The 56,528-nt window shown below is 64.9% G+C and carries 45 protein-coding genes and 3 pseudogenes (1 of these 48 only partly in view); 36 read left to right on the forward strand and 12 right to left on the reverse strand.

Features of this window, described 5'->3' with window-relative positions:
- The 11 genes and pseudogenes from KAK07_RS22795 to KAK07_RS22845 all read left to right on the forward strand — a co-directional run.
- Positions 1-978, forward strand: the 3' portion of a protein-coding gene (locus KAK07_RS22795) for an SIS domain-containing protein (RefSeq protein WP_210803157.1). 33 nt of this gene lie to the left of the window's left edge; only the last 978 of its 1,011 coding nucleotides appear in the window; its start codon lies off the left edge, out of view; its stop codon occupies positions 976-978.
- Positions 975-2,483, forward strand: a complete 1,509-nt coding sequence (gene nagZ, locus KAK07_RS22800; RefSeq protein ID WP_210803064.1) for a beta-N-acetylhexosaminidase — start codon at positions 975-977, stop codon at positions 2,481-2,483. Before KAK07_RS22795 ends, nagZ begins: the two co-directional genes overlap by 4 nt.
- On the forward strand, positions 2,480-3,742 hold the full coding sequence (locus KAK07_RS22805; protein ID WP_210803063.1) for an MFS transporter: 1,263 nt from the start codon (positions 2,480-2,482) through the stop codon (positions 3,740-3,742). The genes nagZ and KAK07_RS22805 overlap by 4 nt, the downstream gene beginning before the upstream one ends.
- Positions 3,739-4,602 (forward strand): glycoside hydrolase family 16 protein, encoded by an 864-nt coding sequence (locus KAK07_RS22810; RefSeq protein ID WP_210803062.1) that lies wholly within the window; start codon positions 3,739-3,741, stop codon positions 4,600-4,602. The genes KAK07_RS22805 and KAK07_RS22810 overlap by 4 nt, the downstream gene beginning before the upstream one ends.
- Positions 4,603-4,611: 9 nt before the next feature.
- Positions 4,612-6,051 carry a glycoside hydrolase family 18 protein gene (locus KAK07_RS22815; RefSeq protein ID WP_210803061.1) on the forward strand — a complete coding sequence of 480 codons (1,440 nt, stop codon included), beginning with the start codon at positions 4,612-4,614 and terminating at the stop codon, positions 6,049-6,051.
- 78 nt (positions 6,052-6,129) lie between these two features.
- Positions 6,130-6,483: pseudogene (locus KAK07_RS22820) on the forward strand (cytochrome-c peroxidase); the annotation flags it as partial.
- Between the two features lie 147 nt (positions 6,484-6,630).
- On the forward strand, positions 6,631-7,932 hold the full coding sequence (locus tag KAK07_RS22825) for an IS4 family transposase (RefSeq protein WP_310740765.1): 1,302 nt from the start codon (positions 6,631-6,633) through the stop codon (positions 7,930-7,932).
- A gap of 442 nt (positions 7,933-8,374) precedes the next feature.
- Positions 8,375-8,596 (forward strand): annotated as a pseudogene (locus KAK07_RS22830) (IS5/IS1182 family transposase); the annotation flags it as partial.
- A 52-nt stretch (positions 8,597-8,648) separates the two neighbouring features.
- The gene (gene istA / locus KAK07_RS22835) at positions 8,649-10,088 is read left to right on the forward strand and encodes an IS21 family transposase (protein ID WP_210803058.1); all 1,440 of its coding nucleotides are present in this window, start codon (positions 8,649-8,651) and stop codon (positions 10,086-10,088) included.
- 53 nt (positions 10,089-10,141) lie between these two features.
- Positions 10,142-10,942: an IS21-like element helper ATPase IstB gene (gene istB, locus KAK07_RS22840; protein WP_210803156.1), complete on the forward strand. Its 801-nt coding sequence runs from the start codon at positions 10,142-10,144 to the stop codon at positions 10,940-10,942.
- Positions 10,943-10,979: 37 nt separating this feature from the next.
- Positions 10,980-11,204 (forward strand): annotated as a pseudogene (locus KAK07_RS22845) (IS5/IS1182 family transposase); the annotation flags it as partial.
- Between the two features lie 383 nt (positions 11,205-11,587).
- Here the strand turns inward: KAK07_RS22845 and KAK07_RS22850 are convergent.
- The gene (locus KAK07_RS22850; RefSeq protein ID WP_210803057.1) at positions 11,588-12,298 is read right to left on the reverse strand and encodes a hypothetical protein; all 711 of its coding nucleotides are present in this window, start codon (positions 12,296-12,298) and stop codon (positions 11,588-11,590) included.
- 271 nt (positions 12,299-12,569) lie between these two features.
- Between KAK07_RS22850 and KAK07_RS22855 the strand changes: the two genes are divergently transcribed.
- The 3 genes from KAK07_RS22855 to KAK07_RS22865 all read left to right on the forward strand — a co-directional run bounded on the left by KAK07_RS22855 (position 12,570) and on the right by KAK07_RS22865 (position 14,667).
- Positions 12,570-13,532 carry an IS5 family transposase gene (locus tag KAK07_RS22855; protein ID WP_210803056.1) on the forward strand — a complete coding sequence of 321 codons (963 nt, stop codon included), beginning with the start codon at positions 12,570-12,572 and terminating at the stop codon, positions 13,530-13,532.
- Positions 13,533-13,595: 63 nt separating this feature from the next.
- On the forward strand, positions 13,596-13,928 hold the full coding sequence (locus tag KAK07_RS22860; protein ID WP_210803055.1) for a hypothetical protein: 333 nt from the start codon (positions 13,596-13,598) through the stop codon (positions 13,926-13,928).
- 508 nt (positions 13,929-14,436) lie between these two features.
- On the forward strand, positions 14,437-14,667 hold the full coding sequence (locus KAK07_RS22865; protein ID WP_210857233.1) for a helix-turn-helix transcriptional regulator: 231 nt from the start codon (positions 14,437-14,439) through the stop codon (positions 14,665-14,667).
- Positions 14,668-15,030: 363 nt separating this feature from the next.
- Here the strand turns inward: KAK07_RS22865 and KAK07_RS22870 are convergent, their stop codons facing one another.
- Positions 15,031-17,013: a ParB/RepB/Spo0J family partition protein gene (locus tag KAK07_RS22870; protein WP_210857234.1), complete on the reverse strand. Its 1,983-nt coding sequence runs from the start codon at positions 17,011-17,013 to the stop codon at positions 15,031-15,033.
- A gap of 793 nt (positions 17,014-17,806) precedes the next feature.
- Between KAK07_RS22870 and KAK07_RS22875 the strand changes: the two genes are divergently transcribed.
- Entirely contained in the window at positions 17,807-18,796 is a 990-nt protein-coding gene (locus KAK07_RS22875) for an HTH-type transcriptional regulator ArgP (protein WP_210857235.1), read from the forward strand.
- Here KAK07_RS22875 and KAK07_RS22880 read toward each other — a convergent pair.
- Together KAK07_RS22880 and KAK07_RS22885 are read right to left on the reverse strand one after the other, a co-directional pair.
- The gene (locus KAK07_RS22880; protein ID WP_210857236.1) at positions 18,725-20,014 is read right to left on the reverse strand and encodes an SLC5/6 family protein; all 1,290 of its coding nucleotides are present in this window, start codon (positions 20,012-20,014) and stop codon (positions 18,725-18,727) included. The two genes, KAK07_RS22875 and KAK07_RS22880, sit on opposite strands and share 72 nt — an antisense overlap.
- A complete protein-coding gene (locus KAK07_RS22885) occupies positions 20,011-20,952 on the reverse strand; it encodes a fatty acid desaturase (RefSeq protein WP_210857237.1) in 942 nt (313 codons plus the stop codon). The genes KAK07_RS22880 and KAK07_RS22885 overlap by 4 nt, the downstream gene beginning before the upstream one ends.
- Before the next feature lie 255 nt (positions 20,953-21,207).
- Here KAK07_RS22885 and KAK07_RS22890 point away from each other — a divergent pair, with 255 nt between their 5' ends.
- A complete protein-coding gene (locus tag KAK07_RS22890) occupies positions 21,208-21,615 on the forward strand; it encodes an ACT domain-containing protein (RefSeq protein ID WP_210857238.1) in 408 nt (135 codons plus the stop codon).
- Between the two features lie 245 nt (positions 21,616-21,860).
- Here the strand turns inward: KAK07_RS22890 and KAK07_RS22895 are convergent, their stop codons facing one another.
- From KAK07_RS22895 to KAK07_RS22915, 5 genes are all read right to left on the reverse strand, one after another.
- The gene (locus KAK07_RS22895; RefSeq protein ID WP_247661401.1) at positions 21,861-23,573 is read right to left on the reverse strand and encodes a UvrD-helicase domain-containing protein; all 1,713 of its coding nucleotides are present in this window, start codon (positions 23,571-23,573) and stop codon (positions 21,861-21,863) included.
- Positions 23,570-25,462, reverse strand: a complete 1,893-nt coding sequence (locus tag KAK07_RS22900) for an ATP-dependent nuclease (RefSeq protein WP_210857239.1) — start codon at positions 25,460-25,462, stop codon at positions 23,570-23,572. The genes KAK07_RS22895 and KAK07_RS22900 overlap by 4 nt, the downstream gene beginning before the upstream one ends.
- Before the next feature lie 517 nt (positions 25,463-25,979).
- A complete protein-coding gene (locus tag KAK07_RS22905; RefSeq protein ID WP_210857240.1) occupies positions 25,980-26,927 on the reverse strand; it encodes a patatin-like phospholipase family protein in 948 nt (315 codons plus the stop codon).
- Between the two features lie 10 nt (positions 26,928-26,937).
- Complete coding sequence (locus tag KAK07_RS22910; RefSeq protein ID WP_210857241.1) at positions 26,938-27,933, reverse strand: hypothetical protein; 996 nt, start codon at positions 27,931-27,933, stop codon at positions 26,938-26,940.
- The gene (locus KAK07_RS22915; RefSeq protein WP_210857242.1) at positions 27,930-30,308 is read right to left on the reverse strand and encodes a dynamin family protein; all 2,379 of its coding nucleotides are present in this window, start codon (positions 30,306-30,308) and stop codon (positions 27,930-27,932) included. Before KAK07_RS22915 ends, KAK07_RS22910 begins: the two co-directional genes overlap by 4 nt.
- 540 nt (positions 30,309-30,848) lie before the next feature.
- Between KAK07_RS22915 and KAK07_RS22920 the strand changes: the two genes are divergently transcribed.
- Positions 30,849-31,106 carry a hypothetical protein gene (locus KAK07_RS22920; protein WP_210857243.1) on the forward strand — a complete coding sequence of 86 codons (258 nt, stop codon included), beginning with the start codon at positions 30,849-30,851 and terminating at the stop codon, positions 31,104-31,106.
- A 136-nt stretch (positions 31,107-31,242) separates the two neighbouring features.
- Here KAK07_RS22920 and KAK07_RS22925 read toward each other — a convergent pair whose 3' ends face one another.
- The 3 genes from KAK07_RS22925 to KAK07_RS22935 all read right to left on the reverse strand — a co-directional run bounded on the left by KAK07_RS22925 (position 31,243) and on the right by KAK07_RS22935 (position 37,596).
- A complete protein-coding gene (locus tag KAK07_RS22925; RefSeq protein ID WP_210857244.1) occupies positions 31,243-32,343 on the reverse strand; it encodes a hypothetical protein in 1,101 nt (366 codons plus the stop codon).
- A 12-nt stretch (positions 32,344-32,355) separates the two neighbouring features.
- Positions 32,356-36,870 carry a hypothetical protein gene (locus KAK07_RS22930; protein ID WP_210863369.1) on the reverse strand — a complete coding sequence of 1,505 codons (4,515 nt, stop codon included), beginning with the start codon at positions 36,868-36,870 and terminating at the stop codon, positions 32,356-32,358.
- 600 nt (positions 36,871-37,470) lie between these two features.
- The gene (locus tag KAK07_RS22935) at positions 37,471-37,596 is read right to left on the reverse strand and encodes a transposase (RefSeq protein ID WP_210863371.1); all 126 of its coding nucleotides are present in this window, start codon (positions 37,594-37,596) and stop codon (positions 37,471-37,473) included.
- Between the two features lie 1,132 nt (positions 37,597-38,728).
- On the opposite strand from KAK07_RS22935, the gene KAK07_RS22940 reads away from it, so the two are divergent.
- From KAK07_RS22940 to KAK07_RS23030, 19 genes are all read left to right on the forward strand, one after another.
- A complete protein-coding gene (locus tag KAK07_RS22940) occupies positions 38,729-39,154 on the forward strand; it encodes a hypothetical protein (protein ID WP_210857292.1) in 426 nt (141 codons plus the stop codon).
- A complete protein-coding gene (locus KAK07_RS22945; protein WP_210857293.1) occupies positions 39,135-39,902 on the forward strand; it encodes a helix-turn-helix transcriptional regulator in 768 nt (255 codons plus the stop codon). Before KAK07_RS22940 ends, KAK07_RS22945 begins: the two co-directional genes overlap by 20 nt.
- Before the next feature lie 266 nt (positions 39,903-40,168).
- The gene (locus KAK07_RS22950; RefSeq protein ID WP_247661411.1) at positions 40,169-40,609 is read left to right on the forward strand and encodes a hypothetical protein; all 441 of its coding nucleotides are present in this window, start codon (positions 40,169-40,171) and stop codon (positions 40,607-40,609) included.
- 11 nt (positions 40,610-40,620) lie between these two features.
- Positions 40,621-41,109 (forward strand): lytic transglycosylase domain-containing protein, encoded by a 489-nt coding sequence (locus KAK07_RS22955; protein ID WP_210857294.1) that lies wholly within the window; start codon positions 40,621-40,623, stop codon positions 41,107-41,109.
- 17 nt (positions 41,110-41,126) lie between these two features.
- The gene (locus KAK07_RS22960) at positions 41,127-41,402 is read left to right on the forward strand and encodes a TrbC/VirB2 family protein (protein WP_247664563.1); all 276 of its coding nucleotides are present in this window, start codon (positions 41,127-41,129) and stop codon (positions 41,400-41,402) included.
- A 19-nt stretch (positions 41,403-41,421) separates the two neighbouring features.
- Complete coding sequence (locus KAK07_RS22965; protein WP_210857296.1) at positions 41,422-41,754, forward strand: VirB3 family type IV secretion system protein; 333 nt, start codon at positions 41,422-41,424, stop codon at positions 41,752-41,754.
- On the forward strand, positions 41,738-44,254 hold the full coding sequence (locus tag KAK07_RS22970; RefSeq protein WP_210857297.1) for a VirB4 family type IV secretion/conjugal transfer ATPase: 2,517 nt from the start codon (positions 41,738-41,740) through the stop codon (positions 44,252-44,254). The genes KAK07_RS22965 and KAK07_RS22970 overlap by 17 nt, the downstream gene beginning before the upstream one ends.
- Positions 44,251-44,658 (forward strand): hypothetical protein, encoded by a 408-nt coding sequence (locus tag KAK07_RS22975; protein ID WP_210857298.1) that lies wholly within the window; start codon positions 44,251-44,253, stop codon positions 44,656-44,658. Before KAK07_RS22970 ends, KAK07_RS22975 begins: the two co-directional genes overlap by 4 nt.
- A 13-nt stretch (positions 44,659-44,671) precedes the next feature.
- The gene (locus KAK07_RS22980) at positions 44,672-45,718 is read left to right on the forward strand and encodes a TrbL/VirB6 family protein (protein WP_210857299.1); all 1,047 of its coding nucleotides are present in this window, start codon (positions 44,672-44,674) and stop codon (positions 45,716-45,718) included.
- Positions 45,719-45,744: 26 nt separating this feature from the next.
- The gene (locus KAK07_RS22985) at positions 45,745-46,440 is read left to right on the forward strand and encodes a TrbJ/VirB5 family protein (protein ID WP_210857300.1); all 696 of its coding nucleotides are present in this window, start codon (positions 45,745-45,747) and stop codon (positions 46,438-46,440) included.
- A gap of 77 nt (positions 46,441-46,517) precedes the next feature.
- Positions 46,518-47,291 carry a VirB8 family type IV secretion system protein gene (locus tag KAK07_RS22990; RefSeq protein ID WP_210857301.1) on the forward strand — a complete coding sequence of 258 codons (774 nt, stop codon included), beginning with the start codon at positions 46,518-46,520 and terminating at the stop codon, positions 47,289-47,291.
- Positions 47,288-48,196 carry a TrbG/VirB9 family P-type conjugative transfer protein gene (locus KAK07_RS22995; RefSeq protein ID WP_210857302.1) on the forward strand — a complete coding sequence of 303 codons (909 nt, stop codon included), beginning with the start codon at positions 47,288-47,290 and terminating at the stop codon, positions 48,194-48,196. Before KAK07_RS22990 ends, KAK07_RS22995 begins: the two co-directional genes overlap by 4 nt.
- Positions 48,193-49,692: a type IV secretion system protein VirB10 gene (virB10, locus tag KAK07_RS23000; protein ID WP_210857303.1), complete on the forward strand. Its 1,500-nt coding sequence runs from the start codon at positions 48,193-48,195 to the stop codon at positions 49,690-49,692. The genes KAK07_RS22995 and virB10 overlap by 4 nt, the downstream gene beginning before the upstream one ends.
- Positions 49,689-50,831 carry a P-type DNA transfer ATPase VirB11 gene (virB11, locus tag KAK07_RS23005; RefSeq protein ID WP_210857304.1) on the forward strand — a complete coding sequence of 381 codons (1,143 nt, stop codon included), beginning with the start codon at positions 49,689-49,691 and terminating at the stop codon, positions 50,829-50,831. The genes virB10 and virB11 overlap by 4 nt, the downstream gene beginning before the upstream one ends.
- The gene (locus KAK07_RS23010; protein WP_210857305.1) at positions 50,828-52,840 is read left to right on the forward strand and encodes a type IV secretory system conjugative DNA transfer family protein; all 2,013 of its coding nucleotides are present in this window, start codon (positions 50,828-50,830) and stop codon (positions 52,838-52,840) included. Before virB11 ends, KAK07_RS23010 begins: the two co-directional genes overlap by 4 nt.
- A gap of 16 nt (positions 52,841-52,856) precedes the next feature.
- On the forward strand, positions 52,857-53,510 hold the full coding sequence (locus KAK07_RS23015) for an OmpA family protein (RefSeq protein WP_210857306.1): 654 nt from the start codon (positions 52,857-52,859) through the stop codon (positions 53,508-53,510).
- A gap of 31 nt (positions 53,511-53,541) precedes the next feature.
- Positions 53,542-54,690 carry an LPD7 domain-containing protein gene (locus tag KAK07_RS23020; RefSeq protein WP_210857307.1) on the forward strand — a complete coding sequence of 383 codons (1,149 nt, stop codon included), beginning with the start codon at positions 53,542-53,544 and terminating at the stop codon, positions 54,688-54,690.
- A 10-nt stretch (positions 54,691-54,700) separates the two neighbouring features.
- Positions 54,701-55,999 carry a DUF1173 domain-containing protein gene (locus tag KAK07_RS23025; RefSeq protein WP_210857308.1) on the forward strand — a complete coding sequence of 433 codons (1,299 nt, stop codon included), beginning with the start codon at positions 54,701-54,703 and terminating at the stop codon, positions 55,997-55,999.
- A 52-nt stretch (positions 56,000-56,051) separates the two neighbouring features.
- Positions 56,052-56,528 (forward strand): type IV toxin-antitoxin system AbiEi family antitoxin domain-containing protein (locus tag KAK07_RS23030; RefSeq protein ID WP_210863373.1); only part of this gene is annotated, 477 nt, incomplete at its 3' end.

Genomic DNA, 56,528 nt, shown 5'->3' on the forward strand with positions numbered 1-56,528 from the left:
GTGGCCGTGCAGCTGGCACGTGACACCGAGCGCTATAGGCACCTGGCGGCGCTGCTTCGCGAACATCCGCCGATTCAGGCCGTGACCATCGCACGCGGCAGCTCGGACCACGCCGCGCACTACCTCGCGTACCTGCTGATGCATCGTCTGGGCCTGTGGGTGTCGTCGATGCCCATGTCCCTGGTCACGCTGTACGGCAGCCCGATGCAGTGTCAGGGTGTGCTTGCGCTGGCCTTGTCGCAGTCCGGGCAGAGCCCTGACCTGATCGCGCCCGTGGAACACCTGCGGCGCGGGGGCGCTCGCACCGTCGCTTGGGTCAACCAGCCGGACTCTCCACTGGCCGCCGCGGCCGAGTTTGATCTGCCTCTGCATGCGGGGCCGGAACTGTCGGTAGCGGCCACCAAGAGTTACATCGCGCAATTGGTCGCTGCAGCTCGATTGGTCGCGCATTGGCAACAGGACGAAGCGCTTCTGGGCGCACTGCAGGCCTTGCCCGATGGCCTGCAGGCTGCCGCCCGCCTGGATTGGAGTCGTGCGGTCGACGCTCTGCGCGGTACAACACAGTTGTTCGTCATCGGCCGCGGTCCTTGCCTGGCTGTGGCAGAGGAAGCGGCCTTGAAGTTCAAAGAGACCTGTGGCATCGCGGCCGAGGCCTTTTCCAGCGCCGAAGTTCAACACGGCCCGATGGCGTTGGTGCGCGATGGTTTTGCGGCATTGGTGTTGGCGCCCCGTGGGCCAGCGCAGGCCGGCACGGTGGCCCTGGCGCAACGCCTGCGCGACCAAGGTGCCACCGTTGTGCTGGCCGCACCGCCCGGAACGCCCGGCGCTGACCTGCCGCTCGCGATGGCTGCGCACGAGCTGCTCGACCCCATCACCCTGGTGCAAAGCTTCTACCCCATGGTCGAACAACTCGCCCGCGAACGTGGCATGGACCCTGACCGTCCGCCGCACCTGCGCAAGGTCACGCGCACCGCATGAGCTCTATCGCGCACATGGACCGCAGCGATGCACTGCGACTGGCGGCATCGCTGGTCATGATCGACATCGAGGGCACGGCCCTGAACGCCGCCGAGATCGAACTGTTGCGACGTCGCCCGGTGCGTGCCGTGTGCCTGTTCCGCAAGAATCTCGACGGCTTGGCGGGTACAAGGCGGCTGACGGCGCACTTGCATGCACTGCTGGGGACCAAGGCGCTGGTCGCGATGGACCAGGAAGGAGGCGCCGTCTCGCGGGCCACGTTCGTGCCCGTGGGGCCGGCCGGCATGGCCCTGGGGGCTGTGGGCGACGCCGACATCGCGCGCCAGGTCGGCGCGGCCACGGCCCGCTCGATGGCCTGGTTGGGGGTGAACTGGAACTTTGCGCCCGTGCTGGACGTGAACAGCAATCCGGCCAATCCGGTGATCGGCGAGCGCAGCTTTTCCGACGACCCCGACGAGGTTTCACGGCTGGCCGGAGCCTGGATGGCTGGCAGCCTGCTGGAAGGCGTCGCCTGCTGCGTCAAGCACTTCCCCGGTCATGGCGACACTCACGAAGACTCCCACCATGCGCTGCCAGAGGTCGACAAGACCCTGGCTGAACTGGAAGCTCTGGAGTTGCGGCCCTTCCACGCGCTGCACGAGCAGGCACCGGCGCTGATGACCGCCCACATCGTGTACCGCCAACTCGATGCTGACCGGCCGGCCACACTGTCGCGCTTTTTCCTGACCGAACTTCTGCGGCACCGCATCGGCTACCAGGGTGTGGTCATCACAGACGCCTTGATGATGCGCGCCATTGCCGACCGCTGGGGCCATGCGCGCGCTGCCGTGCTCGCACTGGCAGCGGGTGCTGACATGGTGCTGGCGCAAGGCAGCCTGCAAGAGCAGGAAGACACCGTGGACGCGGTGGCTGATGCCCTGGTCGACGGCCGCCTGGACCCTGCTCAGCTTCAGCGCGCGAGCCAGCGCATAGATGCCCTGGCCGAGCGCTTTCCGGCACGGCTGCGCGATGTCGATGCCGCGCGCTGGACCGCCGACATGCAACTGATGCAGCTGACCGCCGAACGTGCCTTGACCACCCTGCGCGCTGCGCAGGCACCGCGCGGTCCGCTGCGCGTCATCACCCAGGCAGAAGTGGCCAGTGACGGTGTCAGCGAAGCCGGTCCTTCTGCGCAGGAGCTGGCCTCGTTGTGGCCCCGTGGTACGGACATCGAGTGGCTGGTCGTTCCGAGACTGGTGGCGATGCGTGGCCAGGACATCCCGCGCGACCACCGCTGCAACGTGCTGGCCTCCAACACGCGCCAGCGCTACCCTTCAGCCGCGCGTGATTGGCCCATCGATCTGCATCTGGCCCTCTGGAACCCGTTTCAGGCCCTTGACCTGAATGCACCCACTGTGCTGACCTGGGGCTACGACGCGCCAGCGCTGCGCGCGCTGAGTGCCTGGCTTGCCGGCCACCTGACCGCCACCGGCCGTCCTCCGATTCGCGCTCTGGAGATGTCATGAACACGTCCGCACTGCGCTGGGTGCCCAGCCTGTACTTCGTCCAGGGTCTGCAGTTCTTTGTCGTCATGCTCATTGCCGGACTGATGTTCAAGAACCTCGGCGTGGGCAATGCCGACATCGCGCGCTGGACAGGTCTGATGGGCTTGGCCTGGGCGTTCAAGCCGCTGTGGAGCCCGCTGATCGAGCTGGTGGCCAGCAAGAAGCGCGTGGTCGTGATGTCACAGTTTCTCAGCGCCATGGGCCTGGCCGCGGTGGCGTTGGCCTTGCAGCTTCCGGCCTGGTTCGTCCTGTGCATTGCCGTGTTTTTTGTGCTCGCCTTCGCCTCGGCCACACACGACATTGCCTGTGACGGCCTGTATATGGCCTCGCTGGATGCCAAGCGGCAGGCGGCTTATGCCGGCTGGCAGGGCGCCTTCTTCAATGCCAGCAAGTTCCTGACCCTGGGAGGCCTGCTCGTACTGGCTGGCTGGCTGGAAAAGCGCCATGGCGTGGCCAACGCCTGGTCGGCCATTTTTCTGCTGCTGGCGCTGGTGCTGGCTGGCTTGGCAGCCTGGAACGCCCGTGTGCTGCCCAGCGCCATCGGCAGTCCGCCAGCACGTGGGCAGCTGTGGGCGAACTTTGCCGAGGTGCTGATGGACTTCCTGAAGAAGCCTGGCATCGGCTGGGCCTTTCTGTTCATCGTCCTGTTCCGCTTTGCAGAAGGTCAGGTGCAGACCATTGGACCGCTGTTCCTGATCGAGCCCCGGGAGCAGGGCGGCCTCGGGCTCAGCACCGAACAGGTTGGCGGCATCTACGGCACGGCCGGTACGGCGGCCTTTCTGGTCGGATCCATCCTGAGCGGCTACTTCACCGCAGCGCTGGGTCTGCGCCGCGCGATGCCTGTCCTGCTGCTTGCCATGATGATTCCCAACGCCACATTCTGGTGGTTGGCCCATGCGCTGCCCACGGATGCCTGGCTCACCACTGCAGCCATCGCCATCGAGATGGCAGGCTACGGCTTTGGCTTTGTGGGCATGATTCTTTTCATCATGCAGGTGGTTGCTCCTGGTCGCTTCAGCACGGCGCACTATGCGCTGGGCAGCGGCGTCATGCAGCTGGGGTTCATTTTCAGCAAGACCATCAGCGGCGACGTCCAGCAGGCGCTGGGCTACGACACCTTCTTTGCCTGGACCATGGTGGCAGGTCTGCCTGCGCTGTTGTTGTGGCTGTGGGTACGGCGGCGTATCGGCGCGCCCGCACCTGAGCCCGCCGCAGGATGATCGCGACACTGGCGCTGGCTGGCGCCTTGTTCTTCGACGACTTCAGCCAAGCCGACCGGCAGGCACTGGTGCAAAGCGGTTGGACACTGCGCGACAAGATCGGTCATCCCGGCATCGTCGGTGCACGCTGGGACGCGGGGCACATCGAACTGGTTGCCGACCCTCAGCAGCCGAACAACCGCCTGTTGCGTCTGCATGCGGCCACCGACGGCACGCCAGAAGGCAGCTACCAGACACAGCTTTGCCGCGCACCGAAGACGCTGTGGGGGACCACCAGCGCGCGCATACGCTTCAGCGACCAACCGCACACGGGCGCCGACGGTGATGCCGTGATCCAGGCCTTTTTCCAGGTCAGCCCCCTGCGCTTTGACTATGACCCGCTGTTCAGCGAGCTGGATTGGGAGTACCTGCCCAACGGCGGTTGGGGCGCAACCGAAACTCGGCTGTACGGCATTGCCTGGCAGACCGTGCGCCTGGAGCCCTGGGATGCCCACAACCTCAGCACGGAAGTCAAGCGCAGCTTTGGAGACCGCTGGACCCAGCTCACCGTGCAAAGCACGCCGCAAGGCAGCCGATGGTTCGTTGACGGCCGACAGGTGGCGTGGCATGCAGGGCGCACGGTGCCCCGGCAAGCCATGTCGCTGGCCTTCAGCCACTGGTTTTCGCCCAGCGGGCTGTTGCCCGTGAGCGCGGGTGCCCCGCGTCACTACAGCTTTGATGTCGACTGGGTGCTGCATCTGCCCGATCAATCGGCGTCACCGCAGGCGATGCGTCAGCGCGTGCAGGCACTGCGCCGCGCGGGCGTGGCCCAGCAGGACAACCTGCCGCCGCCAGAACAGCCTGCACGCTGCGATTTTTGAGAACAGCCCATGCCCAACTTCATGGCCCTCGTCCTGCCTGTCGTGTTCCTGGCGCTGGTGGCGGGACCCGCCAGTGCCGCACCAGGAGGCTGTCTGACTCGGGGCACACAAAGCGAAAATCGGCCCCAGCGAGCGGATTTTTTGCCGGATTCGCCGCCCCATAGCCGAGCTATGGGGCAAGAAGACGGTGAAAAAGCCGCCGCTGCGGTCGATTTGCAGCCGGCGACTCCCAAGTCCGACAGCCTCCTGGACGCACCGTGGTTTGGCGGTGGCGCTCGTGCGGTGCAACGTCAAGGCGACGCCGTGGTCGGCGTTTACGTGATCAACGAGCGGCCTGCCAGCGCTGTCGATCGGCTGCCACTGGGCAGTGTCAGCCATGTGCTGTACGCCTTTCTGCATCTGTGCGGCCCCGGTCAGGTGGCGCGTGATGCGCAGGCCTGCCAGGGCCGGCCGGCCTTCGACGTAGTACCGCACCCCCAGCATCGCATCTTCGACGAGGCCTTCCAGCGCTTGAAGCGCCGCGATCCGCGCGTGCAGGTGTTGGCTTCGGTGGGCGGATGGGGCGGTTCTGACCCGCTGTTCCACGCCGCCAGCACCGCGGAAGGGCGTCAGGCGGTGGTGCTGGCCATGCAGCGCTTTTTGCGTGAACACCCCGGCTTTGACGGCATCGACATCGACTGGGAGCATCCAGGCGGCAACGGCGCAGCCAATGGCGTGCAACTGGGTCATCCCGAGGATGGGCGCCACTATGCGTTACTGATGCAGGACTTGCGTGCGGGGCTGGATGCGCTCGGCCGGGAAACCGGTCGACGCTACGGGTTGACGGTTGCCGTCAACGCCACCGCCGCTGTGCTGGACCGTATCGACTGGAGCCTTGCGGCTCCGCCGCTGGATCTGGTCTTCCTGATGACCTACGACTACCATGGCCCATGGACCGAGAAGGCGGGCCACCATGCGCCGCTGTTCAGCAGCTGGGCCGGTGCCGACGACAGCCTGGCGCAGTCGGTGGCGCACATGCGTCGTCATGGCGTACCGCTGTCCAAGCTGGTGGCCGGGGTGGCCTTTTACGGCCGCGGCTTCTCAGGCGTGAAAGACCCGCGCCCAGGGGCTGACCGCAGCGGCGTGTTTCCGATCCGCGAGGACGGCGCCATCTTTTACCGCGACCTCGCGCGACAGTACCTGGACCGGCAGGGCAGGGGCAGGGGTGGGTTCGAGACCCGATTCAGTCATGCGCAACAGGCGTGGAGCCTGTACGACTCCGCGCACCAACGCTGGATCGGGTACGACGATCCCCGCGCCGTGGCCGAAAAGGCACGCTATGCCCGCGAAGTCGGACTGGCCGGCGTGTTCGCCTGGGAGTTGAGCCAGGACAACGGCGATTTGCTCAATGCCATGAATCGTGGCAGCGGCCACCGCCTGCTGGCCCCGGAAAGCCGACAGGCGCCTTGACGGCTTTGCCGATCCCGACCCTTACCCGCACAGGCAGGGACGGCTTGAGGAGTTTTCATACGTTCCCGTCTCTTGCCAATGGCTCTTGCGGCTTCATTGGCCCTGGCCACGGCCGGTGCAGTGGTAGCCCAAAACCAGGAGCCCATCCAGCCCATCGTGCCTCCCCAGCAGGTGAATTTGGGCCAGGTGGAATTGGGCAAGAAGCTGTATTTCGATCCGCGGCTGTCCAAGTCGGGATTCATTTCTTGCAACTCGTGCCACAACCTCAGCATGGGTGGTACCGACAACATCAAGACCAGCATCGGCGATAAGTGGCAACAGGGCCCGATCAACGCGCCAACGGTGCTTAATTCCAGCCTGAACCTGGCCCAGTTCTGGGATGGCCGTGCATCAGACCTGAAAGCCCAGGCCGGTGGCCCCATCGCCAACCCAATGCTGCGAACTTAACCCAGTTGAGCTAGAATCAGAATCGCAAGTGCTTGATTTTATTAATGTTTTCTCTCTTGACAAGGTCGCTGCCCATGCCGACCTCAATACTGTGATTCCGTACAGCAAATTCTGCTGAACCTGTCCGAGACCATCACGTCGGCGACCTTCGCGCAACGCGCGCGCCATCCGAGCAACCCGAACGCGTTCACCCGACGCCGCAAGTTGCCGCTGCCCACGCTGGTAGCGTGCCTGCTGAGCCAGCGATGCAGTTCCCAGCAGACCTCGCTGGACACCTTCTTCACCTGCTTGGGCGGCAGCGGCGATCTCGTCCGAGGGGCCAGCGATCGTGCGCTGGCGCGGGCTCGCGGTCGGTTGCACCTGCCGGCCCTGCAGGACCTCAACGATCAACTGCTCGTCGACGCCGAGCGGCTCGGCCTGATTCCGCGCTGGCGCGGCCGTCGCCTGGTCGCCGCCGATGCCTCGGTGCTGATGCCGGCCACGCGGCGCTGCCCTCGCACCGTGGGTCTGGCCACGCGTGATCAGCGGCTGTTTGCCCTGTACCTGCCCGGCGCGGACCTCACGCTGCATGCTGCCGTGCACAGCGCGGCCGAGTCCGAGCGGGCCATGCTGATGGAGGCGCTGCATCGCCTGAACCAGGACGACGTGCTGCTGCTCGACCGTGGCTACCCCGCCGCCTGGCTGGTGCAATCGCTGATCGAGCGCGGCATCGGCTTCGTCATGCGCTGCGATATGGCCAGCGGCTGGCCGGCCGTGCGCACGTTCATCCGCAGCGGGCAGACCGAGGCCACGGTCACCCTCAACAGGCCTTCGGCACAGGACGCTGCCGATTGGGGCTGCCAGCGCAGTGCACCCCGCGTGCGTCTGGTGCGCCAGGTCGCGCCCAATGGCGCCGTGCGCGTGCTGGCGACCAACCTGGATGCCCAGCAGGCCCCGGCCGGCGACTTCGGCGCGCTTTACCACCAGCGCTGGCGCATCGAGGAAGCGTTCAAGCGCCTGAAGCACAACCTGCACCTCGAGTCGGTCAGCGGCCTGAGCCAGCACGCCTTGCTCATCGACGTCGCCTCCAAGGTGCTGGCCGACAACATCGCCGCATTGCTGACCAAAGCCAGCGAGTCGGCGCTGCCGCACGACCGCGTCTGCGCGCCACACGCCAACGCCCGCTATGCCGCCCAACTCTTGCAGCGTGCATTGCCGCGCATCCTGCTGGCCGTCGGTGATGTGCTCGGCGCCATCGGCAACGTCTTCAACATGCTCGTGCAGCACGCCCAGCGCTATCGCCCCGGGGCGATCCTGTCCACGTCCCGAGCACCATCGCAAGACTCATCCGCGCTTTGCCTTCAAGGGGTGATCGGGCTTAAGTTCGCAGCATTGTCTCCCAGATGCGCCCCAAGGGCTTATCGGAAGTCTCCAAGCGGTTCGGGCTCAGGCTGAAGCCGAGTCAGTTTCAAAGCTCGAAGGGAATTGACCTGCCTCGAAAAAAACCCGCCGCGCCGTGAGGTCGCGACGGGTGAACAGAGCCGACTGGAACGAATTCCTTTGCCGACTGCGGCGGGATGCCATGAGTGAGTGGTTTCCCTGAGCGTGCCGGAGTCTCCGTCTTGGCACACCAGCAAGGCGTCAATGCGACGAAACGCCTGAAAAAAGGCACCAAGGGACCGTTCCTTGAAACCAAGCAGCACTGCACAAGCGAATGGCGTGGTTTTCTGCGACCGAAGGGTATCCGGGAAGTGGCGGTGTAATTCACACTATCTCGTCGCCGCTGCAAAACGCCCACAACCCGCATGAACACTTACTCTGCGGGGTGAATGCCGATGGCGAGAACTCCCAGGAAGCGATTCAATGGAGCGCAGTTTCCGGGAGTTCTTGACCGCCGATGAGCACCGACGATTTCTTCCGCGCCCGCCTGGATCAGATGATCGACCTGTGCCATCCGCTGGCGGTGCTGGCCACGCGAATGCCCTGGGATGAGATCGAGAAGGCGCTGGCGCCGGCCCTTGCGCACAAGGATCGCGCTGGCCGGCAGGTCGAGGGAGCGGACCTGTTCGGCCCGACCCTTCAGGTGGCGGGCTCTGGGGTCAGCAACCGCGGCCGGCCATCGGGCACCTGAAGGCCGATCACTGTCAGTGGTCTTCCAATAATCCCCACTGATGGTCGTCGAATTTTCCCCACCCATCACCGCCAAGGAGCGAACGATGGAAGTGGAAGAAGTGGAAGATCTGCCGACAGCGATGTCCGAGCAAGGTTGCGATGCACAGGGCCCGAGGGCCCTGTGCATCGCGTCGGCTACGGTGCCCATGTCCTCGGAGGACATGGAGGCGCCTGTGCTTGGTCAACAGCAATGGGAAGCGGTTCATGCGCGCCACGCGCTGGGCGAGAGCATCTCGGCCATCGCGCGTGGTCTGGATGTCGATCGCAAGACGGTGCGCAACTGCCTGCGCCAGACGTCGTGGAAGCCCTATCAGCGCACGGCCGAGAGCAGTCTGCTGGACGAACACCGGGCGTGGATCACCGAGCGGGCCCCGCAGGTGAACTACTCAGCGCGCATCCTGTGGCAGGAGTTGCGCGCGCAGCGCGGCTTTCAGGGCAGCTACGTCATCGTGCGCCGGGCCGTGGCGCCGCTGCGCCTGCAAGCATCGGTGGCCGCGTTGACCCAACGTCGCTTCGAGACCGGCCCGGGCGAACAGGCCCAATGCGACTGGGGCCAGATCACGGTGTCCCTGGGCGAGGTGCCAACCGCCGTCCACATCTTCGTGATGACACTGGGCTACAGCCGGCGCGGCTTCGCGATGGGCTTCCTGGGCGAGCGCATGCCCGACCTGCTGGCCGCGCACGAGGCGGCATTCGCGCACTTCGGCGGGCGCTGCGAGTTTCTGCTGTACGACCGCATGCGCACCGTGGTGCTCGGCACGACCAAGGGCAAGCCCAAGCTGAACGCCACCTTCGCGAGCTTCGCCAGCCACTGGGGCTTCACCCCGAGGCTGTGCCAGCCCTATCGGGCCCAGACCAAGGGCAAGGTCGAGTCGGGCGTGAAGTACGTCAAGCGCAACTTCGTGCCCGGTCGCGTGTTCCATGACCTGGAAGACTTCAACGCGCAGCTCGCGGCCTGGCAGCTCGGCGTCGCCGACCTGCGCACGCACGGCACGACGCACCAGCGGCCCATCGACCGCTTTGCCCACGAGGCGCCCGCGCTGGCACCCACCGCCAGCCACCCGAGCTTCCTGCAGGCGATGGTGCGCGATCGCGTCGTGGCCGACGATTGGCTGGTGGCCATCGAGGGCAACCGCTATTCCGTCCCCTTCGCACTGATCGGTAAGACCGTGCAGGTGGTTCGCCAAGGCGGCCTGTGGGTGATACGCCACCGCGGCACCGTGGTGGCCGAGCACGCGGTGCAGGCCGGACGCGGGCAGCTCAGCGTCAAGCCTGAGCACGGCCCCGGCGCAGCCATGCGCAACACCCGGCAGCGCTTCTCTTCGTCGAGTGCGCCGCCTCCGACGGTCACGGCCGATTCGGCCGGCACCGTCGAGGTCCGCGACCTGGCCATCTACGACCGAGTCGGCTCGCCGACTCCCGAGGAGGCCATCGTATGACCCGAAGCTCCGTCAAGACGGCCTCGTCGGCCGCCAACGCCGCCGCCGCGGCCATGACCACCCCCGCCCAGCTCGAACGCCTGGGCGAGCACCTGCGCAAGCTGCGGCTGCTCAAGAGCAGCGAGCGGCTCGAGGCCCTGTTGCAGGAGGCCGCCGCCCAGGACCTGCCCTACGCGGAGTTCCTCGAACAGGTACTGGGTGAGGAGGTCGCGGCCAAGGCCAGCAAGAACATCGCCATGCGCACAGCCATGGCGCGCTTCCCCTTCGTCAAGCCGCTGGAGACCTTCGACTTCTCATACCAGCCCTCGATCGACGGCAAGCTCGTGCAGCAACTGGCCAGCTGCCACTTCATCGAGCATGGCGACAACGTCATCGTGCTGGGCCCGCCGGGCGTGGGCAAAACGCATCTGGCGGTGAGCCTGGCCCTCAAGGCCATCGAAGCCGGCTACCGCGTGCTGTTCACCACGGCCGCCAGCCTGATCGAGAAGCTGACCAAGGCCCATGGCGAAGGACGCCTGGAGGATAAGATCAAGTTGTACACCGCACCGCGCCTGCTGGTGATCGACGAGATCGGCTACCTGCCCATCGACCGCGTCGGCGCCAATCTGTTCTTCCAGCTCATCAGCCGACGCTATGAGCGCGGCCCAATGATCCTCACCAGCAACCAGAGCTTCGGCGCCTGGGGCGAAGTATTCGGCGACCGCGTCATCGCCACCGCCATCCTCGACCGGCTGCTGCACCACGCCGTGACGATGAACATCCGCGGCAATTCCTACCGGCTGAAGGACAAGCTCAAGGCCGGTCTGGTCCGCCCGCACGACGACAACTCATCCCAACCGGGTGGGGAAATTTGAACGACCACAGGTGGGGAGTTTTCGGCGACCCTTGACAGATCACCGCATGGACCGCTGCTGGCTCAAGGGCAGCGAGGGCGACGCGCTGCACGCCATGCTGTGCGCCGCTGGCTTCAACATCCGCTGGTTGCTGCGGGCAGTCGTCCGCCCGGGCCTTTATGCGGCCTGCATCCTCGCGTCCTGGCTAACTTCGATCCTGTCAGCATCGCTCGTCACAGCCCATTCGATGTCCCCAGCACTTGCCGGTGGGGATGGGAAATGAGTTTTGCAGGTCCGACTCTTTATGCGGACAGCGAATGACGGGGGCAGGCATAACGTCGTTCAACTCTGACGGTGACGGGGATGGGTGCGCCGCTACGAAGCGCCCCGGCCTGGGTGCGAGAGTTGGTCAGACTGGAACGAGGCCTATCCCAGGCGGCATGGAGATGCGTGATCTGGTCAGCGTAGCCCGGTGCGCACCCAATTCTCGAGCCGTAAACCGGCCACGCGCTCGAAGTGGCGGGTGTTGTCAGGCACCAGCACCGCGGCGGCTGGATTCACTTCTACGACCACCGGCGCCCGCACCAGGCGCTGAACATGAAGACCTCCGCTGAGGCCTTCGCATTTGAGGCCTGACCTATGCAGGTTCTACTGGCTCAATACAGATCACCTCACACGGTAGTACGCGAGTGACGAGTTGTTGTAGCCCTTGGGGCAGTATCCGCTGATATTCGACCCAGCCTCGCTCATGCAGTAGTGCGAGGTCGGTGGCATGTTCACGACGTTGCTGTAGAAGAAGTAGGTGCTGTAATCCACGCCACGCGCGCAGAAGTAGGTCTGCGCGCAGTAGCCATAGAAGTAGCCTTCGTTGGCGGTGTACCAAGTGCTGTTGTAGCCCTTGGTGATCCAGTACTTCACCGCCTCGGTCCGAGACGAATAGGACATCTGTCCGCTGTGCAGACCGAAGATGTTGTTCTGGATCGCGGGCGCCAGCGACGGGTCGCCGCATGAGCTCTCCGCACAGGCCACTGCCGTTGTGTAGATCACGCAATGCTGCGGATCACGCGCGTAGACCTTGCAAACATTGATTATCACGTTGGCCAAGGCCGTGTCGACTCCGGTGGAACCCAGCGCCAGCGCCATCTTGCTGCGCAGCGTGTAGGTGTTCGCGGTCCATGAGGCCGGCGGAACCTGCGCCCAAAGTGAGCTCGCTGAGTTAAGCAGGCTTGAGTTCTGGGTCGCCGAGTAGCCGAACTGTTTGATCGACGTGGCCGGATCTGGCAGCGGCGTCTTGCGGATGTCGCCGGCCATTGCCGTGCCGAGCATCGTCGAGACAATCAAAGCTGCGCTCGCGCGCAGAATCGTCGCAGTACGCATGTGAATCCCTGTGGTTTGGCTGATTCGATCCGGATACGTACTGCCTTCCGGGCTACCCCCTGATAATAGGGGCATTTGCCGCACTGTGGCAATCAACGTGCTCGACCTGAGCACTTCGCACCTTCGCCGCCAGCTCCGTGGTTGGCCAGTGAATGATATCCCCCCCCGGCGCACGAACAGCCCAGCCAAGCGGCTGCCATTAGGGAAGGTCTGCACAAATCGCCCCACGCCAGGCTTGGCATCGGCCTGAAGCGCTGAGACGATACGACTCATGAAGCAGCACAGCCTGGGCTTGGGACAGACGGCCAAGCGAACGCGGCGCCGGGAGTTCCTGGACGAGATGGAGAAGGTCGTTCCCTGGGCTGACCTGGTGGCGCTGGTGTCGCCGTTCTTGCCTGAAGGCAAGCGAGGCCGCCCGCCGTTCTCGCCCGAGACCATGCTGCGCATTCACTTCATGCAGCAGTGGTTTGCGCTGAGCGACCCGGCGATGGAAGAGGCGCTTCATGACATGCCGGTGTTTCGTCAATTCGCGGGCCTGGAAGGCTGGGACGAGCGGCTGCCCGACGAGAGCACGATCCTGCGATTCCGTCATGTGCTGGAGAAGCACAAACTGGCCGCTCAAATCCTGCAGACCGTCAACGACTTGCTCAGCGCCAAGGGCGTGATGCTCAAGAGCGGCACGGTGGTGGACGCCACCTTGATCGCTGCACCCAGCTCGACCAAGAACAGCAGCGGTGAGCGCGACCCGGAGATGAAGCAAAGCCGCAAGGGCCAACAGTGGTACTTCGGCATGAAGTGCCACATCGGCGTGGACATCGAGTCGGGTCCGGTCCACACCGTCAAGGGCACCAGCGGCGCGGTCAACGATGTGATCGAGGCCAACAGCCTGGTGCGTGAAAGTGACCGAGAAGTCTTCGCAGATGCGGGCTACCAAGGCGCTGGCAAACGGCCCGATGCCCGCGGCGACGTGACCTGGCACATCGCCATGCGCCCGGGCCTTCGCAGGACACTGGACCTCAGCGATCCGATGGATCGTCTGGTCGATCAGCTGGAGCGGGTCAAGGCTGGCATCCGGGCTCGGGTGGAACACCCGTTCCGGGTGGTCAAACGCCAGTTCGGGCATGCCAAGGTCCGCTACCGAGGCTTGGCCAAGAACACGGCGCAGTTGCACACACTGTTTGCGCTGGCCAACCTGTGGCTGGTGCGGCGCAAACTCATCGGGGCGATGGCATGAGTGCGTCCGCAGCCTGGCAGATGGGCACCGCGACGGCCGATTCCGCAGCCCCGAGGCGGTCGAATGATGCGAATCAGCGGCCGGCGGCATCACATTCCTATCGGTTCAGCGCATTGCCATGCTCGGGCGGGCTTTGTGCAGACCTTCCTTAGCGAGGACTTTGCGGCTGCGCTCGATGCCGTCAACTCATGGCTGGCCGACGAACTTGACCGCAGGGACTTGCAGGTGCGCCTGGTCACGCCGTCGAGCGCCAAGCGCGTCGCCATTGAGTTCGAACAGCTGGCCAAGCGCGGGCGGCGTGTGGATTGGGACTGGCAGGATCTCTTCTTCCGGCGCGTTCGCTATCGCGATGCCTGGATGAATCGCCCCGGTTTCTGCGGCGGCCTGTTAGTTTGAGTCATAGGGTCACTGCTAGACCAGCGCGTTGCCGATGGCAACTGGCTTCGGACTCCGCTGGAGGTATTTGGCCCAGTTGCCGTATCAGGAGGCGGTGCTCGTCTAGCAGTGGACACACCGTCCAGGGTGGAACGCTCCACCGTCTGTTTGGTCATGCTCGGCCTTCGCCTCGCGATGTCCTGCGCCTTTGGGCGGTTCAGCAGGTCGCCCCTGGTGTCCTGAGGCCCATCTCAGCGCTCTATAGCTACAGATAACGCGCAAAATCTGTAGCCTGATTTGCCGATTTCCCACCGCCGCAAGGATCGCCTTGAGCGGAGCGCCCGCGCGTCTCAGAGGTAGGTCCGCTCGGCGTGATCAGCAGCCTGGATTCGCTATGGGGCGCGCCCTGACCTCGGCGGCGCGCCGGTCTGTCCTGCTTTCCCTTCGCGAGATTCACGAGCAAATCAAGCAGCGCGCCACGGCCGATCGCCCCCTAGAGTTCGTCTATCGACCTCCCCAGGGGATCCCGATGCCAGCCACCCCGCCCGCCACCCCCAGCAGCAACACCGACGACTCGCCCACGCTGCTGCTGCGCCTGCCAGCCGTCATGAAGATGACCGGCCTGGGCCGCTCGACCATCTACCGGCTGGTGGCTCAGCAGCGCTTCCCATGCCCGGTGCGCATTGCCAACCGGGCCGTTGCCTGGCGCAGGTCCGATGTGTACCAGTGGAGCGACGCCCGGCCCGCCGCTACCCACTGAGGACCGCAACCGCCTTCAAGGCGCCGCCGAACAGCAGTCCGAACCCCAGCCAGCGTCCCCAGAGCCAGGTGGTGAAGTGGTAGCGGTGGTTGGCGGCGACGGCACGGATGGCGCGCCGGACCGCAGCGACACCGCAGCAGGCCAAGGCACATTGGCCCACCACACCCAAAGGCAAGGCAACGCCGAGTAGTCCGCTGGCCAGCACTGTCGGCCAAGCTACGGCGTCGACGAGCGCCAGCAAGCGCCGACCCGGCCACACCCGAGCATCCGGCCTCGGGGCTCGCGCAAAGATCATCCACATCATCACTCGACTCCCGTACAGGCAGACGGGTCGCCCCGCCTGCCTTTGTGCTCAAGCTCGCCTCAGGCTGCCGCCTTCAATGGCTGCGGCAGCCAGCCCTTGCCGACCAGCCTGCTCGCTGCCAGGCTGGCCAGTTCGCCCTTCTTCATGTTCGTGCCTGCGACCGATGAAGCCGCCACCGTGCTGCCATCGCCCTCCCCGTTCCCTGCCCCCGACTGCTCCCCTTCCCGCATCGCCTGCGCGATCTGCGCTTTCGAGACATGGTTCAGGAAGGCCTCGGGTGTGGGCTCCCACCATTGCCGCATGTCCAGTCCGGCCAGGTGCTCCAGCCCATGGGCGGCGCCGGCCAAGCCTGTGGGCACCAGCGCCAGGCTGGCTGCGCACAAGCCCAGCAAATCGAGAAGATCTGGCTCAGGCAGGTCCGCCAGCTGCTGCAGCCAGTCGCCTTCCGCCTGGGGCAGGCGCTGCAGCCACCCGGCTCTGCGCTTCTCCAGCTCAGCCCAGGCCCGGCTGGACGGCAGGTCGTCGGCGGCGCGAAGCAGCTCATGCCTCGGCGGCCGCGCCGAGATCTGCAACGCCGAGCGCGCCTGCAGGCCGACGCGCTCGAACACCTGCACGGCCAGCGCATGGGTCAGGGCCACCAGGGGCGTCTTGGCATCGCGGGCCAGCACTGCCTGCAGCGCAGCGGTGCGATGTGCCGCCAGCCTGCGAAGCAGCGTGTCGCTGTAGGTGGCGGGCGTGGGTGTGCCGAAATCGGAAGATCCAGTCTCGACGCCAGTATCACCACCCTCCTCCGCGCCGCCCTTGCCAGCCTCGACCGCTTGCCGCCCCCTTGCCTGGCCGCCACCGGCAGACTTGCCCGCCTTGCGATCCTCGGCTCGGACCAGGCCCCGGACCAACTCAGCAGCCCCATCCCGCCCGACGGTGACGATCACCCCGGAGCGGGCCTTGTCCTCGTCGCGCCAGGCCTGGCGGGCCACCTGGATGGCCTTGCGCCGGACCTCGATGTCCTGCTGCTCCAATTCGATGCGCTCGCCGTCGGCCGGTGTCCAGGTGTCCTGGTCGTCCAGCATCTGCTGCTCGGCGTTCAGTTCGGCTGCGCGCTGATCCAGCTCGGCCAGGGCCCGCTTCTCATCGGCGCTGGGCGCTCTCACGCTCGGCTCGCAGCGCGAGAAGCTCCGCAACGCGGCTGGATCCAGCTCAATGCGAGCCTCCACCCAGGCCCAGCCCTCGCCGCGCAGGGCCTGCGCCTGGGCGTCCAGCTTATCGCTGGCCAGGCGCCGCAGCAGATCCTGGTCACAGATCCAGCAACTGTTGTCGCTGTCGAACAGATCCCGTCGTACTGCGCCACCTGCAGCCTCGTAGGCGTCGAGGCCAACGAAGCGCGCCAAGGCACTCTGGTGCGCCAGCACCTCGCCCACCGTCAGCCGCTTGCGCAGCGCGGCCGGCGTCCGCTCCCAAGGCTGGGCCTCGAACCAGGCGCGCTCCTGGGCGGCATGCTCGCCGCTCAGGCACAGGGCCATCAACTGGTCCAGGTTGATGCCGTCTTCCCGGTACAGCGCCAACAGCCGGGGCGAGAGCGCCGCCAGCTTCAGCCGGCGCTGCACCACCATCGGCGAGACCCCGAAGCGCGCCGCCACGTCCTCGACGCCACGGCCCTGCGCCACCAGCGCCTGGAAGGCCTCGAACTCATCGGCCGGGTGCATGGGCTCCCGCCCCCTGTTTTCGGCCAGGCTGATCTCCTGCGCATGCTCGGCGCCAACGCACTCGCACAGCACCTCGTGCCCGGCGGACAGGACACCACGCGCCTGCAGCAGCACCAGCGCACGCCGACGCCGCTCACCGGCCACCACGCCGAACTTGCACTGCCGCCGCTTGCCTCGTCCGACCTGCTGGGGCGTGACGACCAGGTTCTGCAACAGCCCCTGTGAGGCGATCAACGCCGCCAGCTCCTCGACCTGGCCGGCCGAGTGCCGACGCACGTTGTACGGCGAGGGAACCAGGTCCTCGACCTTGATCAACAGCCATTCCTTCTTGAGCTTCATGACGATCTCCATCCATGGTTGAAACGATTCCCGGCGACTCTCCCGCCGCAAGGCGGCACATCCGCATGGCACCGTCCGCCGTGGCGGCACCATCTGGATCTCCTGCGTCTCCTCGACCTCTACGAAACAGCCCGTAACCGGCCCGACTGCCCCAAGTTCCGAGGGAGCCGTTAGAGACTCCTGGTGTCTTGGCGCAAGCCAGGCCCCTGAGCTGGTGCCTGCCCCGCATTCGTCGGTCGCCGTGCGGCACCGAGAGCGCCGCAGAACAGCGCGGCTGCAAGGGGACCGTGGCGTTAATGGAGGGGACCCGCGCCAGCGGGGCGCAGGCCGTTCATGCCGCGCAAGCCCCTTGTGGCCGCGCCTGCGGTGCTACGGTCCGCGATGAAGGCGACCGGCGAGGCGGATCAGCCCCGGGGTCCTGGCGACCTGGACACGCGGGCCAGCGCAGGCGAGGAGCCGGAGCGCAGGCCCACGCCTCGCGCGCGGGTAACGCGCGCGCAAACTCGACCCTTGCCCCCTGGTTCACGATTGGTGACACACAGCCTGTGGACAAACGCGTGATTCCTCGGCATCAATTACGATCTGAAGGAAGCCGCCACTGAAGCGGTTTAAGCAGGACCCGTCGTTCGATGTGGCCCCACAGGGAGTACCGGTCGCGCACCGGCTCAGTGACGACACCGTGTCGTCCGCGCCAGGCAGCGTGGCCAGGCATCGACGCAGATCGCCTCCAGCGCCCATCGCCACGGGATGTCCGAACTGGCCGCCAGCGGGCGGCCTGACAGGAGATCGCGCCATGCTGGACCGAGATCAACTAGAGACTTTCGCCACCGTCGCCGAGCAGCACAGTTTCGAGCGCGCCGCCACGGTCCTGAACATCACCCGCGGCGCCGTCTCCCAGCGGGTCAAGGCGCTCGAAGAGTCCCTGGCCATCGTGCTGCTGCTGCGCGACAAGCCCGTTATGCCCACGGCTGCAGGCGAGGCCCTGCTGCGCCACGTGAAGGCCCTGCGCCTGCTGGAAGCCTCGTCCTTGCGGGAACTCGGCGTCTCGGCCGATGCCGACCGGCCCGTGCCGCTGGCCATCGCGGTCAACGCGGATTCGCTGGCCACCTGGTTCCAGCCCTTGCTGCGCGAACTCTTCGCCCGGCGGCTGGTGGCCCTGGAGGTCATCACCGACGACCAGGATCACACCTCGGATCGCCTGCAGCGCGGCGAGGTCGTGGGCTGCATCTCCACCGATGCCAAGGCCGCCAGCGGCTTCCTGTCCGAGCCCCTGGGGGCCATGGCCTACCGCTGCTATGCCACACCGGGCTTCATCGCCGAGTTCCTGCGCGGCGGCCTGACGGTGCCCAACGTCCTGCGCGCGCCAGCCGTGCTGTTCAACCGCAAGGACGCCCTGCACGATGACTTCCTGCACAGGAAGTTCGGCATGCGCATCGACCGCTACCCGCGCCACTACTTGCCCTCTCCCACCGCTCTGCTGGACGGCATTGCGATGGGCGCAGGCTACGGGCTGGCCCCCTCCATCCAGGCGCAGGCCCTGGTCCAGGACGGCACGCTGCAGGAACTGGCGCCAGACGACCCGGTGCAGGTGGACCTGTACTGGCACCACTGGGAGACTGAGCCGCCCATCGCGCGTGACATCACCGCGATGATCGTCGGCCATGCCGCCAACTGCCTCATCCAGCCGCAGGCCTCGAGCGGCCACCCTCAGTCACCTTCGGCCCCGATGCCCCCAGTGACGGCGAACCGTGCGGTACCCGGGCACCCAGTGAGCGCGCTGTAGGGCCATCCGGACCGCAGCGGCCGATGCCAAACCGACCAGGAGTGCGACCCCTTCAACATTCGGCACCGCCCCGCCCAGCGCACCGGCCGCGAACACCGTGACCGAGCCGACACAACCCGCCGCGATCACCCAGATCTCATCCACAGGTTGGCCCGCCTCGTGGCGCAGCAGACCGACCAGGCTGATCCCCACGCTGGCGATGTAGACCACGTTGACCGAGACCATGGTGTCGACAATCGGCCAGCCCGCGGCCGTCAAGGCGGTGGCCACGGTCAGCGCCAGCGTTGCCATGGGCCATGAGGACCGTGGCACATGACGGACCTGCGCCGCCTGGAGCGCAGACACCATCGCCCGAAGTACCGCCGCCCCTGAACCCAGCGCTGCCATGCCCAGCATGGTCAGCATCACCGGCCCGGCCGCGGATGACAGGTCACCCACGGCCAGCGCCAAAGCCAGTGGCACTGCCTGCTTGGCCTCCGTCACCCAAGGCCACGAAGGTTGCGCAATGGCCGAGAGCACCACAGCCGGCGGCAGAAATGCCAGGAGCAGCAGCACAGCACCGGCCAACAGGCAGCCGCGGACCGCTGCGCCAGGCCCTCGGGCGGCCAACACGAACTGGTGATAGTCAGCGCCCGTACAGACCAGCAGCCCGACGCCGACCCCAATTGTCACCATCTGGGCCAGGCCCAGCGACGGCAATGCGTCGACGAACTCCGGCAAAGCCACCGCGTACAGCGCCAGCCCACCGTTCCTCATCAGAGCAAGGAACAACACCGCCGCGCTCATGGCCAGACAGGCGGCGAAGATCCAGGAGGCCGCCCGCAACTGGAATCGGGAGGCCACAAGGACAAGCGCGATGGCCATCGCATGGGCTGTCCATGGCCCTGCGCCTAGCAGCCGCGCCACTGCCACCGCGCCATGCAGCTGCGCGGCCAGCACCCCCGCCATCCAGACCACCGACAGCAGCGCCACCAGGCGCCGCACCCGCTCCCCGCACCGGTCGCCAAACAGATCCCACACGGCGCGTCCGGCCTGCCACAACCGGCCGGCAAACGCCGCCATCCCGAGCATGCCCAGGCCAGTGGCCACACCATAGACCGCGCCGGCCATGCCGTAGCGCAAGGCATGTTCACCAGAGCCAAACAGAAAGCCGATGCCGTAGCTGGCCGACACCAACAGGGCGGCCACCTGCAGCGCGCCGAGCGTGCGCTCGGTCAAGCCCTCGACCCCCGCTGCCAGGCCGACACGGCCGGGGCCGGGCCCAAGAAGTAGGTGCGACACACCTCCGCCTTCGCCCGGTACTCCGGCAGTGCCGAGAAAACCCGCTGCGCCTCTGGCAGCCGGTAGTAGGGAACGGCCGGGAGCAGATGGTGGGTCAGGTGGTAGGCGTTGTTGCGGGGATGGAAGAGCAGCGACCAGAGCCCTGCCGCCCGGATGTCCCGAGTGAAGCTGAAGACCCCGCCAGGCGTCAGGCCATGGTGATCACACATCTCCCGGAAGGTGGTGATGACGTGGAAGGTGGTGGCGCGCGCGGCCAGCCACAGGGCCAGCATGGCCACTGTGGCCTGCGCACCCACAGCGGCGGCGAGCACAGCCATGAGCGCAGCCCACCAGGCCAGGACATACATCCGCCTCCACAAGGGAACTGCGCCATCGATCAGATGCCCCCAGGTGGACCCGAGCCAGGCGCGCAGCGAGAAGATGTTCAGGGTCACCGCCCGCACCCAGGAGCCGGCCTTCTCTGGCGGAATCGGAATCAGGTCAGGATCCGTCCCGGCCGCGCCCAAGCCCTGGTGATGACGGAAGTGCAGTTCGCGGTAGCGCGACAGACTCTGGAACAGCAGCGGCGCGATGAGCGCGCGGGTGACCAGATCGTTCACTCGCCGGTTGCGGCTGAAGTTCCGGTGAGCAGCGTCATGCAGAAGGTTGCCCAGTGCACGCTGCCGATTGCCCAGCATCAGCAGACTGACCGGTATCGCCCATGGCTGCTGGAGTGTCAGCAGTAGCGCCGCGGCGATGACCACGAGGTCCACCGCCACATCCCGGATGGGGCACCAGGCCGTCAGTTCCAGCAGCGGCAGATGCGGATTCCCGGCGCGCCGCAGCGACTGCCGGTGCAAGGCGATGTCGGAGAGCACTTGCGAACGGGTGGGCATGGCCAACCTCCTTGCAGGCGGCCGTCGGGCCCGACAACTGCTGCCCCACCAATGACACCGTCATCCCAGCCGCGCCCGCAAGGTAGCAAGACGGCTTGGGGAATGACCGAGGTTTAGGAATTTTCGCGGGAGGTCAGCCAAGCTAAACGCACCTGGATGACCGACCAGAAGACACACGAAACAAGGTGCACCCAAAGCGATGGGAAGCCCATAAACTCGACCGCAACGAGTTCGGGCTGACAGGAGGGAATCCGGATGACCGCTGTTCGCGATCTGCACGAACTGTGCCGACAGATGACGCCGACCCTGGCCGATGACGTCTTCGTCTACTGCAGCTTCAGCGACTTCCGCCTACCCGACGGATTGGACCCTGTCTGCACATTCCGAGAGTCCGAAGGCCTGACCGCCATCGTCGGCAAGCAGGCGGCCGACATGGCGGGCATTCCTTACACCTTCCCCTGCCGCCTGATCACCCTTGCGGTCCACTCCTCGCTCGATGCTGTCGGCTTCCTGGCCTGCATCACCGACCGCCTGGCCCAGGCCGATATCGCCTGCAATGCCGTGGCAGGCTTCCACCATGACCACCTGTTTGTGCCTGCTGAGCGAGCGGTGCAAGCGCTTGAGGTTCTCCGCAGCTTGGCCGGAGAGACTTGCTTGCTTTGAACGACCCGGAAGAATCGGCACAAGAAGTCGAACGACACTTCAGGTGACTACACCCGCTTCAAACTGGTTGCGGTCAGTCGAATTTCGAACCCGTAAGGCCGCTCAAACCGCCCTACCGGTTATCCACTGCATCGAAAGCTGCTCTGCTGGCCTCATATCTCGGGAGTTCAATGACGGCAAAGTCAGACACCACATGCATCTGGGGACGCAATGTTGATTTCGTTGGTTGCCATCGGCGACTCGTTTCATAAGAAGGGGCACGGGTCGCGTTTCGGCGTCAGGATGCTCGTGCGGCGGATAGCACGCGTCACGCCAACTCGCAGCGCCAATAGATCTTGTGCGTAGGCTCTTTGGTTATCTGGTGCCCTGGCAATGCGCTGAAACATGCCGTCGTAGATGAGGACCTCGTCGAACTCCTTGCCCTTCGACTTGTGGATCGTCATGACGTGAATGCCGCGCCAGTCCTTTTGAGCCGCAGCGAAGTGCTCTTGCATTAAGGCGCTGCGCACCGCCTCTTCAGCACCCTGATACCCACCCTGTGCACGCCAAAGTGAGCCCAGGTTGGTCCGCAGCATCGAGCCGCGGTGAAGCAGTCGTAGATAGCGGGCGTCAGTCGCGACTTGCTTCAACACATCCGCGGATGATGACGCTAGCAGACCACGAAGGTGCAGCCAGTCTTCCGCAGGGTCACCCGTCAACTGCAGTTGCTGCCGCTCTGTAGAAATGCGTTGAACCTCGCTGACGATCAACTGGCGCTTGGCGCCACGGACCTTTCCCGTGGTCATGAAGCCACTGAGGGCACCCGCCAAGTCAAGTTCCGGTTGTGGGGTGGGTCTGCCTCCGCGCCGACCGCGAATATGCGAGTGAAGGGCTCCGAGCACCCGGCTCGCCACATCCCCAGCCGTGCCTCCCTCCAGCAAGGTGGCGATGACGCCAGCGGCCAGGGCCGGCGGCTCTGCATCCATCGCGACGTCATGATGCAATTCCGGCAAGCCGTCTGCCGCCGAAGATAGGTAGTCGGAAAACTCAAGCATCAACCGCTTGGAGGGCACCAGGACGGCGATCGACTTGTCCGGCACGGTCTGGAGGCGGTTCAGAGCCGAGCACAGCGCAGCCTTGGCGCTGAAGTGCAGGCTCTTGCCATTCATAAAGCCGTAACGAGTGACCTTGACCTGCTGATAGGTCTTGCCTTTGTTCGCCCCAGTGAGAAGGTCGTTCCCGTAGGTCGTTATGTCGGTGCCGCTGCTGCGGTAGTTCTCGCCCGCGAAATCGAAGTGCTTCGCTTGAAAGACCTCCAAGAACTCGCCCACCCGTCTGGGGTCAGCGCCGCGGAACTCATAGATCCGCTGGTCGGGATCGGCCAGCGCGATCAGGCGACTGCGTTGCCCGAGCTGCTGGATAAGTGCCCATTCATCACTGTTCGTGTCCTGGAATTCGTCGAGGATGACGATGGGATAACTGTCGGAAAAGATGGCGGCCAGCCGACCACTCCTTCGAAGCAGTTCGCTGACCAAGCGGGCGAACAGGTCGAAGTGCAGCCGCCCCTCCTGCTCGAAAAGCCGCTGCTTCTCGGCATCGTGATGGTCTCTTTCGATGTCGGTCAGGTGCGCTGCCGCTTCAGGCGGCGGCAAGAGCTGCACGTCTCGCCTGCCATTCAGCAGATAGGCATGGCTCCTGAGAATGGTCCATGCGAAGCCATGGTACGTGCTGACCTCCAGCCATTGCAGATCCTCGCGTGAGATCAGTTCCGAAGCCTTTTCGATGATGCGCGCGACAGTCGGTCTGGCGAAGCTCAAGAACAGGATCTTCTGCCCTGGCTTGAGCGTTCCCGTTCGAATTTCGTCCCGTGCTTTCACCAACGCGACGTGCGTCTTCCCAGCGCCAGGTCCCCCCAGCGCCAGGGCATGCTCGGCGCACACCAAGAAGCCTAGCTTCTGATCGCTCCACAAGGCAGTCATGCCAACGGCTTCGGCGGGAAAGGATGAAACTTCGCGTATGCCGGCGCCGCTGGAACGGGATCGGCTGGAGCAACTGGGTCGTCGGCCTCGGCTGCAGCCACTGCCACCTCTGCGGCGGCTCCAGCGTCCTCGGCGGGCAGTGGCGGCGGCTCAATTGCATTCTTGATGGACACCAATGTGGCTCTCACGTATTCAGGCATGTCGTTGACGGTTGGACACGACGCGAGCAGGTCGCCGGCGTCGCCGCCGCCTTTCGCCCAGCCAAAGTATTCCGACAGCATCGACTGCAGGTCGACCAGCGGCGTGGTGGCTGTAGGTGTCTTCGCCGCGAGGTGTGGCGGCCAGTCGCCAGCGGCGACTACAGCGGCTGCATAGCCGCGGAGTGCGGCCTCGGAGGTTCCATGCAGCACGAGGTTCTCGAAGCCCTTGGTCGCAGACTCGTAGGCATGATCCACCGAGGCAACGATTGCAGCTAGCGCCTCCGGCGCCTGCTTGTCGAACACGGCAAACACGGTTTTGCCGAGCGACCGGAAGAACGCGCCCAACGGAGCGACATTGGTCTCGCCGCGTGCATCGACGATCGCCACGCCGAGGTTTTCGAGTGACTTGAATCGCGTGGCGTCCAGGTCGCAAAGCCGGCGGGCTGCGGCAGGCAGCGCGTCGACCTCCGTGCGGCCCTCCAGGACAAGCACGTATCGGGCCAGTAGAGCCTCGCAGAACCGCGTTCGAAACTCGGTGCGATAGGCCTTGGGCTTGACTGATGGCGGGTACGAAGCCGGCATCCCGGTCATGACGCCAGCTGCTCGCTTGAGAACGAGAACCTGGCCCGGGTCAAACTCCTCAAGCACATAGGGAGAATGGGATGTGAAGATGGCCTGCGCCGACTTTTGGCGCAACGAATTGATGATGCGCTTCTGGGTGTGCGGCGGAAGCGCGATCTCTGGCTCTTCCATTGCGAAGATCACCTTCTGCTTCAGCTCGGCGATGATGGACAGAAGAGCCAACACCAGCACGTTGATCGTGCCCGTGCCTTGATGCTGATACGGCGCGGAGTAGATGGATCCGTCCGGCCTCGTCGCGCCGGTGCCCATGAAGACGGTCAGGGTGCGGCGGAGCATGTCTCGGGTGAGATCCGAAACCCGCATGTGGGGTTGCTCAGCCCAGTCGGATGGCACGTAGTGCCGCACCGCCTCTTGGACAGAGGCCAGCAGTTCGCCGATTTCCTCGCCTTCGCCAACCGGAAGCGCCCTCAACTGGCCGAGCAAGTCCTCCCACATAGTCAGCCGTGTCTCTTTCAGCCGGAGTATCACGTCCAACAATGAGCCACGTTCCAGGCTGAGGGCACGGGCGCCAGTGCGAAGAGTGCGCAGATATAGGAAGCCACACTTTCGCTTGTCCGGCGTCGAGAAGCGCACGTAGGACCCCTCCGCCGTTTCGGGAATGGCGTAGTAGGTGTCTCCGGTGAAATCGTCCTCATCGACGTCGTACCAGCCGTTGAAGAAGACGCGCATCGCCGCGCCGACGTGGGGTGCGTCCGTACCTTCTGGAGGCGGCCCGTCAAGCAACGCCTTGGCGTTTGCGTCCCACCACTCGACGTGATCGCGGAAGTGTCGTTGCTGCTCCTCGGAGAGGCCGGCGACAATCACCTCGACTTGAATCGAGATCACCTCCTTCTTGGCCGGGTCCACGTACTTCCCGGCGTAGAAATCGTGTTCGTCAACCACGGGACGGCGACTGAGACGCTCTGGCCCGAGCACCAGGTCCACCGCTTCCAGCAACGTGGACTTCCCGGCATTGTTGTCACCGACAAAAACCGTATGTCCGGCAAGAAGGACCTCGCCGTCGGCGATGCCTCTGAAATTTCGGACGCGGACCCGCACAAGATGCATCTCAAACCTCCCCGCCAAGTAATATCCAGGCCAGACTTCTTAGGGGCCATAGTAGGCGGGATTCAGCGCAACCTTGCGTGGACAACCGCTACTGGACCGTGAACGTGCATTCACGTAGCCACCACCACGGGCCGCAACCGCTGCGATGCCGATTCCCACTTGATGGCAGGCAGGTTGAGACTGGACTGAGACGTTCGCGTCCACGGGCCGAACGTCATCTCCCGCCGAGATCGGCCCTTCGCGCCGCCTCGTCTCGAAGGGCCGCTGCCATCACAAAGCGCACGGTCGAGGCGTCCTGCCAAGTTGCAGCGCCCGGACGACCGCTTCCATTTCGGACGAACTCACCAAGCCGACCCGGCGCGGACTATCGACTCTGCCACCCAGCGTGCCGGAAGCGGACTGCCAACGCATAAGTCTTCCGCCGTATCGGGGAAGCGCAAGACAACAGATCCTAGGGGTTGAAAACTACTTGCCCAGCCGCAGCCTTGTGCGCCATAGCCCGGTCCGTTCCGTTACCTTATGGATCGCCGAGCGTGCGCTTGGCCGCGTCTATCATCTTGCGGGTCGAATCGATGAGCTCGCGCTGTTCCTCTTCCCGTGTTCGCATCAACGAATGCCATCCTCCAAAGGACCTAAGGATGCGCTCGGTGTCCTTGTAGCCCATGTTGCGGAGATATGCGATCTTGCTTGGACTGAAGTCCAGCAGCGATTCCATCCAGGGAAGAATTCCATCTCCTTGCTGGACGGGCTCACTCGGCGAGATTTCAAGAATCGCTTGGTCCGGGAAGCCGCCTCGCCACCAAGCCGACCCATGCTGGAGTTTGATCACGATGATCAGGCCTGGCCGACCAAGTACGACCGGCAGCACGGGTATGTTGTCGACTAAGCCGCCGTCAACAAGCGTCATGCCATCTATCTGCCGGCTCGAAAGTGCGAACGGTATAGCGGCGCTCGCGAGCAAATAGTCGTGAATTTGGTGGCGAGGCAAGGTTTGCAGGTTGATCCAGTGCGGACGCAAGTCGTTCGACACCAGCGTAAGCAACAGGCGGTTTTTCGGCGAGAGTACCTCGCTAACCGTGACCCAAGTTGGCGCACTGGAGGCGATGCACGACAGGTTCACGAAGTCCTTGACGGCGTCGGCGATCGGCGTGTCGTCAAAGATCGCCGCACCATCAGCACATGAAAGCAGAGCCCGCGCGACGGCGTCAGGTCGGTGGCTGCCGAGCGGGGACTTCTTAGACAACATGTCCCAGAACCGGCAGGCCTTATCGACGCCAGCGCCGAACGATTCACTACCAGCCAGTACGCCAACGGTTAAGGCACCAATGCTCGTGCCAGAGTATTCCGTTGGACGAAGCCCGAGTTCCGCGAGGCGGGTTAGGCAGCCAGCGGCATACGCGCCCCGAGCACCTCCACCAGCGACGACCAGCACTGGACGGGCGTGGAGAAGATCCTCGTGTGACATGTCCTACTTGTCAAGCGGCCAAAACTGCACGACGAAGGGCCTGACCCTCGTCAAATATTCCGGAGCACAACTCCTCCATATCGAACACATATGGGATCTCAATGCCTTTCTCACGCGTCAAAGCGTGGGCGACTTGCGCGGCAGCCTTTTCTTCCATGACCAACGAGAGTTCGATGGTCAGCGACAAATAGCTGCGAATTGGGTATGCCAACTTCGCAGCGTAGATCCCTGCAGAGCTGATGGAGTCGATTAGATACGCCAGCAGCCTCCGATCACGGTCAGACATCGAAGCGATGCTCTGAGCGGTCGAATCGATCAAGGAAAATGCTCTCGTTCCGACTCTCGGGTGCAACTCTGCGAGGGCCGATTCGACCATGTGACGGTGCAGCGCAGTTCTCTGTTCGGGCAGCAGTCGATCCCACAAACTACTCGCGAGCGCATCATCGTCTATGAGTATTAGCTGATAGAGCCAAGAAAGCGCTTCGTAGCGGCGACCGCTTCGCCAGGCCAGGAACACGCCGTCGGTGTCAATCTTGCATTGGATGAAGGCTTCGACCGCGGCAAGGCGCTGCTCGTGATCGTGGACTTGATTCTGGATGATCCCTAAGCAGCGCTTCATGTCGTCAAGACGCTGATCGACCTCTCGCAGGCGCTGATCTGTTTGGTCGCGAACGGCGGCCGCCACTTCGACGGCGCGTTCCAGCGTCTTCTGGGTTAGAAGGAGCGCCCTGTCAGTCACGCTTTGATGTACGGACAGGTTTGCCACCAGTTGGCACAGAGCGCGCTGAGTGAGTAGCGCAAGCCGGTCGAAGTGTTGTTCTGCTGTGGTCGGAGCGACGCGATCTAGCATTCTACCCAACCGACTTTGGTTCGCCCGGCGGGTGAGACTCTCTTCCTGCCCTTGGAGTCCGCAAACCAAGTCAAGTAGGACGCGATCGCCAAGCGAGGGGATCCGCTGCAATAGTCCGCGCGGCAACAGATCATCGACTTCTATGTTGGAGGTCATCGGCGCAAGGAGTCCACAGGAACATAGGTAGACAGCTTGGTACCTCGCTGCCTTGCATCTTTAATCTCGTCCAATAGCTTGGCAGCATGGAGTCGCGTCAGTTCTTGCTCATGAACGCTGAGTTCCTTTTGCCTGAGCGCGCCCTCTAGATTGGCTTGGTAGGAGTCGAGATCATCGGATACCCGCTGAGTAAAGCGGTCGATCCTTCGGGCAACGTTTTCGCTCAAATAGGCGTCAAGGCTCTGGCGGACGGCAGCAATGTGGTCTCCGACGCTCGCAATCGCGTGGCGCGACAGGGTCTCGAGGTCAATGATGTATCGATCCTCATAGACCGCCGCTCGGTAAACCTGCCTCTCAACCTTGTGGTCGTAGAGCCAAAGCGTGTACCAGCGGGTTTCATAGGTTGTCTCCGTGTCATAGCCGGACTCACGAACCAACTGTGACTTCTTCTCTGCACGGAACGATATCTCCATCTCTCCAACGTCGAAGCGCACGTCAGGGACTTCGAGGCGAGCATTGAACGCCTTTTGCATCTGGTCGACCGAATTCTTGAGGATCGGCAACAACTCGTCTTCCACAATAAGTCGTACCTCTTGGACGAACTCGCGCACGAGCGTCTTGATCTCGATTCGCGCGCTGTTCAAGTGGGCCGTAAGGTACTGCTTGACATCATCGAGCAGGCGTTCAATTGCGGCGTCGGCGTCCGACTGCCTTTCGTACTGTATGGGCCCCCTCGACGATTGAAGCAATCCGCTCAAGAATCGCCTTATGAAGCCCTCGTCCTTGGTTGGTGCCAAATCCGCCTTGTCCTTCGTAGCTAATCGCCTTATGGTTTGGCCAACGTCGAGCCGTACTTGATCTAATAAAAGCTGGAGAGCAGTGTCCAGTTTTTTTTTCGCGCTGTCTTTGCGTCGGTCGATCTCCGCTCTGGCCTCGATCACCTTGAGCGCCTGCGTCTGCAGTTCTTCCACCTCTCTGCGGATGGACGCTGCGTTCGTGCCGCTTGAAGACAATCGGAGTTCAAGTGCATTCTTGAGGTCCGTCAGGATCCTGCCGCTAGCATGAAAAGCGGTCTCGAATACCTTTGGCCCGGCCCGCGTCATGAGCTCTGACAGAGAGCCTTCCAGAAACGGTTCCATCCTAGACTTCTTCCAGAATCGGCGCGCGAGATCCTTCAGTTGCTCTTCATCCATCCCATTGAGCTCTTCCTGGAGTTCCTCTTCCGTTTCGATCAGCGGATTCTTGCGCCGCACTAGCGCGCCAGCGTGAACGCGGGTCGACTCATCAGGCAGACAGCTGTCCGCCGCGTGGAGAAAGCTTGCTGCCTCTAGACCAAAAACCGCGGACATCTCGAAGAGGTGCCGGGAAGGGTCAAACCTTTCGATCTGTAGTTCTCGACTGACGTAGCTCCTCACCTGTTCCTGCGTCATGTCGCCAGCCTTGGAACGGGCATCAACTTTGTTTACCGCGACAATGAAGTTCGAATCTCCGACGCGCTCACGCATCCTGTCCACATGGGCACGAATCTTGGCGGCCGCCTCGGTGTTCAACTGCGTGTAATCCAGAACGAGCAGCACAACCGAACTCTCCTGCAGTTGGTGCTCAACGATGCGCTCGAGCCCCATCTCGGATTGGCTCGCTTCGTTGGGGCCGGGCGTGTCCACTATCACCAACTTGCCCATCCCGCGCGAGTCAACTCCGCCGGGAACCTTGCGAATCTGCACGGCGATTCGCGGAGTGTCTTCCGGTTCAAGCAGTGCAAGCGGGTTTGAGGATGGCACAACGTCGGCGCAGATGCGGGTGACGTCGTTCAGATACATCAGGACGTCTTGAATATCCGACTTGTCGTGAACTTCACTTTTCAAGGGCCTTGGCCCGTCGTCGCGAAGAGTCTTGGCGAGCGGGACCAGATGAGGGTACTGCGACAGACTCTTCTCAATGCTCACGTCGTCGTGCGAGATAAAGAACTGCCGAATAGCATTTGCCGCCACGCGAAAGCGCTCCCTAAGGCCCTGTGTCAGCGTCAGTATGGGATGGCCGCACTCCGGCTCATCGACAATCTCTGTCGGAATCGATGTCGCAGCAGAGTTGCGATTTGGGAGGAGATCCTGTCCCAGGATGGCATTGATGATCGTAGACTTGCCAGCCTTCATCGGCGCGACTACCACCAACCTCAACTCGAGGTGTTGTATCTGCCTTCGGAGGCCCTCAGCTTCGCGCGTGAGGGCAAGGAACTTCTCATGTGCCGCATCGCTAGGATCGGGATACAAGACCGCTCGGCACTCTGAGCACAACCGACCCAGCACAGCAAGAAAACTCAGCGTGTCCTGCTGATACCCGGCCCAGTCGGCGCCAATGGCGTCCTCGTTGCTCATTCTCTACCCCCTTGTGCACTCATTCTTGACTGCCGAGTCACTCATCAACAGTCGCGAGCGTTGACGATTCACCCGCAGAGTATTCGAGCCTACAGCGTAGCAAGTATCACTCAAAAGGCAGGACTCAAGGTGGCTGAACTCATACGGCCGTCGCTATCGAGTCCGCCACCTAGCGCAGCTCCACTCACGAACTAGGGATTGAGTGCCAGGGAAGGCGGTACCGGATCAGTTCTTGTGAGGATCCACGCTGCAGACGTACACGAACGGTAGGTTGTGGCCGGGACTACCAGTTCACACCCTCGCCAGGCAGCTGACAGTCAACTCGTCGGCCCCGTCCGCGAAGGTCAGCTGCCTGCCGCCTCATCGTAGACCCGGATCCGGCCATATGCTGACGGTGGCGGCAGGCAGATTTCTGGCATCCGAGGCAACCGAAATCTGGTCTATGGATCGAGGCCCCGGAGAGCTAGACACTCAGCAAGGCGAAGGCTGACACTTCCCATACCAAAACCTTTGGAGAAATAAGATAGACAACGGCTGGGCGTGCTCAGGGCGGCGCTGATGGTGTTGACAGGTATCGTGCATTCCTGGCTGGGTGAGCGCAAGGTGATTGCGGCCATGCTTCGCATCACCGATGCGGCGCTGCTGTCGGGCGTGCAGCAGCGCTTTCTGCGTGCCTGTCGGCACATCAGCACCGTGAGCTGGTTCGTCTTGGCGGCCACGCTGCTGTGCCAAAGCCTGCAGCCGCAGGCGCTGCGCGCGGCGGTGCTGGGTATCTCAATGCGCTGGCCATCGCGCTGATCGATGTGGCCAACTTCCGAGTGTCAGGCGGACACAACCCGGGCTGGGGGGACTGCCTGCTGGTGGAGTTGGTGGCCTCTGGAGCCGGCGCGGCACCGTCCTAGCGCGAGCGGTCGAGGCTGCCTCGGCCTAGCGTTCAGGGGCTCAAGTGCGGGTGCCGGTCCAGGACCGCCTGGAACGTGTCGTCCGACAGGATTGTCTGCAGATCGGGCTCGTCGTATTCGCGATAGAAGATGTCGCCGCGCGAGAACGAGGCCCTTTCATAGCCGGTCACTAGGCTACCGCCATCGACCGCCGTCTGGTTGTAATAGGTCAGGGCGTTGTTCAGCAGGTGATTCCAGATGTCCACCACCGTGTTGTGCGGTATGCCGACCACGGGAACATCGGCCAGAATTTGATAGACCGTATGCGAATAACGCTCAATGGCCGCGGTTTCGATGAAATACACGTCGTCCTGCACATGGCCGTAGGTCCAGGAACGTCTGCCGGCCAGGAAGTGCCGCGAATTGATAGCGTAGCCAAGGTCGTCCGGGCTGGGGAACCAGTTCAGCGGGTCGATGCCAATGAAACTCGCTTCCTCGAAACGGTAGCGCCAGTTGCGCTTTAGCGTGCTGGCATAGAAGCTGTTGCCCTTCCCCCGGCGCAGGTAGACATGGTCGTCATGGATCAAGCCTTGCATGGCATTGACGGCGAAGCGCAACACGACGTCTTGCTTGTAGGTCAGTTTCGACCGCTCCACCGAAGCGATGTTGTCCATGTTGAAGATGTGTACGAAGCGTGGCAGAAAGTCCCGCATCTGCTGGTCAATCTGCTGCTGCGTCACGCCGCTGGCGTGGAAGTACGCAACAAAGTGATTGCCGTGGTAGTTGCCCACGCCGTCGCGAACCGCCAGCAACTCGCTGAAGTTACCCTTGTTCTCGTTGCCCATCAAGGGTGCGGCGTACAGCCGGTCGCCATGTTCGCGCAGGAACTGGTTGGCCGGCTGGGTCACCAGTTCCTGGCGGCCCAGGTCAAACAGCTGCACCTGGCTCCCGTGTATGCCGTTGACGAACATCTCCTGTGCCAGGCCGCCGCCGACGACGGCGATCGGCCCATGCTTCTGCAGTGCCGTGCTGAGCTGGCCCGCCGTGATGATATTGCGCAGCGGCAGGTAGCCTATGTCCGCAGCCATGGCCGTGACGTCCATCTGCGCCAGGCCGAGGTTCTGGTCGAGAGCGTCCTTGAGAAGTTGGTTCATGTCCAGGCTCCGTCATTGCATGATTGATTGGAGAAGGTCTTCCTTGGAGCGAAAGATCACGCCCTCGCGCAGCGCCTTCATGATGGCCATCATGTAGGCCCAGCGCTTGTCGTCGCCCACGCCTGACAGGTCGATATCCTTGAGCCAGGCCAACTGCTGCTGCAGGTCCGGAGGGTTCTGGCTATTGTCTTCGTCGATCACCGGCTGCTGCACGGTCACCGAGCCGTCGGTGTCGATTTCCACCTTTTGCGAGCCTTCGGCCTTGTCCAGCACCTTGAGCGCGTCGTCGTACTTGCCCTTGCCCGCCTGCTCCTGCCGGGCCTGCTCGCCCTGGCGCAGAAGCGCGGTCATCTGGCCGAGCTCGGGCGAATCGCCCAGCAACTGCTCAAAGGCCTTCTTGGTCAGCGCGGCCTTGGTGTCGGCGTCCAGCTTGGAGTTTTCCAGCTGCGACAGGCCTTGCAGCGCCTTGCTGCGCCGGTCCAGGTCGTAGGCCGACATGGTCTTCATCGCCTCCAGGCTGATGTCACCGGCCTTGCTGGCCAGCTGCTGCGCAGTGGTGGCGTACTGGGTGGCGGCGGCGCTACTGGTGGTCAGGGCCGCCATCGCGTTCTTTTGCGTCTCGGACAAGCCGGTGATGTCGCGGAATGCATCCGATTTGCCCAGCAGATCCAGCGCCTTGGACAGGCCCGTGGGGTCGGGCGCGGCCGGTGCGTTCTGGATGTTGACGATGGGCGTGGCAAAGTCCTTGGGGCTCAGGTTGCCCGGGTCGGTACGCCGCGTCTGGGTGGATATCGGCTCGATGGCTGTGGGCTCGTCGATCGGGTGCTCCTCCCACTTCCAGAATCGCGAATCGTCGATCTTCTCGCAGCTGTTGCAGGCGCCGGAGACGGCCTCGGCAAACAAGCCCTTAGTGGGCACGCTAATGCGAAACGGCTTGGGCTCGTGCTTTGTGCCCGGCGCAGGCTTGTAGAAGTCGATCAGGTCCACTGGCACCTGGTCGGTTAGCACGCCTAGTGTGCGGTCGTTGGGCGAAGGCACGAAGTTGGGGATGAGCAGGAAGTCGCGGTTGACATTCAGCCCCTTGGCCACGGCAAAGATGACGCTGTTGCCGGCAAAGCCCAGGCGCTTGAAGTCCACCACCGAGGCAACGCTGCGCGTGTCGTATTGCATGATGGGCTTGCCCGCACCGTCCAGCTCCAGCCCGGTCTTGACCTGGCCTTGGTCCACATAGGTCTTGTAACGCAGCCGCGGCAACTGGATGGTGTAGCGGTCCAGCAGGTTGAACAGCCGCTGCTCGTCCAACGCCGACCACAGCAGCTTGTGGTAATACTCCCTGTTGGACTCCAGGTGGCGCTCTAGCAGCTGGGCGCTCTTCTTGTCCTCGTGGCGTGGGTTGCGCATTTCGTCCTGGGTCAGCGGCGTGGAGATGAGCGCCGAGTCATCGCCCGCCAGGTCGTTCTGCAAGCTGCGCGAGGAGAACAGGCGGCCCGCGTAGTGGTCGGTTTGGTAGCTCACCGTGCCGCCCAGCACCAGGCAGGTGGAGCCATAGGGCAGGTCGGCTGCGGTGATCTCGATGCGGATGATGTCAGTGCGCCGCAGGCCAGCGATGACGCCATAGGTGGCGCTCGTCGGGCGCAGCGCGATGCTGACGTTGTAGTCGCCCACGCGTGCGCCGGTGTTAGTTTCGCCGGCCAGCATTGCCTTCTTGATGCTGGCCTTGTCGTTCCTGAACCAGTTGTTGTTGGAGATCAGCGTCACGTCAAAGTGCAGGTCCACCTTCTGGGAGGGGTTGTTCTGCAGCACCGCGTGGACCTTGATCGTCTTGCAGAAATCGGCCACGAAATTCTCGTAGGCCAGCTGGGCCTGAAAGCCTTCTTCCACGCCGTTCAGGCTTTGTTTTTCGAAGATCTGCTGGGCCAGCCGCGCGGCCACCGGGCCGATGCCCGAGGCCCACCAGCCCAGGCCGCGCAGCGGCAAGGTCAGGCTGGCGAGCACCTGGGCATAGATGGTGTTGTAGTCGGTGGCGGTGGACGGCAGGGTAACGTTGGGCTTGACCACATGGAGCCTGAACGACAGGTCGCCTGCCACCTCCTTCAGTTGTTCGTCACAGTAGCGTTCTGCGGGAAAGGCCGAGTAGGCCAGTGCGTCGCCATGCAGCGCGTCCTCTTCGCGCTGCAGCGAATCAAAGCCGGCGCGCAGCTGGCGCAGGCTGGCCTGCGGCGCGAACAGGTAGGTGGACAGCACGTCGCGCCAGCGCAGGATTTTGCGGCGGTCGAAGTTCTCGATCAGGAACGGAACGAACAAGCATTCCTGCACATCGGCTAGCTCATGGTGCACCGCAAAGTGGCGCAGCACCTCGAAGTACTGGATGGTGATGGCATGGCAGTGGTTGTGGTTGGCGACGACTTCGGTGGTGAAGCGAAACGACTCCGACTGCCCCACCGTGGTCACCACGCTGGCGCGCTGGCTGCGCACTGATGAGGCGTTCTGCATGGTGCGGTCGCGCAGGTTCTGTTCGGATGAGGAGAACAGGCTGCGCGTGGAGTTCTGCGAGGCATCGCTCCAGCTATCGCCCTTGGATTTGCTGAAGCCGCCGGACACCCCTAGCACCTTGGACACACCACCCAGGAATTTCATGCCGCCAAAGCTGCCACTGGCCCCACTGGAGCTGCCGCTGCCAAAACCCACGCCCAGGCCGCCGCTGGTCCCCGCCGTGGTGTTGTGGCTGGAGGCGGTCTGGCTTTCAGCGAGGTTGGCCCTGACGATTTCATTGATGTCGCGATCGTGCACCAGCGTGCTGTCCAGCGTATCCACCGCATCGAGCTGCTCGGTGCGGGCGGCGGTTTCCCGACGGTCCCATTCCATCACCGCGATCTGCTTTTTCTGTCCCGGCGCTAGAGGCAGCGAGTACAGCAAGTCACCCAGCGAATAGCCAGCAGCGCGCCACACCTGCTTCATGTGCAGGATGTGGCCGAAGGCGATGGTGGCAGCCTGCACTGTGCCCAGGATGCCGTCGCTGTCGTCCCAGTCAATCGGGTTGCGGCCGGTCAGCGGCACCCGGCCCATGCTAGCGATCAGGCGCTCCAGCCGGTCCTGCTCGGTACGCAGAATCTGCAGTTCGCGCTGCAGGGCGTCGCTGTTACGGTTGTAGATGCCGGCCCGGAAGTAGGCGTCGGTGGCCTCGCTTTGCTGGTCCAGCCCGATCTGGGCGGTGGCGCCGCCTTTGGGCGCAGCCGGCCCGATGGGGTCGGCCGTACCGGTGCCGCTGCTGGTGCTATCCACCAACAGGCCGCCGCCCAGCCTTCCTTGCGCCCGCGGTTCCTGCTCGCCCAGTTGCTGCAGCTGGCCTACCAGCGCCAGGTGCAGCGTCGGAAAGCTGGCAAAGAGTGCCAGTTGCTTCTGGATTTCGGCCACCCGAAGCTTGACCCAGGCCAGGCGGTCTTCCAGCTTGTAGCTCGCCGGGTTGTAGAGCTCGGGGTCGCTAGTTCGGATAACCTGGATGTAGGCAAACTCCTCCAGCGCACGGTTGGGCGTGGTGAAGTTGATGCAGCTGCCGCCGATGTCCTGCGAATATTGGCTGTTGTTGACCAGATCCTCCATGTCGGGCAGCTGCGGCACGGACTTTGTGCTGCAGGCGCAATTGTCATGCTCATCCTGCGTCATGCTGGTGGGCAGGCCTTGCACTACCAGCCAGACGAAATCTGGCCATTCGTCACTGGCAGTCAGGGCAATGTCCAGCTTGTCGCCCGGCTTGACCGACACCGTGGCAAAGGCGTTCTTGTATTTGCCGGCGGGGTAGGGCAGCGAGAAATTGCCGTCACCATCGGTGGAGCAAACGCCAAGCACAGTGGCGCGGCCGGTGGATGCCGGCGAGCCATAAAAAACTATCTGGTTGTCGCGCAGCTTGAGCTTGGCATTGCTGTCTACCACCTTGCCGCGCAGCTTCTTGTTGAGCTGCCGGGGCACGTTCTCAAGCACACGCGGCGTTGGGTTTACCAGGTTTTCGATATTGTCGAAAGTGGTGGTAATGAGCACCGGATTGCCGGCCAACAGGCTGCTGACGGGAATGGACTTGACCAGGTTTTCGATGTTGTCGAAGGTGGCGGGGGAAAATACCAAGTTGTCGGCCAGCAGGCTGCCGACGGAAATCGACTTGTCCAGCCTGACGACCGTGTCGGCGCCCGATTTGCCAGACACCTTGGCGTCGCCGCCGGTCGCGGTCGTTTTGGTGGGCTGCAGCACCGTGGACCGCACCCGAGCATCACTGACGGGCAGCGGGTTGCCATTCTTGTCCTGCAGCACGAATGAGATGTGTCCGGTTTCGGACAAGGTGTAGGCACCGTCGTCCGGCTGCTGCAGGTTAGCCGCGAACACGCCGTCCCGACCGACTTGCACCGACACGCTGGCGCTGCGTTCGGGCTTACCGGCGCTGACCAGCTCATAGATCAGATTGATCCTGACGCCCTCGAACCCCGAGGCGCCGCCTTGCAAGTTGACCACCCGGCCGCGAACTTCGTCAATTTGCATTTCCGTCCCCGCTACTTGGTTTGCACGACGTCATAGGAATTTAGCCCCTATGACCTGGCGCCAAGCATACTTCGGATAGTGTTTTCAAACGCCCTTTCTGCTTCCCTGTGGCACCCCTAGCACGGCGCCTGACGCGCTTGAGTCAGTCTTTGAAGGTGGCTGAGATGCGTTGAGCGTTGAGGGCGCAGCCGTAGGTTGCCTTTCTTGGGTGCCTTAAGTAGGTTATTCCGGACCACAAGCACGTTGTCATCAGTCCCGCAAACTCTCGAACGCAGCCGACTCCAGCGGCCCGTGCCGCCGGGTCGTCTGAACGGCTGCAGTTGGGCGAAGTCAGGCCGCTTGAGGCGCCTGGCCACGAGCTGGCGCCCGAGGTGGCCCCCTAACCTGCAGGCCCAAGTGAGCGAGGATCATCGCGATGACTGGTTGCTCGAGGATGACCGCAATGATCTTCAGCTTGCCGCCGCAACAGGGGCAGTGCTCCACGTCGAGGCCGAACACCCGCTTGAACGGCTTCGCCCAGCTCAGCCGCACCGGGCGGTGGTGCGCACAGTTCGCATCGCACTCGGCGAGTAGCGCGGCCTGCGCGGGCGCCTCGGCCTCTCACAGCACCACCAGCACGTGCAGCTTGGCGTTGGGCACCAGGACACCATGGAAGAGAATTAGATGCAGCCTCGGGCTGGGCACCAGCGCCGCGAGCCGCTCCATGAATTCCAGCGGTGACGTCACTAGATGCGCGGTGCCGTCACGCTACGGAGTCTTGAGCTTGACCACCACCTTGCCCGCAGCGTTGGTCTGTATACGCTCGTTAGCCAGTGCCGGGCGGGTCATGTAGCGGCACCCAGCGCCTGGCAGTCATCGGCGCCGCAGCTCACGACTGCGTGCAAACTGAAACCATCGATGTCGGCGCATAGCGATTGCTTGAACTCTGTCGCCTTGGGCATGGCGCCCTGCACCGTCAGCAACTTCTGTCCGGCGCGCGTGCCGAAGGCGATGCGGCAAGTACACGCTGCATCCTGCAGCGGCCAAACACGTCCTTGACGACTTTCGGCAGGAGGGCGCCGGTAGCGTCTTGGGCCTAGGCGAAAACGCTCGCGGCGTGCTGCTCACCAGGCGGTACAGCGCTGTTTGCTCCGCGCAGTGACGCTCGTAGTGGACCGTGGCGCAAACCGGTGCCCGCTGGGGCTGTTGCACCCTGGCTTGCACGCAAGGCTCCCGAAATGGAGAGCCCGCACGGTCTCAAGCTGTGTTCTGCGCCTCAATCGCCCTGAGTGCTACCTGCCGATGGTTGCCCTCGGCTGCGGGGCCACCTTCGGCGGCCTCGATGCATGTGCGACCGACCGCACCGGGGCGTCGAGTTCACGGCAGCGGGTGTCGCTGATGGGTCGACTCGAGTCCTCCTTTCTGGCACGGACCGGTCGGTCACAGTGTGGGACTTCCCGGCGACAACTCGGCCGGCTGCTGTCCTGCCGTTTGCTGACTTTCATGGCGGCGCCGGCCGATAGGTTGGATGTCGGCTTGATGGCGGTCAGCGTGAGCCCGCCTGCCTGCCACCATTGACCGCGTACGCTGCATACCCGACCTTAAGCCAGCTCTACCTCCGTGCGGAAGAGACTTGTTTGCCCACACGACACCGCAATGCCGATGACCTGAGCGGAATAGCTTGGAAGCGGACGAATCTTGGTTTGAGTCGCCCTCGGTTTAGCCGAACTAACCCGCCTGCAAATCTCCGCAACTCAGCCCTGGAGCATTGACAGCCTGGGTGGCACTTTCCTAGCCTGACCTCCCGGGAATTCTCGGATCGTCCAATCCGGCATCGGGAAGGCGTTTCGCCCACCGACCGGCGTTCGGGAGTGTTGCCATGATCACAACGCCGCAGTACCTGCATCCTTTGTCGGAAGTGCACAGCACCGCTGCACAAGGCCCGCGACGCAGCCGCCGCTCGCCGACGTCAACCTTGTTGAGGAGTACACGACAAGGTCAGCCAAGAGGCATGGTGAAACCACACCGGCAGGCGGCCTCCTCGGTCACGCGGTGTACCAACCAGCTCAACGCAATCTGGACGAATGAGCAGGCTGGATGCGAGCTTGTCGTCGTAGCCCATGCCACCGGCCTGCACCTGAAGTTCTGCACCTGGCTGATCGCCGGCCCTGCGCTGGAACAGAGCTTCGTCGTCCACACCCTCGCCGACTTCGAGCAATGGATGACGACCGCACCGACCAAGTTCGGTCACCCCGTCGCCCACGAAGAGATCAGGAGGTTCGCCCATGCAAGCCTCACCCGATGAATCCGACCGGCCCGTCGACACGCCAGGTCCGTTTCCCCAAGCGTCGGCCCTTGAACTCTGTGAGCTGACCCAGTCTCTGGTCGTGGCCGACGAGGCGAGCGCTATCGCCGCCCTTGAACTTGCGGCACGCGCGGGGGGCGCCGATGCAGCCCTGTTCGTTTCGGTCATCCCCGACGGGGACCATGGCTGGTATCGATCCATGGCTGCCCTGAACGCTGATTGGGGCCATAGAGCCTTGCGCCGGCTGCACAGCGGGACGTGCACCTGGCTTGCGCATGTCGCCAGGTCGAGCGAACCGCTACTCGTCAAACTTGAAGGCGATGAAGGCGATGCGGCCTTCGATGGTGATGGCCCAGATCGCCACGCTCAACGCGCGGTATGGCTGATTCCGGCCCCCTCGCCTCGCGAGTCAGATGTGCTGGGGCTGCTGATGCTCGCGGGCAGGAGCGAGCCTCAGCTGGAGCCCACTCACCGCTTGATGCCGGCCTACAGGGCCCTGGCCCTGGGCTTCGCCGATTGGTTTCAGCGCCGGGGTCGGGATGAACTGATTCGCAGCGCCCACCTGACGGAGCGAGACCTGGAATTGCTGCGACACGAGTCCATGGGGCATGGCTCCAAGCGAATCGGCGCGGCGCTCGATACCGAGCCCAAGACCATCGACTGCCGCTTCCATCGGCTCAACATGCGCCTCGGCGTGGCCAATCGCCGTGAAGCCGTGCGCCTATGCCAGCGATACGGCCTGCTTTGACGTGCCGCCCGCGGGCAGGCGCAAGAAAGTCGCGCAAATCCAGCAGCCTCCATCGCACCGGCCGAACCTACAGTGACTTCACTGCAAGGCCCCCGGCATCCCGAGTGGTCCTCGCTAGACCAGAGAGGCAGCACAGCACCATGACTCAGCAGACCCAGCCCACGCCGGGACCCCAGCGCAGAAAAGCTTCTGCGCGCAGGTCCACGGCCAGGCTCGCGATGGCGTGGGGAGCAACTATCGCCCTTCTCCCCACACCAGCCCGATCCGTGGATGGCTGCCTGGTCCTGCTGTGCTTCGCTGCGCCCAGCTGGCGCGCCGTTCCGCAATGCGTGCCGCCCATCCGCCAGGTGCTGCGTGATCTGGCACGCGGCAAGGCCTTCCCGACCTGCGGCATGGCCGGTGCCGGCAACTCGGCCAGCCATGCCTGGGCCGTTGCACCGCACTACTGCCCGCCCCAGTACACCCGGGTGTTCGATGGCGAGAACGGTCCGATCTACACCTGCGATTACACCGGCGCCGTTTCGGTACTGTTCAACGGTCAGCCGTTCACTCGCACCTGGTGGTCCATGGCCGGCGAAACGGTGACCGACTTCAGCCCGGCAGCAAAGGCGCAACTCGGCACCTGGGACACGCGTTTCGACGAAGACTACGACGCCTGGCTTGCCATGCAGCCTCCCCCGCCGCCGCCTCTGGGCCCGGGCGATTGAGGTGACCCGTCATGGATGCAGGTACCTTCCTCGCCCTCGCACTTGCCTGCGCCCCGCAGGTGCACGCCGACACGGCCCGCGCCCTGGTCAGCGTCGAGAGCGCCTTCAACCCCTGGGCCATCGGCGTCGTCGGCGGGGCCCTGGAGCGACAACCTCGCCATCGCTCGGAGGCTTTGGCCACCGCGAGGGCGCTGCAAGAGGCCGGCTGGAACTTCAGTGTGGGCCTGGGGCAAATCAACCTGGCCAACTTCGACCGTCTGGGCCTGACACTCGAATCAGCCTTCGAGCCCTGCCTGAACTTGGCTGCCATGCAAACGGTGCTGGGTGACTGCCTGCACCGGGCGAGCACCACGGCCGTGCGTACCGTTGAACAGGTAGCGCTGCGTCAGGCCCTGTCCTGCTACTACAGCGGCAACTTCACCACCGGCTTCCATCAGGGCTACGTTCGCAAGGTCGTCAGCGCCGTGCGCGCAGTTCCCACCCTCCCACCGAAGGAATGAGCATGAGACCTCCTGACTTGATCCAACGCGCCGTCCCGGCCGTTGTCACCGTCCTCCTGGGCATGCTGTCGGCGTCCGCAAGGGCCGATGGCTTCGACAAGATCAACACAACGGTCACCAATGTCAACAACATCCTGGTCACGATCTCAGTTGCCGTGGTCACGATCTCGATCATCTGGGCTGGCTTCAAGATGATCTTCCAGGGCGCCCGGCTGGCCGATGTGGCCAACGTGCTGTTCGGCGGCACCCTGGTCGGCGGCGCGGCGGCATTCGCCAGCTACATCGTCTCCTGACCTCCTGCAGGGCGCCGCCATGCACGCCGAGACCATCTACAAGGGGGCCACCCGCCCGGCCATGAAACTGGGCATTCCCCTGGTGCCGATGGTGGTGCTGTTCGGCAGCGGCATGCTGCTGATCATGTGGGGCGGCATCCTGGTGAGTTGGTGGGTTGCCCTGAGTGTGGTGGTGGCCATCGTTCCCGCGCTGCTGTGGATGCGCTTCGTCACCGCAAAGGACGACCAGCGCTTCCGACAGATGTTCGTCGCCCTGAGGCTGCGGCTGTACGACCGCAACCGCCGCTTCTGGCACGCCCGCAGCTACTCCCCCCATGCCTACCGAGGAGCCCGAGATGCTTGGCATGTCTGAACACCCCAGAGCCCCCACTGCCCAAGCGCGCCCCGGCGGCCACCAGCTGCGTCCGCGCCTGTGGAACCGTGCCCTGGCGGAGAACCCCTTGGCGCGCTTTATCCCCTTCTCGTCGCAGGTCAGCCCGCATGACGTGATCACCCGCGGGGGCGACTACCTGCGGGTCTGGCGGCTGGACGGCGTGCCCTTCGAGTGCGCCGATGAACACCAGATCACCGAGCGACACGAAGCCATGTGCAGTCTGCTGCGCAATCTGGCGGGCGGCCAGTGGGCAGTCTGGACGCATCGCCTGCACCAGCTGGTCGAGGACAGACTGCAGGATCCACCAGAGCCTGGCTTCGCCCGCGACCTGTCCGGGGCCTACCAGGCCAAGCTGGGGGAGCGGCCGATGATGAGCAACGAGCTCTACCTGACGCTGGTCTACCGCCCCAATGCCTCGCGGGTGAGCCGAGCCCTGCAGCCTAGGCAGCGCACCCGAGCCGCCATCGCTGAGGCCCAGGCCCAGGCGCTGCGGGTGATGGAGGAACGCACCGCCCTGGTCGGCCGTGTGCTGCGAGGCTTTGGCCCGGAGCTGCTGGGAACGAGGGAGCAGCAGGGCCGCACCTACTCCGAGGTGGCTGAGTTTCTCGGCTTCCTGGTCAACGGCTGGTGGCGGCCGATTCCGATGACGGCGGGGCCGCTGTACCGCACTCTGCCGACCACGCGGCTGTCCTTCGGCGGCGACAAGCTGGAACTGCGGCAGGGGGACCAACGGCGATACGCCGCCCTGGTGGACATCAAGGAGTACGCCGACGCCGTCGAGCCCGGCACCCTCAATGCACTGCTGTACGAGGACAGCGAGTTCATCGAGACGCAGAGCTTCTCCATCCTGCCCCGCCGCGAAGCCATGCGCGCGCTGGAGCTGCAGCGCGACCAGTTGATCGCCAGTGACGACGCGGTGGCCAGCCAGGTGGCGGAGATGGATGGGGCGCTGAACGACCTGGGCGACGGCCAGTTCTGCATGGGCGAGTACCACTACAGCCTGGTTGTGTTCGGCCAGGCGGGCCACGGCAGCGTGACCGATGCCGGACGCCGCGCGGCTCAGGCCATTGGCGCCGTCGGCGAGGCCTCCAGCCTGCAGATGGCCCCGGTGGACCTGGTGGCCGACGCCGCCTGGTTTGCGCAGATGCCGGGCAACTGGCAGTGGCGGCCTCGGGACGCCAAGCTCAGCTCACGTGCCTTCGCGGCCCTTGCCAGTGGCCACAACTTCGCCCGCGGCAAGCGTGACGGCAACCCTTGGGGTGAGGCCCTCGCCCTGTTGCGCACCCCCTCCGGCCAGCCCTTCTACCTGAACCTGCACAGCAGCCCGGAGGGCGAAGACTCGGCCGACAAGAAACTGCCGGGCAACACGCTGATCATCGGCTCCACCGGGGTGGGCAAGACGACGCTGGAGATGTTCCTGCTGACGCTGACGCGCAAGTGGAACCCCGCGCCGCGGCTGGTGCTGTTCGATCTGGACCGGGGCTGCGAGATCGCCATCCGCGCCCTGGGTGGACGGTACTTCACGCTTGAAGCCGGCAAGCCCACGCACCTGAACCCGCTGCGGTTCGAACCCACGCCGGCGCGGATCCAGTTCTGGGAGCAGTTGGTCCGCACCTGCATCGCCACGCCCGCCCTGCCCTTGCTGCCGGCCGACGAACGCGCCATCGCCGAGGCCGTCAGGGCCGTGGCGATGATGCCGGCGCCGCTGCGCCGCTTCTCCACCGTCCAGCAGAACCTGCCCAAGTCCGGCGAGAACAGCCTCTACGAGCGGCTGGGCCGCTGGTGTGAGGGGGGCGCGCTGGGCTGGGTGTTCGATGGCGATCGCGCGACGGGCGACAACCGCCTGGTTGATCTTCAAGCCGCCCAAGTCATCGGCTTCGATTCCACCGAGTTCCTGGACCTGCCCGAGGTGCGCACGCCGGTGATGATGGTCCTGCTGCAGATGATGGAGGAACTCGTCAACGGCGAGCGGCTGATCTACGTGATCTCAGAATTCTGGAAGGCGCTGGACCACGAAATCTTCAGCGACTTCGCCAAGCAGAAGCAGAAGACCATTCGCAAGCAGAACGGCCTGGGCATCTTCGATACCCAGAGCCCGTCCGACGTGCTGCGGCACCCGATCGGCCGCACGATGGTCGAGCAGAGTGTCACCAAGATCTTCCTGGCCAACCCGGAGGCGGTGCGCGAGGAGTACGTCGACGGCTTTGGTCTGACCCAGGCCGAGTTCGACATCGTTCGCAGCCTGGGCGCTCAGGGTGGCCGGCGGTTCCTGATCAAGCAGGGGCACGCCAGCGCCGTCTGCGAGCTGGACCTCTCGGGCCTGGACGACTTCATCACCGTGCTCTCGGCCACCACCGACAACGTCACCCTGCTGGACGCTATTCGCGAACGGCATGGCAACGATCCGTCTCAGTGGCTTCCGGTTCTGCTAGCCGAAGTTCAAGATCGCAGGCTTCGCAACGCTGGGAGAGCTGCATGAAGACCTATTGCAAAGTCGTGGCGGTGGCCGTGCTGGCGTTGGTCGGCACCGGTGCCAGCGCCCAGTTCGTCAACGGCAACGAGGCCGTCAACGTGATGCCGGATGGAACGCGGCGGGTGGAGACCCCACCGCTTCCGGCAGCCACCTTGGCGGCACCCTGTGCTGCAGACAAACCAGCATGCACGGCCAGCGGATGGCGGATGGTCGAGACGGCTGAGGGTCTTCGCGAATGCACGGAGATCTACGCTCGGCCCGGCACCTGTCGCCCCTCAACCTTCGGCGCAGACAAGCGGCCCAGGCTGTGGATCGTGAAGCTTCGCGGCCAGTGGATGCAGTGTCAGTTCCCGGACATCAGCAGCAAGTGTGTGAGCACCAAGGCGCTGCCCTACAGTGCGGTGCAGTGATCGAGGTGATGCCATGTTCACCTGGGTTGGATCGCAGTTCGACGGTGTGCTGAACACCTACGTGCTCGGCGTCGTCTCAACGCTGATGGCCGGGATTGCTCCTATCGCCTTGAGCACCATGACCTTGTGGGTGGCGCTCTACGGCTGGGCTGTGCTTCGCAACGAGGTGTCGGAGACCGTGCCGGTCTTCCTGTGGAAGATCTTCAAGATCGGCCTCGTGTTCGCCTTTGCGCTGCAGTCCAGCGTCTACATCAGCAACGTTTCAGAAGCGGCCAACGCACTGGCTACGGGTGTCGCTGCAACTTTTCTTCCGTCAGTCGCCAACCAGACGACGATCACATCACCCTACGCCATCCTCGACGCCTTCAACGACAAGGCCGGCCAATTGGTGCTTGATCTTCTGAAGGAGGCCGGCATCACCCGACTCGATCTGGTATTTGCCGCAGTGGTCACGGCACTTGGGAACGTTGTCTTTCTGTGCGTCGCTCTGTTCGTAGTGACGCTGTCCAAGGTGTTCCTGACTTTTGTGATCGCAGTGGGACCGTTGTTCGTGCTGTGCCTGGCCTGGCGGCCCACCATGCGGTTCTTCGACAGCTGGCTGTCGATGCTTCTGAACGCTGTCGTTCTGACCTGGTTCGCCTTTTTCGCACTTGGGCTGAGCGCCTACATGGGTGATGCACTGGTCCAGACCATCCAGGACCAGGGTGGCTTCCTCGGCCCCACCTTCAACGTCGTCGGCGAAAGCCTCAAATACTGCGTCGTGATGACCCTGATGGCCATCATCTGCTTTCAGGCGCCGAGCCTGGCCTCCGCGCTCACCGGCGGCGCTGCGGTGCAGCAGGGCATTCAGATGATCCAGAACGCGATGATGGTTTCCGGTCTGCGCTCGGCCTCCGCGGCGCGCAGTTCCGGGGCCTTGGGTTCGGCCGGTGGCGTCATCCAGGCGGGCACCGGCCTGCCCTACGCCGCGGGCCGGGCCGCTCAGGCAGCGGCGCGACACGGCTACGGCAAGGTGCGCGCTGCGGCCTACAAGCTCGCCGCGCTGCGCGGTCGGGCCTGACCTCACCCTGGCACAGGAGCATCCCCATGCAAGTTCGTCAGACACTGGCCGCCGTCCTCCTCGCCGGCTTCAGCACCTTCGGCGTGCGCGCCCAGGGTATTCCGGTCATCGATGTCGCGAACCTGGCGCAGACGGTGCAGCAGGTGATCAACGACATCGCGGCGATCAACAACCAGGTGCAGCAGATCACCCAGTTGCAGGGGCAGCTCGACAGCATCAACGGCCTGCGCAACCTGGGCAACGTCTTCAACAACCCGCAGTTGAAGAACTACGTGCCGGCCGAGGCCTACACCTATCTCAATGCCGTCACCGACTCAGGCTATGCCGGCCTGAACAGCACGGCCAAGGCGCTGCGCGACGCGGGCATGCTCTACAACTGCATGGATCTGAGCGGCGCCGCCCGCACGGGCTGCCAGGCCTCCCTGGCCCAGCCGTATCAGCACAAGGGCCTGCTGCAGGACGCGATGAAGTCTGCCGCCGGGCGGCTGGCGCAGATCCAGTCGCTGATGGGCCAGATCAATGCCACTACCGACCAGAAGGCGGTGCAGGAGATCCAGGCCCGCATCGGCGCCGAAAACGCCTTGCTGGCCCACGAGATGTCCCAGGTGCAGATGCTGCAGGGCATGGCCGACAGTGAAGAGCGCATCGCCCGATCCCGCGAGCGAGAGCGCCAGTACCAGATGCTCACCCGAACCGGCAAGGTGGCCGACTACCTGCCCTAGCGTCGATCACCGAACTCCGTTCCCGGAACCCGCTGCGCTGAATCACTGCACCCGGCACAGCCCCAAGGAGACCACCGATGAATGCCATCCTGATGCCAGGACGAGCCGCTGCATGGCCCAAGCGCTCGCCCGACGCCGCCCCAGCTGACGCCGACACGCTCGAGATGGCGGCTAACAGCGAGTGGGAGGTGGACCGGGTCCTGCTGCTGGAGCGCTCCGAGCGCCGGGCCTGGTGGGTGGCCGCAGCGAGCCTGGTGCTGGGCTTGGTCGGTGTGGCGGCCGTCTTCGTCCAGGGCCCCTTGCGCCGGGTGGTGGAGATTCCCATCGTGGTGGACCGCACCACGGGCGAGACCACCATCCAGCAGCGCCTGGATGTCGAAACCATCCCGCCGATGGAAGCGCTGGACAAGCACAACCTGGCCACCTTCGTCCGAGCCCGCGAGGGCTACAGCTGGACGTTCCTGCAGCGCGACTTCGACCAGGTCGCCCGGATGGCGGTGCCAGCCGTGTTTGCCGACTACAACCGGCAGTTCGAAGGCGAGGCCGCCCTGCACAAGAAGATCGGCGCTACCGAGGAGTGGCGCATCAACGTGGTCGGCGTGCGCCTGGCCGCCTCGGGCCGGTCCGGCAACCGGGGCGAAGCCACAGTCACCTACGACAAGCTGGTGCGGCTGACTGACCGCCTGTTGCCCGACATCACCACCCGGCATGTGGCCAGCATCGTCTACCAGTACCAGCCCAAGGTGCTGGCCAAGGAACGGGACCGGATCGAGAATCCCTTCGGCTTCGTCGTGTCCGCCTACCGGTCGGATCCCGAGATCAACACCGCACCGCAGGGAGCCAAGCCATGAAGGCGGCGTCCTGGGTCATTGCCCTCATGGCCGTTGCGGTCTGTGGTGCCGCGCCTGCCTCCTCGGAGCCGGCTGACCCTCGCCTGCGCGAGGTAGTCTACGACCCGCGCGTCGTGGTCACCGTTCCGGTGAAGCGGGGCAGCGTGACACTTGTGGTGCTGGCCGCTGATGAAGCGATCACCGAGGTGGCGGTCGGACTGGGCAGCGACTGCAGCAAGGCCGATGCGGCATGGTGCGTGGCGGCCCAGCCCGGGGGCCGCACCTTGTTCGTCAAGGCCAAGAGCGCGGCCGGCGCGGCGAACAACCTGGCCGTAGTGACCGACCGGCGAGTGCATGCCTTCCGCTTTGTCGTGCTGGCTGATGGCGACCCGAAGCCACCGGTCTACCGCCTGAGTGTCAAGGCGCCTGTTCCTGTCGCTGTTGTGGGCGCCAGGGGCATCAACGCCGCGGTGGCCCCGGTCCTGCTGCCGGCGCCCTTCCTTGCCCCGTCACCGACACAGATCGTCGCCGAACGCCTGCTGGCCAAGCAGCCTGTCTTGAACACCCAGTACTCGGTGGCCGAGGGGGCTGAGTCTCAGGACATCGTGCCCACCCTGGTGTTCGACGACGGCCGCTTCACCTACCTGCGCTTCCCCGGCAACCGCGAGGTGCCGGCCGTGTTCCATGTTTTGGGCGATGGCAGCGAGACGCTGCTCAACGCCCGCATGGAGGACGACCTGCTGGTGGTGGACCGGGTCAGCCGCAGGCTGATGCTGCGCGCGGGCTCGGCCGTGGTGGGCCTGTGGAACGAGGCCTTCGACCTGGACGGCCGGCCCGCAGAAGACGGCACCACCGTACCCGGCGTGCAGCGGGTGCTGAAGGCCGAAGGGTTGCCCTTCGGCCACCCCAAGGGAGCCACACCATGACGCAAGATCCCCGCACGCCCCTTGGGCACGATCCCGAACAGGGTGTTGACCAAGGTCCGGACGGCAACGGCCTCTCGCCGCTGCCCGGAGAGCCCGGTATCCCCAATGTCGAAGCCGCCTCCCGCCCGCCCCTATCCAGGAAGGGTCTGTTGGCCCTGGCCTTGCTGCTGGTCTCGCTGGTGGCCGTGGCGGCAGTCACCGTCCAGCGCTTTGCAGCCAGCGGCAAGAAGTCCGGCGACAGTCCCTCGCCCCTGATGCGGGATCGGCCCAGCGCCGCGACCGCCGAGCCGCGGAAGCTGGAGCTGCCGGCCATGCCGCCCACCCCGGCCTCAGCCACCTCGGCCATTGCACCACCCGCCACTGCGCCGCTGATCCCGGCCCTGGTGCCCACGGCCGAGGAGCTGGCCGAGCCCATCGGAGTGCGTCGCACCGGTTCAGCCGTGCCAGCGTCACCTGGGCAGAAGGTGCTGGCGCCGGAGGATGCGCCCGTCCTGCTGGTCACTGCCAGACCGGGAGCCGTCCCTCCTTCGGGCACCGGACCTCACCAGTCGATGGCGGTCGAGCCTGGCGGCGAGGCGCCCCCTGTTGCGGGCAGCGCCAGACCAAACGACCCCTTGGCCGCCACGACCCGCAACCTGCAGGGCTACCAGCGCCAACTGCAAGGCCTGCTCGACAACCTGACCCGCAGTGCTGCGCTAGCTACCGGCCAGGCGACTGGGGCGATGCCATCCTCGCCCCTCCTGGGGGTGCCGCCGCTGCCAGGGACCGGCGGACTTGGCGGCACCACCACGGGAAGTGGCAATGGAAGCGCCAACGGCGGCGGCCTGTTCGGTGGGCAGCTCCTGGGCTCTGGCACCCCCCGGATTGCGGCCTCGATGCTGGGCAACCGAAGCCTCACCTTGCCCAAGGGGACAGCCTTCACCTGTGCCCTGAAGACCCGGGTCATCAGCGCCACCTCAGGTTTCGTCGGCTGCCAGGTGCAGCGCAACGTCTACAGCGACGACGGCCGCGTGCTGTTGATCGAGCGCGGCTCGCACCTGGACGGCGAGTTCCGCGTGGCCTCGGTGCGGCCCGGCACCGTGCGCATCCCGGTGCTGTGGACCCGCGTCCGAACCCCGCTGGGGGTGACGATCGACATCGAGTCGCCCTCCACCGGCCCGCTGGGCGAGCCTGGCATGGACGGCTACATCGACAACCGCTGGGGTGAGCGCATCGGCGCGGCCCTGCTGCTCTCCTTGATCGACGACTCGGTGAAGCTGATCGTCCAGGGCCAGAGCACCGATCGCGACTCGACCACGGTTGTGCTGCCCTCCACCACCGACAACACCAGCAAGCTGGCCGAGAAGGTGTTGGACAGCACCATCAACATCCCGCCGCTGCTCTACCAGAACCAGGGCGGCATCGTCGGCATCTATGTGGCGCGGGACGTGGACTTCTCTGCGGTCTATGAGCTGCGGCCCAGCGACAGCATGTCCCCTGCCGGGGGTGCCCAATGACCCCGCAGACCTGCGAGCACGACTTACTAGGCGAGGGCTGGTGCGGCGACGCCACCTCGGTGGTGGAGTTCCTGCGCCCGTTGCGCGCCCAACTGGACACGCCCGGCGTGCTGGAGGTGTGCGTGAACCGGCCGGGCGAGCTGCTGGTGGAAACCGTGCGCGGCTGGCAAACCGTGCCCGCCGCCGAGATGACACTGGAGCGCTGCCTGTCGCTGGCCACGGCGGTGGCCACCTTCTGCGACCAGCAGGTCAATGCGGAGCGGCCGCTGCTCTCGGCCACCCTGCCCAGTGGCGAGCGCATCCAGTTCGTCATCCCGCCAGCCGTGTCGCGCGGCACGGTCTCGATCACGGTGCGCAAGCCCTCGCAGTTGATCAAGCGGCTGGATGACTTCGAGCGCGAAGGCCTGTTCGAGCGAACAGCCCGGGTGGAGCATTGGTCAGGCTTTGACCTGCAGCCCTTCGAGCAGGAATTGCTGGCCCTGAAGGCGGCCGGCCGCCATGCCGAATTTCTGCGGCTGGCGGTGCGCAAGCACCAAACCATCGTCGTCAGCGGCAAGACCGGCTCGGGCAAGACCACCTTCATGAAAGGCCTGGTCGAGGAAGTGCCCAGGCACGAGCGGCTGATCACGATCCAGGACACGGCCGAACTGACCTTGCCCCACCACCCCAACGTGGTCCACCTGTTCTACAGCAAGGACGCCCAGGGCACTGCCCGGGTCACGGCCAAGTCGCTGCTGGAAGCCTGCCTGCGCATGAAGCCCGACCGCATCTTCCTGGCCGAGGTGCGTGGCGACGAGTGCTTCTCCTTCGTGCGGCTGGCCGCTTCGGGGCACCCAGGCAGCATCACCAGTGTGCATGCCGGCAGTTGCACTCTGGCGCTGGAGCAAATGGCGCTGATGATCCGCGAGACCGGTGCCGGCGGCGGCCTGGCGCAGCACGAGATCCAGCGGCTGCTGGGCATCGTCATCGATGTCATCGTGCAATTCGATCGCGACGAGCGCGGGCGCTTTGTTTCCGAGATCTTCTACGAACCCCGCCAAAGCCGGGGGCAGCTGCCGGGTGGCGGTGGCGATGGAACACTGGTGCCGGGCCTGCAGCCCCCTTCGGACGACCAGCTCGCCCTGTGGAGCGTGGCATGAGCAGTGCCATGGCCCTGCCCTACTCGGCCTGGCCTGTTGGCCGCAAGCTCGTCGCGGCCGTTTTCGCGGTGGTCTTGTTCATCGCCTTGGCCTGCGCGGCGGTCTACCTGGCTGGTGTGCTCTTCCTGGTGCTGAACAAGGCCAACCCCAGGCAGGCTTACTTCGGCAGCATCGTGCACTACTGGGCGCTGTACGCCGACGACGCGCCACTGCGCAGAAAGCTCCAGCTCGCCATCGGCGTCTCGGGCCTCGGCCTGCTGATCCTGCTGCCCGCCGCGCTGTTCACTGCCACGCGCCCTCGGCGAGCACTGCATGGCGACGCCCGGTTTGCCACAGCGGCCGAGGTCCAGCGCGCCGGGCTGACGGGTGGGCACGGCGCGCCGCGCATCCTCATCGGCCGGCATCGCGGCCGGTTCCTGTCGCTGACAGGGCAGCTGTCGGTGATGCTGTCGGCGCCCACGCGCAGCGGCAAGGGCGTCGGGGTGGTCATTCCCAACCTGCTGAACTGGCCCGACTCGGTGGTGGTGCTGGACATCAAGGGCGAGAACTACGACATCACCGCCGGCTACCGCGCAGCGCATGGCCAGGCGGTCTATGCCTTCTCGCCCTTCGATGAAGAAGCGCGCAGCCACCGCTGGAACCCGCTGACGGCTGTGCGTACCAGCCCGCTGCACCGCGTGGGTGACCTGCTCACCATCGGCCAGGTGTTCTTTCCCAACGACGGCAGCGGCACCTCGTCCGAAGCCTTCTTCAACGACCAGGCGCGCAACCTGTTCCTGGGCCTGGGCCTGCTTCTGCTGGAAACCCCATCACTGCCGCGCACAATCGGCGAGATGCTGCGCCAGTCTTCGGGCAAGGGCCGGTCCCTCAAAGACCATCTGAGCGGTCTGATCACCCAGCGCCGCGAACAAGCCTCATCCGCCCACCCACCGCTGTCCGATGAGTGCGCGGACGCCCTGCAGCGCCTGCTGTCCAACTCCGAGAACACGCTGTCCAGCGTGGTCGCCACCTTCAATGCACCGCTGACGATCTTTGCGGATGCCATCGTCGACGCGGCCACCAGTGCCGACGACTTTCGGCTGGAGGACGTACGCCGTCGCCGCATGTCCATCTACGTGCGCATCCCGCCCAACCGGCTGGCCAGCGCCCGGCTGCTGCTGAACCTGTTCTTCTCACAGCTCGTCAGCCTCAACACCCAGCACCTGCCCGAGCAGGACCCGACGCTCAAGCTACAGTGCCTGCTGGTCAATGACGAGTTCACCGCCATGGGCCGGGTGAGCGTCATCACCCATGCCGCCGCCTTCCTGGCCGGCTACAACCTGCGCTTGTTGACGGTGGTGCAGGCCATGTCGCAGCTGGACGCCGTCTATGGGGACAAAGAGGCGCGCACCTTTGCCACCAATCACGGCCTGCAGATCCTCTTTGCGCCGCGTGAACAGCGCGACGCCGACGAGTACAGCGCCATGCTCGGCCACTTCACCGAGCGCGCCACCTCGCGCGGGCGCAGCCGCTCGCTCGGCGGCACCGGCCACAGCACAGTCAGCCGCAACGAGAGTGAGCAGCGCCGCGCCCTGCTGCTGCCGCAGGAGTTCAAGGAACTGGGCAGCGAGCGCCTGGTGGTGATCTGCGAGAACTGCAAGCCCATCCTGGGCGAGAAGATCCGCTACTACCGCGACAAGGCCTTCACCGCGCGCCTGTTGCCCGCCCCAGCCGTGCCCGGCATGAACATGGACCTGCACTTCGCCCGGGTGCAGGAACGCTGGCGTTTTGCCGACGATGAGTTGCCGGCCGGCGAGGACCTGGATATCGAGCAACTGGCCTACGACATGAGCCGCCTGCCAGATCTGGCGGATGGCGCGCCAGACCAGGTGGCTGACGCGGTGCTCGACTTCCTTCTCGGCCCGGTGCCAGGCCCCTCCGAAGCCGGTGGCGTCCTGGAGCCAGTGGCCGACGAAGACGGGGTTCTCCTCGCCTCACCAGCAGCCCTTGAACCCGCCCCCCTCCCCTAGACCCAGGAGCGCCGCCATGCGAGGCATCATCGCCCTCACCCCCTTCCTGCCCTGGCTTCTGACCCTGGCCTCGTGCAGCTCGCCACCCAAGCCGCCAGGCGTGGACGAATCTCAGAAGCGGCCGGTCAACGCGCCTTTGGCTGTTGAGTTGCAGACCTGCCGGCACGAGCTTCAGAACACCCGCATCCTGGTCCGCGAGAACACCCGGCTCGCTGAAACCACTGCGACGTCGCTGGCTGTCCTCCAGGCCCGCCAAATGGTGACTGCTTCAACTCAGGGAAACAACGCGCCGCATGAGGCTGCCAACCGCGTCTACACCGTTCGGTTCGAGCTGGGCAGCACGAACGTGGCGATTCCGCCGGAGATCAGCGCCGCCCTGGTGGAGGCTGCCAAATCGTCTCCGCTGATCCTGCTGCGGGGCCGAACGGACGGCACCAGCGACATCCCCATCGAGAGCCGCATCGCCCGGGAGCGGGCCGAGGCCGTGCGTAACCACCTGGTGGCCGCGGGTGTGGATCCCGCCCGCATCCGAGCCACCTACCAGCCAGTTGGCGACCATGTGGGCGACAACGCCAGTGCCCAAGGCCGAAACCTGAACCGCCGGGTCGAGATCGAGCTGTACCGCGCGCTACCGGTGACCCTCAGCCCCACGATCGCCGCCCAGCCCTGAACCTGCAACCACCGACCACCGTGAGGTCATCATGGAAGCTGACAGCACACCCGTCCGCCAGGCCACCCCTGCCCGGGGCGGCACCGTGGAACCTGCCAACCGGGCCCAGGTGGCGATCGCGAAGTTCCAGACGCCAGAGCCGGATCCCGGAGAACGGTACGAGCTGCGCGACCCGTTTGCCGATGTGACCTACCGGGCCAACACCTTCCCAGAGATGGTTGCCAAGGCCGAACAGCTGGGCAGCAATCGCTTTGTGGCCGTGGCTGAAGACGGCAAGCGCACGCCGATCCAGAAGGTCGACGGCGGGTGGCAGCGTGGCACGCCTCACCCGGCGCCGCCCGAGCGACCGCTGGACCCGGTGCTTGCCCGGGAGGATGTGCCCGAAGTCTCAGGCGCCGATCCAGCACCGGCCGTCGGCAAGGCCAAGACCAAGGCCCCGACCGAGCAGGCCGACGCCAGGGCCATCGCGAAGATGGATGCCCAGGCCGAACGAGCCGCACTGGTTGCCCGCCTCGAAGCGGCGCTGATGGACCGCTACATCATCAAGCGGACCCCGGTGACCGTGGGTGACGTGAGCATCGGCCGCACCGAGTACCGTTTCCGTGGCGACACCTCACGCGTGGCCTTCACCGAGTCAACCTTCCGCCTGGCCACCGACACCAGCAGCCCCTCGGTCGCCCGATCCATGGTCGACGTGGCAGAGGCCCGCAACTGGAAGGCGCTGCGCATCTCGGGCAGCGAAGACTTCAAGCGCATGGTCTGGCTGGAAGCCTCGGCGCGCGGCGTGAAGACCCTGGGCTACGACCCGAACCCCGCCGACCTGGAGGTGCTCAAACGTGAACGCGAGGCGCGCCTGGTCAACCGCATCGAGCCGGACCGCAACGCCGGCCCTGGCGCCACCGCGGCGCCAGCCGAGAAGGCCTCCGCCCGCGGCAGCGGCGGCCGCAAAGCCGTGCTCGCCGCCATCGAAGCGGTGCTGGTCGACAAGAAGGTGCCCTCGAAGCAGCGCGACGCCGTGATGGCCGCCGCGACCGAGAAGCTGGCCCAACGCATCCGCGCCGGCCAAGCGCCCAAGGTCAAGGTCTACGACAAGGCGGCGCCCTCGCAGCGGCCGCTGATCGTCCCCACGCCAGAGATGCAGCGTTCGCGGGACCGGGCGTCGCCGTCGCCCGCACGGTGAGGTCATCCAGATGGAAGCGTCAGCCTCAGGCGTCTCAACTCAAGGCACGGTCTACGAGATCGATGGCCAGCGGTTCGCAGTCGGATCACCGGGCTTCGCGCAGGCCATTGCTGAGGCCCACGCCACTCACCGGCGCCCACGCTGCCTGTGCCGGCCACAAGGCGTGGAGATGTACGTGGCGCGGCTCGCGGGCCTGGACGAAGGCTACATCGTCAAGCGCATGCCCGACACCGGCAGCCACCACGCGCCCGACTGCCCGTCCTACGAACCGCCGGCCGAGTTCTCCGGCCTGGGGCAGGTGCTGGGCAGCGCAATCACCGAAGACCCAGCCACCGGTGAGACCGTGCTGAAGCTGGACTTCCCGCTGACAAGGATGCCCGGCCGATCGATCATGCCGCCGGCCGGTGGCGCGAGTGACAGCGTCTCTTCGTCTGGCACCAAGCTTTCGTTGCGAGGCCTGTTGCACTACCTGTGGGACCAGGCCGAGCTGACACGCTGGCATCCGGGATTTGCCGGCAAGCGAAGCTGGGCAACCGTGCGCCGGAAGCTTGTGCAAGCGGCCTTGCACACGTCGACCCGTGGTCACAGCCTCGGCTCACGCCTCTACCTCCCGGAGCCGTTCTCGGTCGACGAGCGCGACGCCATCACCGCGCGGCGACTGGCGCAGTGGCAGCAGGCAGCCGCCAATCCAGCGCAACCGCAAAACCTGATGCTGCTGATCGGCGAGGTCAAGGAGATCATGCCCGCGCGCTACGGCTTCAAGGCGGTGGTCAAGCACATGCCCGACCAGGCCTTCGCCATCGACGAGCAGCTGTACCGGCGGCTCGGCCAGCGCTTCGAGCCCGAGCTGGCGCTCTGGGGCGCCAGCGACGACATCCACATGGTGATGATCGCCACCTTCGGCGTGAGCCATGCCGGCGTTCCGGCGATCCAGGAACTGTGCCTGATGCCCGTCACGAGCCAATGGCTCCCGTTTACCGACGGGTTCGAGAAGCAGCTTCTGGATCGGCTCGTCGGCGAGAACCGTTCCTTTGTGAAGTGCCTTCACTACAACCTCGGCGGGAGCGACCGGATCGCGAGCGCCGTGCTGACCGACTGCGAAGGGTCGGCGCCGATGCTGTTCATAGTGCCAGCTTACGCCGACGAGTCCTCGCAGGGCCCTGAGACCGGCGCCGCAGATGACGCCCCGATCTGGACGTGGCGTCGGTCTGGCGAGCCGATGCCTACCTTCCCTCAACCGCGCACCCCTTCGTTCAGGACAGTGCCCAATCGGGCAGAGCGCACATCCTTGACAGCTATCGCAGGATGACCTCAAAGTGCATTACTTGCGCATAAGTAGTGCACTTTGTTACCATGTCGGCATGCCTGTACAGAGCCATGCCGCCAAGCTGCTGCGCCTTGCCGCGAAGCAACCCGCGGTATCGTCGCGCGAACTGTCCTCGGCCGGTATCCCTGCGCGCACGGTCTCCCGAATGGCTGCACGCGGCCAGGTGCGTCGCGTTGGCCGCGGGCTCTACACCGGCGCCGACGGATCACCGAGCGCACACCAATCGGCGATCGAGGTGACCCGGCTGGCACCCAAGACCGTGGTGTGCCTGCTCTCGGCCCTGGAGATCCACGGCATCGGCGCTCAGGCCCCCTTCGAGGTCTGGATCGCGCTGCCGGCCGGCACCCACGCCCCAAAGGGCACCCCCGCCGCGCTGCGCGTCACCCGCCTGTCGGGTGCGGCCTTCACCGAGGGCATCGAGACCGTCGTGCTCGACTGTATCGACCCAGCAGAACCTGCTCAGCTCAAGCCGCTATTGCATAAGCCTCAGCGGGGGTCCTCATGTTCAGCG

This window comes from Ideonella alba (assembly GCF_018069875.1).
GTDB lineage: Bacteria > Pseudomonadota > Gammaproteobacteria > Burkholderiales > Burkholderiaceae_C > Ideonella > Ideonella alba.

Excerpts from the sequence above, each read along its gene's own strand:
- nagZ (WP_210803064.1), top strand. The coding sequence starts at position 975 with ATGAGCTCTATCGCGCACATGGACCGCAGCGATGCACTGCGACTGGCG.
- KAK07_RS22805 (WP_210803063.1), top strand. The coding sequence starts at position 2,480 with ATGAACACGTCCGCACTGCGCTGGGTGCCCAGCCTGTACTTCGTCCAG.
- KAK07_RS22810 (WP_210803062.1), top strand. The coding sequence starts at position 3,739 with ATGATCGCGACACTGGCGCTGGCTGGCGCCTTGTTCTTCGACGACTTC.
- KAK07_RS22815 (WP_210803061.1), top strand. The coding sequence starts at position 4,612 with ATGCCCAACTTCATGGCCCTCGTCCTGCCTGTCGTGTTCCTGGCGCTG.
- istA (WP_210803058.1), top strand. The coding sequence starts at position 8,649 with ATGGTCGTCGAATTTTCCCCACCCATCACCGCCAAGGAGCGAACGATG.
- istB (WP_210803156.1), top strand. The coding sequence starts at position 10,142 with ATGACCACCCCCGCCCAGCTCGAACGCCTGGGCGAGCACCTGCGCAAG.
- KAK07_RS22850 (WP_210803057.1), bottom strand. The coding sequence starts at position 12,298 with ATGCGTACTGCGACGATTCTGCGCGCGAGCGCAGCTTTGATTGTCTCG.
- KAK07_RS22855 (WP_210803056.1), top strand. The coding sequence starts at position 12,570 with ATGAAGCAGCACAGCCTGGGCTTGGGACAGACGGCCAAGCGAACGCGG.
- KAK07_RS22860 (WP_210803055.1), top strand. The coding sequence starts at position 13,596 with ATGATGCGAATCAGCGGCCGGCGGCATCACATTCCTATCGGTTCAGCG.
- KAK07_RS22865 (WP_210857233.1), top strand. The coding sequence starts at position 14,437 with ATGCCAGCCACCCCGCCCGCCACCCCCAGCAGCAACACCGACGACTCG.
- KAK07_RS22870 (WP_210857234.1), bottom strand. The coding sequence starts at position 17,013 with ATGAAGCTCAAGAAGGAATGGCTGTTGATCAAGGTCGAGGACCTGGTT.
- KAK07_RS22875 (WP_210857235.1), top strand. The coding sequence starts at position 17,807 with ATGCTGGACCGAGATCAACTAGAGACTTTCGCCACCGTCGCCGAGCAG.
- KAK07_RS22885 (WP_210857237.1), bottom strand. The coding sequence starts at position 20,952 with ATGCCCACCCGTTCGCAAGTGCTCTCCGACATCGCCTTGCACCGGCAG.
- KAK07_RS22890 (WP_210857238.1), top strand. The coding sequence starts at position 21,208 with ATGACCGCTGTTCGCGATCTGCACGAACTGTGCCGACAGATGACGCCG.
- KAK07_RS22895 (WP_247661401.1), bottom strand. The coding sequence starts at position 23,573 with ATGACTGCCTTGTGGAGCGATCAGAAGCTAGGCTTCTTGGTGTGCGCC.
- KAK07_RS22900 (WP_210857239.1), bottom strand. The coding sequence starts at position 25,462 with ATGCATCTTGTGCGGGTCCGCGTCCGAAATTTCAGAGGCATCGCCGAC.
- KAK07_RS22905 (WP_210857240.1), bottom strand. The coding sequence starts at position 26,927 with ATGTCACACGAGGATCTTCTCCACGCCCGTCCAGTGCTGGTCGTCGCT.
- KAK07_RS22910 (WP_210857241.1), bottom strand. The coding sequence starts at position 27,933 with ATGACCTCCAACATAGAAGTCGATGATCTGTTGCCGCGCGGACTATTG.
- KAK07_RS22915 (WP_210857242.1), bottom strand. The coding sequence starts at position 30,308 with ATGAGCAACGAGGACGCCATTGGCGCCGACTGGGCCGGGTATCAGCAG.
- KAK07_RS22925 (WP_210857244.1), bottom strand. The coding sequence starts at position 32,343 with ATGAACCAACTTCTCAAGGACGCTCTCGACCAGAACCTCGGCCTGGCG.
- KAK07_RS22930 (WP_210863369.1), bottom strand. The coding sequence starts at position 36,870 with ATGCAAATTGACGAAGTTCGCGGCCGGGTGGTCAACTTGCAAGGCGGC.
- KAK07_RS22940 (WP_210857292.1), top strand. The coding sequence starts at position 38,729 with ATGATCACAACGCCGCAGTACCTGCATCCTTTGTCGGAAGTGCACAGC.
- KAK07_RS22945 (WP_210857293.1), top strand. The coding sequence starts at position 39,135 with ATGCAAGCCTCACCCGATGAATCCGACCGGCCCGTCGACACGCCAGGT.
- KAK07_RS22955 (WP_210857294.1), top strand. The coding sequence starts at position 40,621 with ATGGATGCAGGTACCTTCCTCGCCCTCGCACTTGCCTGCGCCCCGCAG.
- KAK07_RS22965 (WP_210857296.1), top strand. The coding sequence starts at position 41,422 with ATGCACGCCGAGACCATCTACAAGGGGGCCACCCGCCCGGCCATGAAA.
- KAK07_RS22970 (WP_210857297.1), top strand. The coding sequence starts at position 41,738 with ATGCTTGGCATGTCTGAACACCCCAGAGCCCCCACTGCCCAAGCGCGC.
- KAK07_RS22975 (WP_210857298.1), top strand. The coding sequence starts at position 44,251 with ATGAAGACCTATTGCAAAGTCGTGGCGGTGGCCGTGCTGGCGTTGGTC.
- KAK07_RS22980 (WP_210857299.1), top strand. The coding sequence starts at position 44,672 with ATGTTCACCTGGGTTGGATCGCAGTTCGACGGTGTGCTGAACACCTAC.
- KAK07_RS22985 (WP_210857300.1), top strand. The coding sequence starts at position 45,745 with ATGCAAGTTCGTCAGACACTGGCCGCCGTCCTCCTCGCCGGCTTCAGC.
- KAK07_RS22990 (WP_210857301.1), top strand. The coding sequence starts at position 46,518 with ATGAATGCCATCCTGATGCCAGGACGAGCCGCTGCATGGCCCAAGCGC.
- KAK07_RS22995 (WP_210857302.1), top strand. The coding sequence starts at position 47,288 with ATGAAGGCGGCGTCCTGGGTCATTGCCCTCATGGCCGTTGCGGTCTGT.
- virB10 (WP_210857303.1), top strand. The coding sequence starts at position 48,193 with ATGACGCAAGATCCCCGCACGCCCCTTGGGCACGATCCCGAACAGGGT.
- virB11 (WP_210857304.1), top strand. The coding sequence starts at position 49,689 with ATGACCCCGCAGACCTGCGAGCACGACTTACTAGGCGAGGGCTGGTGC.
- KAK07_RS23010 (WP_210857305.1), top strand. The coding sequence starts at position 50,828 with ATGAGCAGTGCCATGGCCCTGCCCTACTCGGCCTGGCCTGTTGGCCGC.
- KAK07_RS23015 (WP_210857306.1), top strand. The coding sequence starts at position 52,857 with ATGCGAGGCATCATCGCCCTCACCCCCTTCCTGCCCTGGCTTCTGACC.
- KAK07_RS23020 (WP_210857307.1), top strand. The coding sequence starts at position 53,542 with ATGGAAGCTGACAGCACACCCGTCCGCCAGGCCACCCCTGCCCGGGGC.
- KAK07_RS23025 (WP_210857308.1), top strand. The coding sequence starts at position 54,701 with ATGGAAGCGTCAGCCTCAGGCGTCTCAACTCAAGGCACGGTCTACGAG.